A 54,808-nucleotide genomic window follows, 5' to 3' on the forward strand; every position below is an offset into this window, starting at 1 on the left:
CGGATCTGGAAGCACCGCAAGGTGTGGAGGTGACCGGTACTAATAGGCCGAGGGCTTGTCCTCAGTTGCTCGCGTCCACTGTGTTGGTTCTGAAACCACGAACGATCAGGCCGTCTTTTCGGCCGGCTGGTTGTTGTCTGTTTCATAGTGTTTCGGTGGTCATAGCGTAGGGGAAACGCCCGGTTACATTCCGAACCCGGAAGCTAAGCCTTACAGCGCCGATGGTACTGCAGGGGGGACCCTGTGGGAGAGTAGGACGCCGCCGAACTCCTTTTAGAGCTCCGGCTCTTGGGCATGCAGCCCGAGAGCCGGAGCTTTTTTGCGTTGCGGTAAGGTCAGGGGGCATCATCGGCACGTTTCTCACAGGAGGCTCCCGGGTGGAGGTCCAGGAGACGCGGGTCCAGACGGACCGTGTCCTCACCATCCCGAACATGCTCAGCATGGCGCGGCTCGTTGGCGTACCCCTCTTCCTGTGGCTGATCCTCAGGCCCGAGTTCGGTGGCCCGAAGAGTGACGGCTGGGCGCTCCTGGTGCTGGCTCTCAGCGGCGTCAGCGACTATCTGGACGGCAAGCTGGCGCGCCGGTGGAACCAGATCAGCAGCCTCGGCCGGCTTCTCGATCCCGCGGCCGACCGGCTCTACATTCTCTCGACTTTGGTCGGCCTCACCTGGCGCGAGATTCTGCCGCTCTGGCTGACCGCCGTACTGCTGGCACGTGAGCTCGTTCTGCTGGTGATGGTGGGCATCCTCCGGCGGCACGGCTATCCGCCGCCGCAGGTGAACTTCCTGGGGAAGGCCGCCACCTTCAACTTGATGTACGCCTTCCCGCTGCTCCTGCTCAGTGACGGAACCGGCTGGATCTCGTCACTCGCTGCTATTTTCGGATGGGCGTTCGCCGGATGGGGTACAACCCTGTATTGGTGGGCAGGAGTCCTCTACGTGGTCCAGGTCCGCCGTCTGGTTCGGGCGGACACCGTGGCCGATTGAACTCGCTGATTGACACGCGCAAGGGAGCGCGATGGCCCGCAGGGAAAGTGCGGGACAATCTCGGTGGGTGAAGTCGGCCAGACCGTCGTCTCTTCAAGGAGGACGCTTCCGACATGAAGGCCGTCGTGATGGCCGGAGGCGAAGGCACCCGCCTTCGTCCCATGACCTCAAGCATGCCCAAGCCGCTCCTGCCGGTGGCCAACCGGCCGATCATGGAGCATGTTCTGCGGCTGCTCAAAAGGCATGGGCTCAACGAAACCGTTGTGACTGTCCAGTTCCTGGCGTCGCTGGTCAAAAACTACTTCGGTGACGGCGAAGAGCTCGGAATGGAGCTCACCTATGCCAACGAGGAGAAGCCACTCGGTACAGCCGGAAGCGTCAAGAACGCCGAGGAGGCACTGAAGGACGACGCTTTTCTCGTCATCTCCGGCGACGCGCTGACCGACTTCGACCTCACCGAACTGATCAATTTCCACAAGGAAAAGGGAGCCCTGGTCACCGTCTGTCTGACCCGGGTGCCCAATCCGCTGGAGTTCGGCATCACCATCGTGGACGAGGAGGGCAGGGTCGAGCGCTTCCTCGAGAAGCCGACCTGGGGACAGGTCTTCTCCGACACGGTGAACACCGGCATCTACGTCATGGAGCCCGAGGTCTTCGACTACGTCGAGGCCGATGTGCCCGTCGACTGGTCCGGTGACGTCTTCCCGCAGCTGATGAAGGAAGGCAAGCCCATCTACGGCTACGTCGCCGAGGGCTACTGGGAGGACGTCGGCACGCACGAGAGCTATGTGAAGGCACAGGCCGACGTCCTCGAGGGCAAGGTCGACGTCGACATCGACGGCTTCGAGATCTCCCCGGGCGTGTGGGTGGCCGAGGGCGCCGAGGTGCACCCCGATGCCGTACTGCGGGGGCCGTTGTACATCGGTGACTACGCCAAGGTCGAGGCCGGCGCCGAAATCCGCGAGCACACCGTCGTGGGGTCGAACGTCGTCGTGAAGAGCGGTGCCTTCCTGCACAAGGCCGTCGTCCACGACAACGTGTACGTCGGACCGCACAGCAACCTGCGCGGTTGTGTCGTCGGCAAGAACACCGACATCATGCGCGCGGCGCGGATCGAGGACGGCGCCGTCATCGGTGACGAGTGCCTGATCGGTGAGGAATCGATCGTCCAGGGCAATGTGCGGGTCTACCCGTTCAAGACCATCGAGGCCGGTGCCTTCGTCAACACCTCGGTGATCTGGGAGTCGCGGGGGCAGGCGCATCTCTTCGGTGCCCGTGGTGTGTCCGGGATCCTGAACGTCGAGATCACGCCCGAACTCGCCGTGCGCCTGGCCGGCGCGTACGCGACGACGCTGAAGAAGGGCTCGACCGTCACCACGGCCCGCGACCACTCCCGCGGTGCCCGGGCGCTGAAGCGGGCGGTCATCTCCGCGCTGCAGGCCAGTGCCATCGACGTACGGGACCTGGAGAACGTGCCGCTGCCCGTGGCCCGGCAGCAGACCGCGCGGGGCAGTGCCGGCGGCATCATGATCCGGACCACGCCCGGCGTGCCGGACTCGGTCGACATCATGTTCTTCGACGGTCAGGGCGCCGACCTGTCGCAGGGCAGCCAGCGCAAGCTGGACCGGGTGTTCGCGCGGCAGGAGTACCGGCGTGCGTTCCCCGGTGAGATCGGTGATCTGCACTTCCCCGCGAGTGTCTTCGACTCGTACACCGGGTCGCTGCTGCGCAACGTCGACATCACCGGGATCGCGGAGTCCGGGCTGAAGGTGGTCGTGGACGCGTCCAACGGCAGCGCCGGCCTGGTGCTGCCGAGCCTGCTCGGCAAGCTGGGCGTGGACTCGCTGACCATCAACCCCGGTCTCGACGAGTCCAGGCCGACCGAGACGGCCGACATGCGACGCTCGGGACTGATGCGGCTCGGGGAGATCGTGGCGTCCTCCGGCGCCGCGTTCGGCGTGCGGTTCGACCCCGTCGGTGAGCGGCTGTCCCTGGTCGACGAGAAGGGGCGGATCATCGAGGACGACCGGGCGCTGCTCGTGATGCTCGACCTCATCGCGGCCGAACGGCGCAGCGGCCGGGTCGCGCTGCCGGTGACCACCACCCGGATCGCCGAGCAGGTGGCGGCGTACCACGGCACCCAGGTCGAGTGGACGACGACCTCGCCCGACGACCTCACGCGGGTGGGCGGCGAGGAAGGGACGATCTTCGGCGGTGACGGCAGGGGCGGCTTCATCGTTCCGGAGTTCAGCAGCGTCTACGACGGCACCGCCGCCTTCGTGCGGCTCATCGGGCTGGTGGCACGGACGCAGCTCACGCTCAGCCAGATCGACGCGCGCATCCCACGGGCGCACGTGCTCAAGCGGGACCTGGCGACCCCGTGGGCCGTCAAGGGACTGGTGATGCGGCGGGTGGTCGAGGCGGCCGGGGACCGGTACGTGGACACCACCGACGGCGTGCGCGTGGTGGAGACGGACGGCCGCTGGGTGATGGTGCTGCCCGATCCGGCCGAGGCGGTCACCCACCTGTGGGCCGAAGGACCCGACGACGCCTCCGCCCAGGCCCTGCTCGACGAGTGGTCGGCGGTCGTGGACAGCGCGGGACGGTAGAACGGACGGTACGCGTGCGTGCCGGACAAGTGTCCCCAACGGGGCCTGTCCGGCACGCCGGTAGGGCTTGTTCGAAAGCAGGGGCCGTGGCGTGCGACGATGTGCGGCATGCCGCAGCAACCCCCCGTTCGGAGCACACCCCGGCGGCCCCCGCGTCCGGACGCGTCCATGTCGCTGATCACCAACGTCATGGACCACAGCCTCGACGACGGATACGCCGAGGCCGCCGCGCGGAAGAAGGCCGACGGCGACGGCGGCATGCCGAAGACCCTCAGGGCACGGCTGGGTCTCGCCGCCGGCCTGGTGCTCGCCGCCCTGATCGTGACCGTCGGAGCCGCGCAGGCCCGGGTCGAGGCTCCCGTCGTCGCCAAGGAGCGCGAGGAGCTGATCGACCGCATCGACCAGGAGACCGAGGCGGCCGACGAGCTCGAGGACAGCATCGACGAGCTGCGCGAGGAGGTCGGCGCGCGGCAGCGCGAGGCGCTCCGCGACAGCGGCGGGAGCGACCGGTCCGAGCTGGTGGGCGTCCTGGCGGGGGCCGTCGCGGTGCACGGCCCCGGCGTGCGGCTCGTGGTGAACGACGCCGAGGACACGACCGCGGGCGGTGACGGCGACCCGCGGTCGGCCTCCGGATTCTCGGACACCGGACGGGTCCGTGACCGCGACCTGCAGCGCGTGGTCAACGGCTTGTGGGAATCCGGCGCCGAGGCCGTCTCCATCAACGGGCAGCGGTTGACCGCCCTGTCGGCGATCAGGGCCGCCGGAGACGCGATACTGGTCGACAACAGGCCGCTGGTACCGCCGTACACGGTGCTCGCGGTGGGGGACGGACCGCAGTTGAGGGACCGGTTCCGGAACAGCGCGGACGGGCTGTATCTGCACGTCCTGCAGGAGAACTACGGCATCCGGACGGCCCTCTCCGCGGAGGACGACCTCCGGCTGCCCGCCGCACCGAGTGTGATCGTACGTACCGCACAGCCGATAACCGAGAAAGGCACATCGTGATCGCCGTACTGGGCCTCGTCGTGGGAGTCGTGGCCGGACTGTTGGTCCGGCCCGAGGTTCCGGCGGTCGTCGAGCCTTACCTGCCGATCGCCGTCGTCGCGGCGCTCGACGCCGTGTTCGGAGGGTTGCGTGCCATGCTCGACGGCATCTTCGACGACAAGGTCTTCGTGGTGTCGTTCCTGTCGAACGTGGTCGTCGCCGCGCTGATCGTGTTCCTCGGCGACAAACTCGGCGTGGGGGCCCAGCTGTCCACGGGCGTCGTGGTCGTCCTGGGTATCCGTATCTTCTCCAACGCCGCGGCGATCCGTCGGCACGTGTTCCGGGCGTGAGGCCGATGAGTGAGCACGAGCACGACGAGCCGACGCCCGCGCAGGTGTCCCCGCCCAGGCCCGCGCCGGCCCCGCGGCCCAGGCCCGCTCCCGAGACCGCATCCGCGAGCAGCCTGCGCAAGGAACTGCCCGCCGAGGTGCCCGCGAGCGCGTCCGCGTCCGCGGAGGTGCCGGGCACCGGGCCAGGCCCCCAGCTCACCGGGCGGCAGCGGCTGGTGAAGGGGCTGTGGCCGCCGCGGGTGACCCGGGCCCAACTCATCGTGGCCCTGCTGCTGTTCGGCCTGGGCTTCGGGCTGGCGGTCCAGGTGGCCTCGAACAGCGACAGCGACAGCGCGCTGCGCGGGGCACGGCAGGAAGATCTTGTGCGCATCCTCGATGAACTCGACGACCGCACACAGCGTCTTGAGGACGAGAAGCAGGGACTCGAGAAGCAGCGCGACGAGCTGGAGAACAGCTCCGACCAGGCCGAGGAGGCCCGCAGGCAGACGATCGAGAAGGAACGGCAACTCGGCGTCCTGGCGGGGACGGTGGCCGCGCAGGGGCCCGGCATCACGATGACCATCGAGGACACGAAGGGAACGGTCGAGGCGGACATGCTGCTCGACGCCATCCAGGAGCTGCGCGCGGCCGGTGCCGAGGCGATCCAGGTGAACGGTGTGCGGGTCGTGGCGGGCACCTACCTGACGGATTCCGGCAACGGTGTCGGCGTGGACGGGAACAAGATCAACGCGCCCTATCGTTTCAAGGTCATCGGCAAGCCGCAGGACCTCGAGCCGGCGCTCAACATCCCGGGAGGTGTGGTGCAGACCCTCGAGAAGGAACGGGCCACCGTTACCGTGGAGCGGTCCACCAAGATCGTCGTGGATGCCTTGCGGGCCGCGAAGCGGCCTGACTACGCTCGGTCGTCCTCCCGGTGAACCGGGGGTGCATGGGGGACGTCCGGCGAGGGCATGAGGTTGCGGGGGGTCGGCGCACCGAATGGGTGGTGCGTGGTGGAAACTGTCTGGCGGAGGCGGACGTTGTGAGGATGTCCGGGTCGGCCAATGTGTTCAGTCAGGGTTCGTCCTGCCCCACGGGCGGGTCTGTTTCGGTCAAGGGGAATCGCCCGTGAAGTTGTTTGCGAAGTTGTTCGGCAAGAGCGCGCGAGAGGGCAGCGACAACGCGACCGCTCGCCATCGCGCACAGCCTGACGCGGAAGGCCAGCGTCCGCTGTTCCGGGACCAGGTCGCCGGTCCGGGCGCGGACGCCGCCGGAGGTCAGGGCGCGCCGTCGGTTGACCCTGCGCAGTCGGGCGGCATAGGTTTCGGGCAACCGTCAACCTCAGGTACGGGTGGAGGGTTTTCCGACCCGTACGCGTCCCATGCCCCCGGTGGGCAGCCGCGGCAGGAGGATCCGTCCATGTCGGCCCTGGTGTGTACGAGGTGCGGTAACCGCAACGCGGAGAACAGCCGCTTCTGCTCCAACTGCGGCGCGCCGCTCAGGCCGGGAGTCACCCCGGAGCGCCCCTCCGAGACGACGTCCACGATCTCGATCTCCGGTCTCGAGGCCTACGACGCCGAGGCCACCGGGCAGACGCCGATGCCGACGCTCTCCCCGGAGGCGCAGGCGGCCGTCGACGCCCTGCCGATGGGGTCCGCGCTCCTGGTCGTGCGCCGTGGTCCGAACTCGGGCAGTCGCTTCCTCCTGGACGGCGATCTGACCACGGCCGGACGCCATCCGCAGAGCGACATCTTCCTGGACGACGTGACGGTCTCCCGGCGGCACGTGGAGTTCCGCCGCAGCCCGGACGGCTCCTTCACGGTGGCCGACGTGGGCAGCCTGAACGGCACGTACGTCAACCGCGAGCGGATCGACCAGGTCGCCCTGTCGAACGGCGACGAGGTGCAGATCGGCAAGTACAGGCTGGTCTTCTACGCGAGCCAGCGGGGCTACTGACCTTCCCCCGGATTCCGTCCGGGGGATCACCAGGGAAGGTCCATGCTTCACACACCGAGCGGCGGTGCCGGAGACGGTGCCGCCGCCGCGGACACCGGGCTGATGAGCATCGGCACGGTGCTGAACGTGCTGCGCGAGGAGTTCCCCGAGGTCACCATCTCCAAGATCCGCTTCCTGGAGTCGGAGGGGCTCATCGAGCCGCAGCGGACCCCCTCGGGGTACCGCAAGTTCAGTGCCGGGGACGTCGAGCGCCTCGGCCATGTCCTGAGGATGCAGCGGGACCACTACCTGCCGCTCAAGGTGATCCGTGAGCACCTGGAGGCCATGGAGCGCGGCGAGGCCGTCCAGCTGCCGGTGCTGAGCCGGCCGCGTGACGGGGAGGCCGCTCACGAGCCCGCCTCCGAGGCGCCCACGGCGGCCCGCATCGGGCGTGCCCAGCTGCTGGCGGCCGCCGGCATCGACGAGCGGGAGCTCGCGGAGTGGGAGTCGTACGGGCTGCTCACCCCGGTGGAGGAGGGGGTGTACGACGCCGAGGCGGTCACCGTCGCCGAGCTGATCACCGAGTTGGGGCGGTTCGGGATCGAGCCCCGTCACCTGAGGGCCATGAAGGCCGCCGCCGACCGGGAGGCCGGCCTGGTGGACCAGCTCGTCGCCCCGTTGAGACGCCACCGGAACCCGCAGACCAGAGCCCACGCGGAGGCCCGTACGAAGGAGCTGGCGGGGCTCACGGTGAAGCTGCACGCGGCGCTGGTGCAGACGGCGCTCGGGGTGAGGCTGCCCTGAGCCGGACGGGTTCGGGGGGCCGGATCGGCCACCCGTTCCCTGCCCGACTACCCAAACGTCCCGAGCACGGCCTAGGGTTGCTGTGTGAACGAGCTCGATGTCGTAGGTGTCCGGGTCGAGATGCCCTCCAACCAACCGATCGTGCTGTTGCGTGAAGTGGGCGGCGACCGCTACCTCCCCATCTGGATCGGACCGGGGGAGGCGACGGCCATCGCCTTCGCTCAGCAGGGCATGGCCCCCGCACGGCCGCTGACCCACGACCTGTTCAAGGACGTGCTGGAGGCCGTCGGTCAGGAGCTCACGGAAGTGCGCATCACGGATCTGCGCGAGGGGGTCTTCTACGCGGAGCTGGTCTTCGCCAGCGGGGTCGAGGTGAGCGCCCGGCCGTCCGACGCCATAGCGCTGGCACTGCGCACGGGGACGCCGATCTACGGCAGCGACACGGTGCTCGACGACGCCGGGATCGCCATTCCGGACGAGCAGGAGGACGAGGTGGAGAAGTTCCGCGAGTTCCTCGACCAGATCTCGCCGGAGGACTTCGGAACCAGCAACCAGTGAGGGGCCGCGGTCGTCGGGGTCCCGGTGCCCGCCGGGCCGGTGGGGCCGAGAGGCGCCACCCGGCCGGTGCGGAAGGCATTCGGCTAGCCTTTCCCCGCGGAGGGGCACGGGAAACCACTCTTAGGGTGATTATCACTCGGCGTGCCGAGTGTGGCGATCGTTGACGCACCCTTGGTGACTGCCTACCGTCGAGGAGGCAGGTCAAGGACGGAGGTCGGCGTGAGAAGCAGCGGCGACGGTACGGCTGGGGGTGCCCCCGGACGCAGTCTCGGGGCGGGCGGGCCGTTCTCTCCCCCGGGCTCCCGGCTCCGCTCGAGCGGGGGATTCCCCCAGCACGGCAGCGCGACCGAACACGCTCCGCAGCGGCCGACGGCCGTGCCGAGCAGCGGAGGGGCGACGTCCATGGCGTCCGAGCAGATCGGCTACCGGGGCCCCACGGCCTGCGCGGCCGCCGGCATCACCTACCGGCAGCTCGACTACTGGGCCCGAACGGGGCTGGTCGAGCCCAGTGTGCGGCCCGCCCACGGATCCGGCACACAGCGGCTGTACAGCTTCCGCGACGTCGTCGTCCTGAAGATCGTCAAACGGTTCCTCGACACCGGTGTGTCCCTGCAGAACATTCGCACCGCCGTCCGGCACCTGCGCGAGCGCGGCTTCAGCGACCTGGAGCGCATGACGCTGATGAGCGACGGAGCCACGGTCTACGAGTGCACCTCGCCCGACGAGGTGCATGCCCTGCTCCAGGGCGGCCAGGGCATCTTCGGCATCGCCGTGGGCGTGGTGTGGCGGGACGTCGAGAGCGCGCTGTCACAGCTGCACGGGGAGCGCATCGACACCGGGGAGACGCTGGTCGGCCACAATCCGGCGGACGAGCTGGCACGGCGGCGGAACCGCGCCGTCTGAGGACGGCGTTGTCAGTGGTGTAGGGCAGCATCGGACATGTGAGATCTTCGCCCACGATCCTGCACCTCGACATGGACGCCTTCTTCGCCACGGTGGAACAGGCGTCCAAGCCGAGCCTGCGCGGGAAGGCCGTGATCGTGGGCGGGCTCGGGCCACGCGGTGTGGTCGCCACCGCCTCGTACGAAGCCCGCGTCTTCGGCGTCCATTCGGCGATGCCCATGGCGCAGGCCCGGCGGCTCGCGCCGAACGCCGCCTACCTGGTGCCCCGCTTCGCTCTCTACCGGTCGATCAGCGAACAGGTCATGGGGCTGCTGCGGGACCTGTCACCGCTGGTCGAGCCGCTCAGCCTGGACGAGGCGTTCGTGGACCTGGAGGCCGGCGGCACGGCCTGGGACGAACGGTCGGCGCGGCTGGCCGGTGCGAAGCTGCGTGCGGACATCCGGGCGGTCACGGGGCTCACCGGGTCGGTGGGGCTCGCGGCCTCCAAGATGCTCGCGAAGATCGCCTCCGAGCAGGCGAAGCCGGACGGGTTGGTGCTGATCGAGCCGGGCACCGAGCGGGCGCTGCTGGGACCGCTGCCGGTGCGGACGCTGCCGGGCGTGGGACCGGCCACCGGCGATCACCTCAGGCGGGCCGGGATCCACACGGTCGACGAGCTCGCCGAGGCGGGGGAGGACGAGCTCGTACGGCTGCTGGGCAGGGCCCACGGGCACGCGCTGTACGCCATGGCGCTGGCGCGGGACGAGCGGCCCGTGGTGGCCGAGCGGGAGACGAAGTCGGTGTCGGTCGAGGACACGTACGACGTGGACATCCACGACCGGGTGCGGGTGGGGGCGGAGGTGCAGCGGCTCGCCGACCGGTGCGTGCGAAGGCTGCGGGGGGCGGGGCTGTCGGGGCGGACCATCGTGCTGAAGGTGCGGCGGTACGACTTCTCCACCCTCACCCGCTCCGAGACGCTGCGGGGGCCGACGGACGATCCGGCGGTGGTACGGGAGGCGGCGGCGCGGCTGCTGGAGTCGGTCGACACGACGGGCGGGGTGCGGTTGCTGGGCGTGGGGGTCAGCGGACTGGCCGACTACACGCAGGAGGACCTGTTCGCCCAGGCGGCGGGCGCGCGCGAGGACGCCCTCGACGAGGAGCCCGAGGCCGCGCCCGCGGAGGAGCGGCAGACCGCCACCGAGCGGCGATGGCCGGCGGGGCACGACGTGCGGCACGCCGCGTACGGCCATGGGTGGGTACAGGGCAGTGGGCTGGGGCGGGTCACGGTGCGTTTCGAGACGCCCGGTTCGGAGCCGGGACGGGTGAGGACCTTCCGGATCGACGACCCGGATCTGGAGCCGGCGGAACCGCTGCCGCTGGTGGCGCGAAGACCCGGGGAGAGCGAGCGGGCGGAGGCCGGCGGAGCGGGTTCGGCGGGCCCGTGAGCGGGTGGCGGCAGGGCCCCCGGGTGCGGGACCGGGGTGCGTGGACTGTGGGCTTCCGCGGCGCCGCGGTGAGGACGGTCTGTGGTTCGGCGGTGTGCGGCCGTGCGTGTGGGGGACGGACGGAGTCCCCGGGCGGCCCGGCCGCGGCTGCGACCGCAGGGCCGGGTGCGGTTCGTGAGCGGGGCGCCGGCGGACCGGGTCGGGTGAGGGGCGGTCGGGACGTCCGGGCCGGAAGGCGGCTGCCGCCGCGGCGCGACGGCCCCCGAGCACCACGACGTGCTGCCGAGGAGCGCGGACGCTCAGGCCGATTCGTCCTTGCCCGCCAGTCTGCCGAAGTCGCGCTCCGGGAGCGGGGGAGGGGCGGCGACGTCCAGGCCGTAGTGGTGGTAGAGCTGGAGTTCCTGCTCCGGGGAGAGGTGGCGGCCGACGCCGAAGTCCGGGGCGTCCTTGATCAGGGCGCGTTCGAAGGGGACGTGGAGGGCGCCGTCGATCAGCTCGCTGGGCTCCAGGGGAACGAAGGCGTCCCTGCTGAACAGGCCGGTGCGTATGGCCGCCCACTCCGGTACGCCGGTGGCGTCGTCGAGATAGACCTCGTCGATCGTGCCGATCCGGGTCCCGTTGCGGTCGAACGCCTTGCGGCCGATCAGGTGGCGCGGATCGATGTCGGTCTGCACAGGCCCTCCACTGGTCGCAACCCATCCGTAAGCACTACCAAACGGCACAATCGGCGGAGCGGCCACTCGAAGACCTGTGCGCGGCCCTCGCTGGTACGCTGGCAAACGGCTGCTGACCCCGTGCGGGAGAGTCCTCCAGGCACCATCGGAGGCGCCGAAGGAGCAAATCCTCCCCGGAATCTCTCAGGCCCACGTACCGCACGGACGAGGTCACTCTGGAAAGCAGGGCGGGTGTCGACGGCTTCCGCTCTCACCGACGGTGAAAGCCGGACGCCTTCGGGCGATCCGGTGAAGCTCTCAGGTTGAGATGACAGAGGGGGAGGCCGTCCGGGCACCCGTGCCGTGGTGCCCCCCGAAGGTCGTCAGACCAGGAGGCCTCCGCAATGACCGCCCATCGCACCCCGCTCTCCGAGCTCGAACAGGGAACGCCCTTCGAGCAGCGCCACATCGGCCCCGACCACGAGGCCCGGGCCAAGATGCTCGCGCAGGTCGGCTACGGCTCGCTCGACGAGCTGACGGCCGCCGCGGTCCCGGATGTGATCAAGAACGCCGACGCGCTGGACCTGCCGGATGCGCGGAGCGAGGCCGAGGTGCTGGCCGAGCTGCGAGCGCTGGCCGACCGCAACGAGGTGCTCGGCTCCATGATCGGGCTCGGGTACTACGGGACGTTCACCCCGCCCGTCATCCTGCGCAACGTGATGGAGAACCCGGCCTGGTACACGGCGTACACGCCGTACCAGCCGGAGATCTCGCAGGGGCGGCTCGAGGCGCTGCTGAACTTCCAGACGATGGTCGCCGAGCTCACCGGCCTGCCGACCTCCGGTGCCTCCCTGCTGGACGAGGGCACCGCCGCCGCCGAGGCGATGGCGCTGTCGCGGCGCATGGGCAAGAACAAGAAGGGCCTGTTCCTGGTCGACGCGGACGCGCTGCCGCAGACCATCGCCGTGATCGAGACCCGCGCCGAGCCGACCGGCGTCGAGGTCGTCGTCGCCGACCTGAGCGAGGGCATCCCCGCCGAGGTCGCCGAGCGCGAGATCAACGGTGTGCTGATCCAGTACCCGGGCGCCTCCGGTGCCGTACGCGACATCAAGCCGGTGATCGACCAGGCGCACGAACTCGGCGCGCTCGTCACCGTCGCCGCCGACCTGCTCGCCCTCACGCTGCTGAAGTCGCCCGGTGAGCTCGGCGCGGACATCGCGGTCGGTACGACGCAGCGCTTCGGCGTGCCGATGGGCTTCGGCGGGCCGCACGCCGGATACATGGCCGTGCAGGAGAAGATGGCGCGCAGCCTGCCCGGGCGGCTCGTCGGCGTCTCCGTCGACGCGGACGGGAACAGGGCCTACCGGCTGGCGCTGCAGACCCGTGAGCAGCACATCCGCCGCGAGAAGGCCACCAGCAACATCTGCACCGCCCAGGTGCTGCTCGCCGTCATGGCCGGGATGTACGCCGTCTACCACGGCCCCGAGGGGCTGCGGACCATCGCGCGGCGCACCCACCGGTACGCGACGGTCCTCGCCGAGGGCCTCCGGGCCGGCGGCGCCGGGATCGTGCACGGTTCCTACTTCGACACGCTGACCGTGCGGGTCGCGGGGCGGGCCGCCGAGGTCGTCGCCGCCGCGCGCGGCAACGGCGTCAACCTGCGTCTCGTCGACGCCGACCACGTCTCGATCGCCTGTGACGAGACCACCACCCGGGACCGGCTCGCCGCCGTGTGGAGCGCCTTCGGCATCGAGGGCGACGTCGAGGCGCTGGACGAGGTCGCCGGGGACGCGCTGCCGGACGCGCTCCTGCGCACCGACGAGTACCTCACGCACCCCGTCTTCCACCAGCACCGCTCCGAGACCGCGATGCTGCGCTACCTGCGCCGTCTCGCCGACCGGGACTACGCGCTGGACCGCGGCATGATCCCGCTGGGCTCCTGCACCATGAAGCTCAACGCGACCACCGAGATGGAGCCGGTCACCTGGCCCGAGTTCGGGCAGCTGCACCCCTTCGCGCCCGCCGAGCAGGCGCAGGGTTACCTCACGCTCATCCACGAGCTGGAGGAGCGGCTCGCCGAGGTCACCGGCTACGACAAGGTGTCCCTCCAGCCCAACGCCGGCTCCCAGGGCGAACTGGCCGGTCTGCTCGCCGTACGCGGCTACCACCGGGCCAACGGTGACGAGCAGCGCACCGTCTGCCTGATCCCGTCCTCCGCGCACGGCACCAACGCGGCCAGCGCCGTGATGGCCGGCATGAAGGTCGTCGTCGTCAAGACCGCCGACGACGGCGAGATCGACGTCGAGGACCTCCGGGCGAAGATCGAGCAGCACCGCGACGAGCTGGCGGTGCTGATGATCACGTATCCCTCGACGCACGGCGTGTTCGAGGAGCACGTCGCCGACATCTGCGCGCAGGTGCACGAGGCCGGCGGCCAGGTGTACGTGGACGGCGCCAACCTCAACGCGCTGGTGGGCCTCGCCAAGCCGGGCCACTTCGGCGGTGACGTCTCGCACCTGAACCTGCACAAGACCTTCTGCATCCCGCACGGCGGCGGCGGTCCCGGCGTCGGCCCGGTCGGTGTGCGGGCGCACCTCGCCCCCTACCTGCCGAACCACCCGCTCCAGCCCGGGGCCGGCCCGGAGACCGGCGTCGGGCCCATCTCGGCGGCGCCGTGGGGCTCGGCGGGCATCCTGCCGATCTCCTGGGCGTACGTCCGGCTCATGGGCGGCGAGGGGCTCAAGCGGGCCACGCAGGTGGCGGTGCTCAGCGCCAACTACATCGCCAAGCGCCTCGAGCCGCACTACCCGGTGCTCTACACCGGCCCCGGCGGGCTCGTCGCGCACGAGTGCATCATCGATCTGCGCCCGCTGACCAAGGCGACCGGCGTCAGCGTCGACGACGTGGCCAAGCGGCTGATCGACTACGGCTTCCACGCGCCGACGATGTCGTTCCCGGTGGCCGGCACGCTGATGATCGAGCCGACCGAGTCCGAGGACCTGACCGAGCTCGACCGGTTCTGCGAGGCGATGATCGCGATCCGCGCGGAGATCGAGAAGGTCGGCTCCGGCGAGTGGCCCGCGGACGACAACCCGCTCCGCAACGCCCCGCACACCGCCGCCGTGCTCGGCGGGGAGTGGGAGCACGCGTACGGACGCGAGGAGGCCGTGTTCCCCGCCGGGGTGAACGCCGCCGACAAGTACTGGCCGCCGGTGCGCCGCATAGACCAGGCATTCGGCGACCGGAACCTGGTGTGCTCCTGCCCGCCGCTGGACGCGTACGAGGACTGACCCGCCGGAGGCGGGACGTGAGGGCTCCGCTTCGGCCGTGCGGCCGGGCGGGGCCCTCTTCCCGTGCGCGTGCCCGTCGTGCGCTACGCCGGGTACGCGTGGGTCTGCGCGGCCTTGACCGTCGCCCAGACCGGGGCGCCCGGATGCAGGTCCAGTTCGGCCGCGGCGACCGTGGTGAGGTCGGCGGCCAGGGGGAGTTCGCCGGTGAGCTCGGCGCGGACCTGGTCGCCGTGAGGCTCCAGGCCGGCGATCTCGCAGCGCCAGAGGTTGCGGGCGCTGGAGCCGGTGGGGCGGTCGCGGTAGAGGGTCACGGCGCCGGGCGGGAACGCCACGAAGGCGGGGCCGGAGAGGTCCTCCGTGGTGCTCACCGTGGGGCCGGCGTCGAGCCGGACCGTGTGGCCGTCGGCCTGTCCGCGGTACAGGTTGAGGCCGACCAACTGGGCGATGTACTCGGTGCGGGGGTGGCGGGCGATGTCGGAGGGCGTGCCCTCCTGCACGATCCGGCCCTGCTCCACGACGACCAGCCGGTCGGCCAGCACCATGGCGTCCAACGGGTCGTGCGTGACCAGAACGGCGACGGCCTCGAAGGCGGCCAGATGGCGGCGGAGCCGGGCACGCACCTCCAGCCGGGTGCGGGCGTCCAGGGCGGCGAGCGGTTCGTCCAGGAGCAGCAGCCGGGGGTGGGTGGCCAGGGCGCGGGCGAGGGCCACGCGCTGGGCCTGGCCGCCGGAGAGACGGCGGGGCTTGGCCCCGGCGTGTTCCGCCAGGCCCATGCGGTCCAGCCACTCGGCGGCCTGCGCACGGGCCTCCGCCTTGCCGGTGCCCCGGCAGCGCGGTCCGAAGGCCACGTTGTCGAGGGCGGTCAGGTGCGGGAAGAGCAGATAGTCCTGGAAGACGACGCCGATCGGGCGCGACTCGGGCGGCGTGCGGTGCAGTTCGGCGCCGTCCAGCCGCAGATGGCCCGCCGTGAGGGGCGTGAGGCCCGCGAGGGCGCGCAGGGCGGTGGTCTTGCCGGCGCCGTTCGGGCCCAGCAGGGCGACGACGTCGCCGGGCGCGGCGGTGAGCGCGATGTCCAGGCGGAAGGTGCCGCGGTCGACGACGAGCCGCGCGTCGAGGCCCTCGGCGGCCGGTCCGGGCGCGGTGCCGGTGGGGCCGGGCCTCTTCCCGGGATTCTTCGGCATGGTCTCGGGCACGGTGTCAGACCGTCCTCATCCAGCGGTCCCGCAGTCCGGCGAGTACGGCGATGGACACCGCCAGCAGCACCAGGCTGAGGGCGATCGCGGCGGCCGGGTCGTTCTGCAGGGCGAGGTACACCGCGAGCGGCATGGTCTGGGTGCGGCCGGGGAAGTTGCCGGCGAAGGTGATCGTCGCGCCGAACTCACCGAGGGCCCGCGCCCAGGCGAGGACGGAGCCGGCCGCGATGCCCGGGGCGATCAGCGGCAGGGTGACCCGGCGGAACGCGGTGAAGCGGGAGGCGCCCAGAGTGGTGGCCGCCTCCTCGTAGCGCGGGTCGGCGGCCCGCAGCGTGCCCTCGACGCTGATGACGAGGAACGGCATCGCCACGAACGTCTCGGCGAGGACGACGCCCGTGGTGGTGAAGGGCAGGGTGATGCCGAACCAGGCGTCCAGCCACTGGCCGACGACACCATTGCGGCCCAGGGCGAGCAGCAGGGCGACGCCGCCCACCACCGGGGGGAGGACCAGCGGAAGCGTCACCAGGGCGCGGACCAGGCCGCGGCCGGGGAAGTCCGTACGGGCCAGCAGCCAGGCCAGCGGGACGCCGATGACCAGGCTCAGCACGGTCGCCGCCGTGGCGCAGACCAGCGACAGGCGCAGCGCCTGCCACACCTCGGGGCTGGTCAACTGCTCGGGGAGGCTGCGCCAGGGAGCCCGGAGGAGGAGAGCGAGGAGGGGGACCAGGAGGAAGGCGAGGCCCAGGAGGGCGGGCGCGAGGAGGGGGAGGGGGACGCCGCGTCCGGGGGTGCGGGGGCGTGCCGTGCGGGGGGCCCTCACGGTCCGTGTCCCGCTCCGGCCGCCGTCGGGCGGAGCGGGCGCGCCCGGGTCCGGCGGGGTGCCGTGCCGGCCGGTCACGGCGCGAGGAATCCGGCCCCGGTCAGGACCTTCCGGCCCTCCGGGGACTTCACCAGGGCGACGAACGCCTTCGCCGCCGTCGGATTCGGGGCGCTCTCGAGGCGGGCGATCGGATAGTCGTTGACGGCCTCGGCCGACTCCGGGAACTCCACGCCCTCCACCTTGTCACCCGCGGCCCTCACGTCCGTCCGGTACACGACGGCGGCGTCGGCCTCCTTCAGCTCGACCTTCGTCAGGGCGCTCCTGACGTCCTGCTCGTAGGAAACCGGCGTCAGTTCGACGCCGGCGGCCGTGAGGGCCGTCCGCGCGGCCGAACCGCAGGGCACCGTGCTGTCGCACAGCACGACCTTCAGGCCGGGCGCGGTCAGATCCTTCAGGGAGCCGATTCCGTGCGGGTTGCCGGGCAGGGTGGCGATCTCCAGACGGTTGCGGACGAACGTGCTCGGGCTGCCCGCCGTGTGTCCCTCGTCCGTGACGAGCTTCATCGTCCCGGTGCTGGCCGCCGCGAAGACGTCGGCCGGGGCACCGCCGGAAATGCCGGCGGCCAGGGTGTCGCTGCCGCCGAAGTTGAAGGTGACCTCTGTCCCCGGGTGCTCCTTCTCGAACCGTTCGCCGAGCGTCGTGAAGCTCTCCGTGAGCGAGGCGGCCGCGAAGACGGTGACCGTTCCGGAGGGACCGTCCTCGCCGGTCCCCGAGGCACTCGAGCCGGACGCGGAGCAGCCGCTCAGCGCCAGGAGGACGGCGGCTCCGGCACCTGCGGTCCGCAGGGCACTTTGGAGACGGTGCGCGGAACGGGGCATCTCGGCGGCACTCCCTCTACGGGCCGGGGAGGAGGCGGACACAGCACCTCCGATACGCCGATGATACTGACGCATCTGCCAGGAAGAAGTCACCTGTCACATCGCATGAGCCAGGGAAAAGAGCGGAGAGGCGGGCACGTGCGTTCGCACGAGAGGTCCTCGTCCCCGTCAGGCGCGGTCGATGTGGACGTTGGTTGACTTCACGCGCGCGGTGGCCTCCACGCCCACCTCCAGTCCCAGCTCCTCGACGGCCTCCCGGGTGAGCAGGGAGACGAGGCGGTGCGGGCCGGCCTGGATCTCGACCTGGGCGGCGACGTCACCGAGCTTGATCGCGGTGACGATGCCGGGAAAGGCGTTGCGGGCCGAGGTGTACGGGGCGCCCTCCTCGGCGGTGCCCGCCCTGGCGAGTTCGACCGAGAACGCGGCCAGGTCCCGTCCGTCGATGAGCCGCCGTCCGCTGTCGTCGCGGTGGGTGGTGATCCGGCCCGCGTCCGCCCAGCGGCGGGCGGTGTCCGGGCTCACGCCGAGCAGTCGTGCTGCCTGGCCGATCGTGTAGGACTGCATGCCGGTCACGATAGGGCGGCGCGGACGGCACCGCGGCCCGGGCCGCCCCGTCCGTCAGTCCCGCTTCGCCGGAACCGCCGTGCTCGCCCGTACGACCAGGTCCGTGCCCAGCTCCACGCGGGGCGAGTCCGGCTGTTCGTCGCGGGTGAGGCGGAGCACCGTGCGGACGGCGAGTTTGCCCATGTCCGCCAGGGGCTGGCGGACCGTGGTCAGCGGCGGAGCCGACCAGCGGACCTCCGGGAGGTCGTCGAAGCCGACCACGCTCATGTCCTCCGGCACCCTCAGGCCGCGCCGCCGCAGTGCCTCGATCGCGCCCAGTGCCATCTGGTCGCTGGCCGCGAACACCGCGGTCGGTGGCTCGGGCAGGTCCAGCAGGGCGTTGCAGCCGGCGAGCCCGGACTCCGGGCGGAAGTCACCGGGGACGATCAGCGATGCGTCGACCGCGATGCCGCGGCCCTCCAGCGCCGCCCGGTAGCCGTCGAGCCGGGCCCGGGAGCAGAGCAGGCGCGGTGGTCCGGCGATCAGACCGATCCTGCGGTGCCCCAGGGCCAGCAGATGCTCGGTCGCGGCCAGACCGCCCGACCAGTTGGCGGCGCCGATGGCGGGCACGTCCAGAGCGGGGGAGCCCGCCGGGTCCACGACCACGAGCGGTACCCCGAGGATTTGCAGCTCCTCGTGCAGCGCCGGTTCCAGGGCCGAGGTCACGAGGATGACGCCGTCGGACGCGCGCGCCCGCAGATTGCGCATCCACTCCCGGGCGTCACCGGAGCGTCCGTGGATCGCCGACACCACCGTGCCCACCCCGGCCCCGTGGGCGACCTCCTCGGCCCCGCGGAGGATCTCCACCGCCCAGGGGCTGTCGAGGTCGTCGAAGACCAGGTCGAGCAGAGCCGCCCGGGAGGACGGGGCCGTGGGGCGCTTGCGGTAGCCGTGGCGGCGCAGCAGGTCCTCGACCCGGGCCCGGGTCCGCGGGGAGACGTCGGAGCGGCCGTTGACCACGCGGGAGACGGTCGGCACCGAGACGCCGGCCCGCCGGGCGATCTCCGTGATCGTGACTCTGCCCTCGGCGCCGGCCCCATGTGCTGCCACTTGCCCACCTCCGTGACGGGAACCCGCGAAACTTCCAGGAGTCTTCCGGAAGGCGGACGCCCGTGGGAAGGTGCCACGAGACGGACTCCCCGCTCGGAAGGGGCCGTGGGGCCGGCCGTCACCCCGGCCGTGCGCCGGACCACGGTGGGTGATACGCCCCGGGCACGCGTCGGGGCCGGTTCGCAGGAGGTCCTGCGGTCCGGCCCCTCGTGCCCTCGGCACGGGCCCCGCTGTGCCCGGCCGTGCTCAGGCGGTGGTCAGGCTGGTGCCCCGGGAGCGCTGCGGGGCGATGATCCTGCCGTCGGGCAGGAGCTCACCGGTGTCCTCGAAGAGCACGACACCGTTGCACAGCAGGCTCCATCCCTGCTCCGGGTGGTGCGCCACGAGACGGGCGGATTCCCGGTCGGCGGAGTCGGCTGAGGGGCACGGTGGCTGGTGCTGGCACATGGGTGGGATCTTTCGCTCTGTGGTGACCTGTGGGATGGCTGTCGTGTCAGTTCCGCGGCGTGAGGTCTCGTTCATGGCCGCCCCCCGTTGTGATAAGTCGGTCGGAAACCAGTGTTGCCCCACGGACGACGATCCGCAGGGATTTCGCGGCACCGCTCCTCACAGGTTGATGACGCATCACCCGCGCGGACGGTTCACCTCAACTGCACTGTCACTTCGGGTGGTTCGGCGTGACCGAATGGGGCTAGTCCGGCGGCGCGAGGGGTTTTCCGGCTCGTACGAGCCATTTGCCGCTCGTACGAGCGTGGGTGGTGCGGGAGGAGCCGGGAAACGGGAAGGGACGGGGAAACAGCGTGTCCCCCGCCGCCCGGAATTCCGGGCGGCGGGGGACACGGAGCCGGACGGCGCGGGGCGTCAGGCCGGGGAGCCGAGCAGTCGGGTGGGTGTCACCCGGAGGGTCAGCACCGGGAGCAGTTCGGCGACCCGGTGCGGGCGGTGGGCCGCGATCCCGGGCGGTGCCGGGGCGAGCGGGACGAGCAGGTCGGTGGCGGCCGGGTGCCCGGTGGCCGCGTCCGCGGTGGGGTCGCCGTGCAGCCAGAGCGTCAGCATGTAGAGGCCGGGCACCGACAGCAGCCGGGGCTGGTACGGCTGCGGCACGGCCTCGGCCTGGCGCAGTGCGAGCTCGGTGGAGGCGACGTAGGGGCCCTCGAAGAAGCGGGAGAAGGCCCAGCCGTCGGGGGTGAGCACGGTGTCCGCGGCGGCCACGGCGCGATCGCCGCAGCGGATCAGGAAGCGCCACCCGGCCAGTCGCGTCGCGGACACGCCCTCGGCGGTGATCCGGTCCAGGACGTGCACGGGCAGGGGCAGCTCGGGCGAGGCGGGTCCCTGCGTGCCGAGCAGGGAGGGGGTTCGGGCTTCGCGGACCGCGGTGGGGGAGGAGAGCGCGGTCAGGACGGAACGCAGTGCGGGCGCGGGAGCGGGAGGGGCGTGCAGCGGCATGGTGGGTCGCCTCTCATTCGAAGGCACAGGGGCGCGAGGGCGGGGCGGGCGGGGCGGACGGCGTTGTCAGCTCGCGAAGGTCAGAGAGGCAGGGGCCGGGGCCGGAGCACGAGAGGTGGGGGTGAGGCCTGCCGCCACATCACCTCGTCGACTGGATCGCTCGACCGTGGGCGCCAACCTTCTGCCTTGTGCACGAAGTTTATACGACACGTGTTCAGACTGTGTTTCACCTAGCTGTTTTCGGCCCGCGAAACAAGGGTACTTTTGGTCGGTGAAACGCGAAAATCATCCCGATTTCAGATGGGGCGCGCGGCGATGACCTCGGAAAACGACCGCGGGGCGGTCGGCTCATTGCCGTCGACGTTTTTCACGAGTTCGCAGCGCCCCCGTAACGTGCGTTACGTGCCATGCCCCGTGAATGTGCCACTGGTCACCGTCCACCAGCGTAGCGGCCGACGAGTCCGTCCGGGGCGTTATCGATCGCATTGACGGGGCATCCTCCCTTGTGCACCACGACCCCGGCGGCCGATCTTCGGTCCGCCCATCCGAGGAGGGACGCTTCGATGGGGGAGAAGGTCGCGGCAGGTCAGTTCGACCTGTCCGATCGCCAGCGCTACCGCGACAAGCTCCGCAGGTGTCTGACGGGCTTGGAGCGACTCCTGGCGGAGAAGCGGTTCGACCGCCCCAGGAACCTCATGGGGCTGGAGATCGAATTGAATCTCGCGGGCGCCGACGGCATGCCGAAAATGTTGAATGCGCAAGTCCTGGAACGCATCGCGAGCCGGGATTTCCAAACAGAACTCGCCATGTTCAACCTGGAGGTCAACATCGCCCCCCACCGTCTGGGCGGGCGGGTATTCGACCGGCTCGACGAGGAACTGCGCACCTCGCTCGGCTATGCCGACCGAAAAGCCGGCGAGGTCGACGCGGGCATCGTGATGATCGGCATCCTGCCGACGCTGGACCGGGACGACCTGGTCTCCTCGAACCTCTCCGCCGTCGACCGCTACACCCTGCTCAACGATCAGATCGTGGCCGCGCGCGGTGAGGACTTCAAGCTCGACATCGACGGCGTGGAGCACCTCAGCTGCACCTCGAAGTCCATCGCGCCCGAGGCCGCCTGCACCTCCGTCCAACTGCACCTCCAGGTCACCCCGGACCGCTTCGCCGACGTGTGGAACGCGGCGCAGGCCGTCGCCGCCGCCCAGATCGCGGTGGGCGCCAACTCCCCCTTCCTCTTCGGCCGCGAGCTGTGGCGCGAGTCGAGGCCCCCGCTGTTCCAGCAGTCCACCGACACCCGCCCGCCCGAGCTCCAGGCCCAGGGGGTGCGGCCGCGCACCTGGTTCGGGGAGCGGTGGATCACCTCGGCCTTCGACCTCTTCGAGGAGAACCTGCGCTACTTCCCGGCCCTGCTGCCGATCTGCGACGACGAGGACCCCCTCGAGGTGCTGGACCGGGGCGGCGTCCCCAGCCTCGCCGAGCTCGTCCTGCACAACGGCACCGTCTACCGGTGGAACCGCCCGGTCTACGGCATCGCCGACGGCGTCCCGCACCTGCGGGTGGAGAACCGCGTGCTGCCCGCCGGGCCCACCGTCACCGACGTCATCGCCAACGCGGCCTTCTACTACGGCGTGGTCCGCGCCCTCGCCGAGGACAGCCGGCCGGTGTGGAGCCGGCTGCCCTTCGAGGCGGCCGCCGCCAACTTCGACGCCGCCTGCAAGGACGGCATCGACGCCCGCCTCACCTGGCCCCGGCGCGGCCGCTACGGCGGTACGGCCGAGGTGGACGCGGTCACCCTCGTGCGCGACGAACTGCTGCCGCTCGCCGAGGCCGGGCTGGACGCGTGGGGGATCGAACCCGCCGACCGCGACCTGTACCTCGGGGTGATCGAGGAGCGGTGCCGGCGCCGGGTGAACGGTGCGACCTGGCAGGCCTCGACCTTCCACCGGGCCCTGGACCTGGGACTCGGCCGCGAGGCCGCGCTGGCCGCCACCACCCGCCGCTACCGCGAGCTGATGGTGCGGGGCGATCCGGTGCACACCTGGCCGGTGGGCCTGCCGGAACCGGTACCGACGGCCTGACCGCTTCGCGCGGACCGCCGCGCCGGGCGCACGGCCACTGCCCTCATACTGATCGGACCGATCGGTGATGTGGAGGCAGGTGTGCAGGCGGAGGCGGGCCCGGCGGCCGATTCGTACCCTGAGCGCAGGCTCTCGCGGACGACGCTCCGCAACGAGACGCTGCTCGTGCTCGCGCTCTCACTCGGCGCGAGCGGCGTGTCCGCGCTGATCAGTTTCCTCGGCTCGGTCACCGAACCGGGCGGTCTGAAGGACCAGGCGGCCACGCTCAACGCCTCGGCCGCCCCGGGCCGCCCCTGGCTGGACCTGGCCTGGCAGCTCTTCGGGATCACCACGGCGCTGGTACCGGTGGCGCTCGTCGCGCACTTCCTGCTGCGCGAGGGCGCGGGACTGCGCACCCTCGGTTTCGACCGCACCCGCCCCTGGCCCGACCTCGGCCGCGGAGCGGTGATCGCGGCGGTCATCGGCAGCAGCGGCATCGCGTTCTACCTGGCCGCGCGCGGGCTCGGCTTCAACCTCACGGTGGTGCCGGAGGCGCTGCCCGAGGTGTGGTGGAAGTACCCCGTGCTGATCCTGTCGGCGATGCAGAATTCGATCCTCGAAGAGGTCATCGTCGTCGGCTACCTGCTGCGCCGGCTGGACCGGCTGGGCTGGTCCCCGGGCGCCGCGCTGGCGGCCAGTTCGGTGCTGCGCGGCTCGTACCACCTCTACCAGGGCATCGGCGGCTTCATCGGGAACATGGTCATGGGCGTGGTGTTCGTGTACCTGTACCGGCGCTGGGGCCGTGTGGGGCCGCTGGTGGTCGCCCACACGCTGCTCGACATCGGGGCGTTCGTCGGTTACGCGCTGCTGGCGGGCAGGGTGGACTGGCTGCCGACGGCCTGAGCACCCGGACGGGGACCGGGACGAGGGGGCCGGGGGCGAGGGGCCGGGAGTGCGGGGCGTACGGCTGTGCCGCACGCCCCTTGTCCTTCCCCGACTCCGTCGCTTCCGGGCTCAGACGAGCAGTTCGCCCTCGATGACCGTCACCGCCCGCCCGCTCAGCAGGGTGCGCTCGCCGCGCACCTCCGTGCGGACGAGGCCGGAGCGGGACGAGGCCTGGAGGCCGGTGAGGCGGGTGGCGCCGAGGCGCTCGGCCCAGTAGGGGGCCAGCGCGGTGTGGGCGCTGCCGGTGACGGGATCCTCGTCGATGCCGACGTTCGGGAAGAAGCAGCGGGAGACGAAGTCGTAGCCCCGCGCGGGGTCCTCGGCGCGGGCGGTGGCGATGATGCCGCGCGCGGAGTGGGCGCCGAGCGCCTTGAGGTCGGGGCGCAGGGCGTGGACCGTCTTCTCGTCGGCGACCTCGACGAGCAGGTCCCCGACGTGCGGACCGGTGTCGCACGCCGCGCGCGGCGCGGCGCCCAGCGCGTCGGCGACACCCTCGGGGATGTCCACCGGGGTGAGCGGTGCGGTGGGGAAGTCCAGCGTGACGGAACCGTCCTCGCCGGGGGCGGCGACGAGGACGCCGCTGCGGGTGGCGAACCGCACCGGGCCCTCGTGCGCGCCGGTGGTGTGCAGGACGTGTGCGGTGGCCAGGGTCGCGTGGCCGCACATCGCGACCTCGGTGGCGGGGGTGAACCAGCGCAGGGCCCAGTCGGCCTCGCCGCCCTCGGGGAGCGGGTGGGCGAAGGCCGTCTCGGCGTGGTTGACCTCCAGGGCGACGTTCTGGAGCCAGGTGTCGTCCGGGAAGGCGTCCAGGAGCAGCACCCCTGCCGGGTTGCCGGCGAAGGGCCGGTCGGTGAAGGCGTCGACGATTCGAATCCGCATGTCCCGACCGTAAGGCCTGCGCGAAGCCGCGGACCAAGGCCAATGTGCGGGCACTGGACCGGTTTTGGGAGGGGCTTTTGACCGGGCAGTCCGGCGGGGCGGGGTTGTCGGTCGAAGTGTTCCGATATATCGTTGAAGCATCGTGACAGATCGACGATGGAATGGAGTGGTGGCGATGCACACCCATGGTTTCGAGCATGGACACCGTCACGGCGGCCCGCGCGGCGGCCGGGGCGACTTCGACCGGCTGCGCGCGGCGTTCGGGCCCTTCGGTCCGGGCGGCCCCGGTGGCCCCTTCGGTCCGGGCTTCGGGCACGGCCCGTGGGGCGGACGAGGGCGCGGCGGGCCGAGGGGGAGGGCGCGGCGCGGTGACGTACGGGCCTCGATCCTGGCCCTGCTGAAGGACCGGCCCATGCACGGCTACGAGATGATCCAGGAGATCGCCGAACGCAGCGGCGGGGCGTGGAAGCCCAGCCCCGGCTCGGTGTACCCCACCCTCCAGCTGCTGGAGGACGAGGGGCTGATCGCGAGCGCGAGCGAGGGCGGCAAGAAGCTGTTCTCCCTCACCGACGCCGGTCGCACGGCGGCCGACGAAGGCCCCGACGCCCCCTGGGAGGAAGCCTCCCGCGGGGTCGACTGGGAGGCGCTGGGCGAGATCCGGCAGGCCGGCTTCGGACTGATGGAGGCCTTCGGGCAGGTCTGGAAGACCGGCAGCAAGGAGCAGCGGGACAAGGCGCTCGCCGTCATCAACGAGGCCCGCAAGAAGCTGTACCTGATCCTCGCCGACGAGGACTGACCCCGGCGGGCCCCGGGCCCGGCGCGAGCGTGTGCTCGTGCCGGGCTCCGCTGTCCGGCACCGCCGCGGGCCTGAGGACGCCCGAGCGGCCGAGGAGGCGGGACGGGGCCGGATGTCAGGTGGGGCGTGTGGCAAGGCGGCGCGCGCCCCTCGGTGCGAAACGCCCTGATCTCCTCCGCAAGGAGGAGATCGCGGTCCTTGAAGTCCACTTCCCGTGGGACGCGGAAATGCTTCCCGCCGGGGATGCCCCGGCCCCGCGGGGCTGATGGGGTGGGGATGTGCAACCCCGTATCCCCCGGCAGTCGGCCCATGAGCCCCGAGAACGGGGAATCCACCACGCGGACAACGATGCCAGGCTCAGCGCCGAGCTGGCAGCGGTGGTCGCCGGTGCCCGCCGCAGGGCGGTCCGGGACGGGGACCGCCAGATCGACACCGCCCATCTGCTGCACTCGCTCCTGGAGTCCGACGCCGAGGTGAGAGCCGTCTTCGGCGAGGGCCCGCACATCGCCCGGCTGCTCGGCTACCTGGTCCAGCGCAGCATCGGCTACGGCCTGCGCTGGCAGAGCGGCGTCGAGGACTCCGGCGGCGTCCCCGTGGTCGCGGAGGCAGCGGGCTTCTCGCCGCTGGCCGCGGCCTGCATGGAGCGCGCCCGTGAGCGCGCCGCCCGCCGCGGCGGCGGCCCGGCGGGCGGGGTGGACCTGCTCGCGGCGATCGTCGCGGACCCGCAGGCGCGGGCCGTGGAGGTGCTCGAGCGTGCCGGTGTCGATCCCCCGCGGCTGTTCGACCGGATCCAGGCGCGGACCGGCGGACAGTGCGGCGCGCGGCCCGAGCGGTACGCCGTCGAGGGCGGCGACACGGCTCACTGAGCGACGGCTCACTGAGCAGCCGGAGGGGACTGTCGCGCCGTCCGCCCGGTGAGACAGGTGCCATGGGGGGTGACGCTCCTGTCGGTGCCTGTCATCATGTGCCGGTGCATACCTCTGTCAGCACTCGGAGCACTCGTGGCAAAGGCGTCGGGCTCGGCCTCGCGCTGCTGTCCGCGGTGGCCTTCGGGGGATCCGGTGTCGCGGCCAAGCCGCTGATCGAGGCGGGTCTGGACCCGCTCCACGTCGTGTGGCTGCGGGTGGCGGGCGCGGCCCTCGTCATGCTGCCGCTGGCGGTGCGCCACCGGGGACTGCTGCGCCGCCGTCCGGGGCTGCTCGCCGGGTTCGGCCTGCTCGCCGTGGCCGGTGTCCAGGCCTGCTACTTCGCCGCCCTGTCCCGCATCCCCGTGGGGGTCGCGCTGCTGGTCGAGTACCTGGCACCCGCGCTCGTGCTCGGCTGGGTACGGTTCGTGCAGCGGCGGCCGGTGACCCGGGCCGCCGCGGTCGGCGTGGTCCTGGCCGTGGGCGGGCTCGCCTGTGTCGTGGAGGTGTGGTCGGGCCTCGGCTTCGACGCCCTCGGACTGCTGCTCGCGCTCGGCGCCGCCTGCTGCCAGGTCGGCTACTTCGTCCTGTCCGACCAGGGCAGCGACGCCGGCGACGAGGCCCCCGACCCGCTCGGCGTGATCGCCTACGGCCTGCTCGTCGGCGCCGCCGTCCTGACCGTCGTCGCCCGTCCCTGGTCCATGGACTGGTCCGTGCTCACGGGCAGCGCCGAGATGAACGGCACTCCGGTCGCCGCGCTCGTGCTGCTGGCGTGGATCGTCCTGGTCGCCACGGTCGTCGCGTACGTCACCGGCGTGCTCTCGGTGCGCCGGCTCTCGCCGCAGGTCGCGGGTGTCGTGGCCTGTCTCGAGGCGGTCATCGCCACCGTTCTGGCCTGGGTCCTGCTCGGTGAGCATCTGTCGGCGCCGCAGATCGTGGGCGGTGCGGTGGTCCTGACGGGCGCCTTCATCGCCCAGTCCTCGGCACCGGCGAAGACCTCCGACCGGCCGGTGGCGAGCGGTGGGCCCGAAAGGGAGTTGTCCACGCCGGGAACGGCCGCATAAGGTGCTGATCATGCACGCGCACGCACTCGTTCTTCCGCCCCCGGCCGCCTGAGGCGGGCCCTCCGGTACATCCGCCCGGCGTGTCGCCGGGCGTGACGGTGCTGCCCGCAGACGGAGTCCGCGGACCCCGCCGCCCCGGCCCCGCGAGGGCCTGGACCCCGGGGTCCCTTCCTTCCGCGCCACGGTGCTGTCCGTGGCGCGCATCTGCGGAGAGAACACGTGTCGAACGCCGTCTCCGGCCTGCCCGTCGGGCGAGGCCTGCTCTATCTGATCGTCGCCGGTGCCGCCTGGGGCACCGCGGGCGCGGCCGCGTCGCTGGTCTACCGGATCAGCGACATGGGGCCCGTCGCCCTGTCCTTCTGGCGCTGTGCGGGCGGACTCCTGCTGCTGTTCGCCGCCCGGCTCGTGCTCCCGCGCGACCGGACCGCCCTGCCCGTGCCGCTCGGCCGCCGGGTCCTGCGGGCGGTGGCCACCGGGGTGGGGCTCGCCGTCTTCCAGACGGCCTACTTCGCGGCCGTCTCCGCCACGGGACTCGCCGTGGCCACCGTCGTCACCCTCGGCGCCGGGCCCGTGCTCATCGCGCTCGGCGCGCGAGCGGCCCTGGGGGAGCGGCTGGGCGGCGGCGGCCTGGTCGCCGTCGTGGGCGCGCTCACCGGACTCCTCGTGCTCGTCCTGGGCGGCGGTGAGACGACCGTGGACCCGTGGGGTGTCCTGCTCGCGCTGCTGTCCGCGGCCGGATACTCGGCGATGACGCTGCTCACCCGCTGGTGGGGGCGCGACGGCGGGACGGGCGCCTCCGGCACGACCGTCGGGGCGTTCGCCGTCACGAGCGTGCTGCTGCTGCCGTTCGCCGCCGTGGAGGGCCTGGTGCCGGCCACCGACGCGCCCGGCCGGCTCCTCCTCCTGCTGGCGTACGTCGTCACCGTTCCCACGGCGCTCGCCTACGGCCTCTACTTCGCGGGCGCGGCCGTCGTGCGGTCGGCCACCGTATCCGTGATCATGCTGCTGGAGCCGGTGAGCGCGGCGGCGCTCGCGGTCGTCCTGCTCGGTGAGCGGCTCACGGCGGCCACCCTGGTCGGCACCCTGCTGATGCTCGGCTCGGTCGCCGGGCTCGCGGTGGGCGAGGCGCGCGACGCGCGGACCCGCGGTGCGGAGAGGAAGGCGGTGCCGGCGTGACGGCGAGGGGCCCTTCCGCCGGGAGGGCCCCCTGGTCACTCCTGCTGCCGACGCGGGAGGTACCCGCGGGCCACCGTGTCCCGCGCCGCGTCACGCGCGCCGCCCCTCACCGCCGGCCGGGCCGCGGTCCGGCCCCTCACCGCCGCCGACCACTCGTCCGCCTGCTCGGACTCCGCCCGTACGTCCGCCGCGTCGAGTCGTGGCCCGCGAATGCCGGACAGCGGCCTCCCGTACGGGGCCTCACCCACCGCCGCCCGCGCGAAGCCGTCCTCCGGCCGGAAGCGGCCGACCCGGCGCTCGGGGTGCGCGGCCTTCCGGACCGGGTCGTCCACGGCACGGGCACGGCACCGCAGCCGGACGGAAGGCGGTTCGCCCGGCGGCCCGTCGGCCGACGGCTGCCCGGGGGCCGCGCACGGCCGGCCACTCCTGCCGTCCGGCGCCGTCGCGGGGCGCGTCTCAAGGGCGGACCGGCATCACAGGGCCGCCAGGTAGGCGGGCAGCGCGGTGCCGGGGGCCAGGCCGGGGTCGGCGAGCGGGGCGTCGTAGCCCTTGCGCAGCGGGACGACGCCGGCCCAGTGGGGCAGGGCGAGGTCCTCGGGCTCGTCGTTGACGCCGCCGGTGCGGAGCTTGGCGGAGACCTCGTCGAGGTCGAGGCGGATCACCGCGGTGGCGGCCAGCTCCTTCTTGTTGGCCGGGCGGGAGTCGGCGGCGCGACCCGGTACGACGTGGTCGACCAGGGCGTCGAGGGCCTGGCGCTTCTCCTCGGGGTCGGTCACGTCGTGCGCGAGGCCGTGCACCACCACGGAGCGGTAGTTGATCGAGTGGTGGAAGGCCGAACGGGCCAGCACCAGCCCGTCGACGTGGGTGACGGTCAGGCAGACCGGGAGGCCGGCGTCGGCCCGGCCCGCCGCGCGCAGGGGGCGCGAGCCGGTCGAACCGTGCACGTAGAGCCGCTCACCGACCCGGCCGTACAGCGTGGGCAGCACCACCGGGGCGCCGTCGCGGACGAAGCCGAGGTGGCAGACGTAGCCCTCGTCGAGTATCGCGTGCACCAGTTCCTTGTCGTACGCGGCCCGCTCGGGCGAGCGGGTGGGGACGGTGCGCTCGGTGGGCGGGTAGGTGGCGGCGGGCTGCTGCGGCGGCTGGGTCCCCTGCATGACGCTCTCCATTGCACTAGTGCATAATTGATTTTGTGCTAGGAGAGTATCGGATCAGTGGGCGGCGCGCAGCGGAGATTTCCGCGAGCATCGAGCGCGCGGTCGGGGAGGGCGCGCTGCCTCCCGGTGAACCGCTGCCTCCCCTGCGGGAGCTGGCGGCGCGGCTGGGGGTGAACCCGAACACCGTCGCGGCCGCGTACCGGACCCTGCGGGAGCGCGGGGTCATCGAGACCGCGGGCCGGCGGGGGAGCAGGGTGCGGCCCAAGCCGGCCACCACGGCGCGCGATGCCGTCCGGGTGGAGGTGCCGGAGGGTGTGCGGGACGTGTCCGACGGCAATCCGGACCCCGCGCTGCTGCCCCCGCTGGCCGAGGCGTTCGCCGCGGCGGCCGGGCTCGGCGACCGGGAGCCGGTGCTCTACGGGCACTCCCCGGTGGAGCCCGGACTCGCGCGCCTCGCACGGGCCGGGCTGGACGCCGACGGGGTGCCGGACGGGCCCGTCGCCGTCACCTCCGGCGCGCTGGACGCCCTGGAGCGGGTGCTCGCGGCGCACCTCAGGCCCGGGGACGCCGTCGCGGTGGAGGACCCCGGGTGGGGGAGCGTGCTGGACCTGGTCCCGGCGCTCGGGCTGCGCACCGTCCCCGTCGGCGTCGACGACGACGGACCGCTCCCCGACGACGTACGGCACGCCCTGGCGGGCGGGGCCCGGGCGCTGATCGTCACGGACCGCGCGCAGAACCCGACCGGCGCCGCGCTGAGCGCCGCACGCGCGCGTGCCCTGCGGTCGGTGCTGGCCGACCACCCGGAGACGCTGCTGGTCGAGGACGACCACGGCCATCACATCGTCGACCTCCCCCTGCACCCCCTCGCCGGCACCACCCGCAACTGGGCCTTCGTACGCTCGGCGGCCAAGGCCTACGGCCCCGACCTGCGGCTCGCGGTGCTCACCGGGGACGCCGTCACGCTCGACCGGGTGCGCGGACGGCAGCGCCTCGGGCCCGGCTGGGTCAGCAGGGTCGTCCAGCGCGCGGTGGTGCGGCTGTGGACCGACGGCGCGGTGGACCCGGCGGCCGTGGCGGCGGCCTACGGGCGGCGCCGGGACGCGCTGATCGGGGCGCTCGCCCGGCGCGGGGTCACGGCGCACGGGCGCAGCGGCATGAACGTGTGGGTGCCCGTCCCGGACGAGACCGGCGTCGTCGCCCGGCTGCTGCACGCCGGCTGGGCGGTGGCCCCCGGAGCCCGCTTCCGGACGAGCGCACCGCCGGGCGTCCGCGTCACCGTCTCGACGCTCACGGAGGACGAGACCGAGCTCCTGGGCGAGGCGATCGCCACGGCGCTCGGGCCGGCGGGGGAGCCGTCGAGGACGTACGTCTAGGGACGGGCCGACGGCCGGAGCGGGGCGCCGGGGATCCGGGCCGGCGGCCGGAGCGGGGTGTGGTTACGCCGTCCTCCTCGGCCTGACCTGGGTGAGCGCCGCGCCCGCCAGCACGATCACCGCGCCTATGGGGGTCGACCAGGTCAGCGTCTCGCCGAGGATCACGACGCCCGCCGCGGCGGCGATCACCGGGACGAAGTACGTGACCATCTGGCCGGTCGTCGGGCCGACCTCGGCGACCAGGCCGTACTGGATGAGCACCGCCAGCCCCGTGCCCAGCGTCCCCAGTGCCGCGACCGCCAGCAGCGGCCCGACGGCGAATTCGGTCGGCAGAGTGGTGAACAGCGGTGTCACCACGGCCAGTTGGAGCGTGGCGAGCAGCAGCTGACCACTGGTCAGGGACAGGTTCGAGTGGCTGCTGCCCGCCAGGGTGCGGCGGACGTATATCCAGCCGACGGGGTAGCTCAGCGAGGCCAGCAGGGCCAGCGCCGTGCCGCGGGCGTCCAGGCCCTCGAAGCCCTGCCAGGCGCCCAGCACGGTCAGCACCCCGAGGAAGCCCAGGCCCAGCCCCGCCACCCGCACCCGGGTGGGACGGTCCTCGGAGAGGGCGACCAGGGACAGGGCCATGCCCCACAGCGGCGAGGTCGCGTTGCAGATGCCCGCCAGCGTCGACGGGATGGTGAGCTCCGCGAACGCGAACAGCGAGAAGGGCAGCGCGTTCAGCAGGAATCCGGCGACCGCGAGATGACCCCAGGTGCGCGCACCGCGCGGCAGCCGTTCCCTCCGCACCGCCATCGCGACCGCGAGCACGGCGGTCCCGAAGGCCAGTCGGCCGAGCGTGACCTGGAAGGGGGCGTAGCCCTGGGTGCCGACCTTGATGAGGAGGAAGCTGAAGCCCCAGATCAGGGACAGCGCGCCGAAGCGGAGCCGCCAGTCCAGGCGGGGGCGGGCGCCGTCCGGGGCGGGGCCGGCCCGGCCCGGCGCGGTGGGGCTCGGCGTGGTGGTGGTCGCGGTGACGCTGCTCATGCACGCAACGATGCTGGATAGGATCTCGTAGCACAATCGAGATTTCGCACCCGGTATCTCGTAGCATCGCTTACATGTTGAACCTGGAGCGCCTGCGCACCCTCGACGCCCTCGCCCGGCACGGCTCGGTCAGCGGTGCGGCCGAGGGTCTGCACATCACGACCTCGGCCGTCTCGCAGCAGATGTCCAAGCTGGAGCGCGAGGTCGGCCAGCGGCTGCTCGCCAAGAACGGGCGAGGCGTCCGGCTCACGGACGCGGGCCGGCTGCTCGCCGAGCACGCCGCGCGCATCCTGTCCCAGGTGGAACTCGCCCAGTCCGATCTGGAGGCGCAACGCGGTCAGGTCGCCGGCGAGTTGCGCGTCGCGGCGTTCCCGACCGCCGCACGGGGGCTGTTCCCCGTGGCGCTCGCGGACCTGCGCCGGCGGCATCCCGCGCTGCGCGTGCGCTCCCGCGAGCTGGAACCGGAGCGGGGCATCGCGGGTGTGGTGCGCGGGGACCTCGACCTCGCGGTGGTGCTCGACTGGTACAACAAACCGATGCCGCTGCCCGACGGCCTGGTCAAGGCGCTCGTCCTGGACGACCCGGCCGATGTGGCGCTCCCGGTCGGCCACCGGCTCGCGGACCGCGACGAGGTGGACCTCGCCGAGTTCGCCGATGACGAGTGGATCACCTGGGGCGAGGGCGAGTTCTGCCACGAATGGCTGATGTTCACGCTGCGTTCGAAGGGCATCGAGCCGATCGTCGGCCACCGCGCCGCCGAGAGCCACACCCAGCTCGCCCTGGTCGCCGCGGGACTCGGCGTCTGCATCGCCCCGCTGCTCGGCCGCGATCCGCTGCCCGACGGGGTGGTGACCCTGCCGCTCAGGCAGCGCATGCGGCGGCACGTGTTCGTCGTCTGGCGCGCGGACGCCGACCGCCGCCCCTCGGTTCGCGCGGCGGTGCAGGCGTTGCGGGAGGCCGGGGAGAGCGTGGGCGCGGCCGGGGAGAACACAGGACGCGCGGTGAGCGGCGGGGTGGCCGGCGCCCCGCCCACCGCCGAGCCGCCCGCTACCGGAGCGTCCGCAGCTTCCTGAAGTCCCAGGACACGATCTTCTCCGGCGTCAGCCGCATCCAGGCGTGCCGGCCGTCGTGGGGCAGCTCGTCCAGGCCGAAGTTCTTGCGGGCGAACAGGGTCTCGGGGACGTCGAGTTCCGCACACAGCTCGCCGGTGCGCGGGATCTCGCCCACGAACTCCACCCGCCCGGACAGCTCCGCGCCGCGCAGTTCGTCGTACTCCTCGCCCGTGTCCACCACGATCGCCACCCGGGGGTCCCGGCGCAGGTCCGCCCAGCGTTTGCTGCGGACGACCGAGTACAGCCACAGCGAGGTGCCGTCCCAGGCGAACCAGAGCGTGCTGACGTGCGGTGCGCCGTCGGCGGACACCGTGGCGACCCGGCAGGTGCGCTGGCCGGTGAGGAAATCGTCCAGCTCACCCGGCGTCATCATGATCCTCCGGCCCCGGCGCTGCGTGGCGGTCATGCGGTCCCTCTTCTCTCGCGTCGTGCCGGAGGGAGATCCTCTGACGCCACGTCACGTGGCGTCATGTCACGTCAGGAAAGGATGAGTCGTCCTCCCTCCCCGCGCAATGGCGGGGCGCCTGTCGCAGCGCCCGCTCAGGCGAGGGTGATCGAGTCACCGCTGACGGTGATCTGCACGGAGGGCAGCGGCTCGGTCGCCGGACCGCTCTGCACGCTGCCGTCGGCGATGGAGAAATTGCTGTTGTGGCAGGGGCAGTTGATGACCCCGTCGGCGACGCTCTTCACCGCGCACCCCTGATGGGTGCAGGTCGCCGAGAACGCCTTGAACTCGCCCGCCGTCGGTTGCGTGACCACCACCTTGCGGTCGGCGAAGACCTTCCCGCCGCCCTCGGGGATGTCGGCGGTCGCGGCGAGCGCGGCACCGGCGGCGGCGTTGTCGCCGTCCGGGCCGCCGCTGCTCGTGCCGCCGTCGCCCTGCGAACCGCCGGCGGAGCCGGAGTCCACGGAGGACGACGCGCCGTCGTCGGAACCCCCGCACGCGGTCAGCGCGACGGCGAGGCCCGCCGCTCCGGCCGCCGCCACGACGGTCCGACGGGCCGGTCCCGTGGGGGCACCGCCCCGCTCGAGCGAAGCCGGGAGCCTGGGGGAGGGCTGAAACGATGCGTTGTTCATGCCGGTGTCCCTTCCGGGAGGACGCGTGATCTGTGGAGGGGTACGGTCGGCGGGCCCACGCCGTTCAGGCGCTGCCGAGAGCTTGTCCTGCCCGAGACCGGGCCGGCGTACACCACGGCTGCCGTCTCACCGCCGGGACTGGTGGCCACGGAGGGACTGACAGGCGGGTCCGAGGATCTCGGTGCCGCCCAGCCGGAGGGGACCGCGCGGGTGCCCGGTGCCGCCCCCGCGGACGGGGTCAGCTCGTGGCGCCGTCCTTCGCGGCGAGCACGATCTGGGTTTGGGTGGTCTGTCCCACGAGCCGGTCCTCGTCGTCCCGCAGGTCGGTCTGTACGACGACGAGGGTGCCGCCGACGTGCAGGGGCCGGGCCGTGGCGCGGACTCGCCCGGAGGCCACTCCCCGCAGGAAGTTGGTCTTGGACTCCACCGTGGACGTCCCGGCGCCCGGCGGGAGGTTGAGGTAGGCGCAGACGGCGCCGACGGAGTCGGCCAGCGCCATCAGGGCCCCGCCGTGCAGGACACCACCCGCGGTGCAGGCATCCGGGGACCAGGACAGACTGCCCACGGTCCGGTCGGGGGCGGCCTCGTGGAGTTCGATGCCCAGTCGCGTCGCGAAGGGCATCGCCGCCAGAAGGCCGGCGGGGCTGGGGGCTGCCGTCTCGGAAGGGGACATGGCGTGCTGCCTTTCGGGTACGGGTACGCGTTCTCGGGCACGTGGCGGCGATCACACGGCGTGCCGGCCGCCAGTGTTCCAGTCCCCGTCGAGGGGGTTGAATCAAGCGGGTGGGAATGCGCCACGGCCGCGTCGCGGGTGCCGCGCCCGTCGCGTACGGCCGCGGTGTCGCCCCATCCGCTCACGGTCGGGTGGTGGCCGGATCGATCCGGGCGTCTCCGGCGACGGCGCAGCGGCCCACGCCGTACGGATGGTGCGCGGCATCGGAATCCGGGGCGCGTTCCAGGGAGCGCCTGAGGCCGGTGCCGACGAAGACGCCCGCCGGGAAGGAGCGGCCGCCGACGACGCCCCAGGGCTGACCGTGGCCGACTCCCCGGAACGCGGGGTCCGGGGAGGTCGTGGATTGCAAGGTCAAGAGATCACGTAACCTGGGGAAATGCTGACCGAGGTCACCGCCACCCGCTACATCACCCCCCTGCGCGAGGGCGGTTCGCTGCCGGGGCTGATCGAGGCCGACGACCTCGGGACCTACGTCCTGAAGTTCACCGGCGCGGGACAGGGCCGCAAGACGCTGGTCGCCGAAGTGGTCTGCGGGGAGCTCGCCCGCCGGCTGGGGCTGAGGGTGCCGCGCCTGGTCACCGTCGAACTCGACCCCGTGCTGGGGCTCGGCGAGCCCGACCAGGAGGTGCAGGAGCTGCTGAAGTCCAGCGGCGGCACCAACCTCGGCATGGACTTCCTCTCCGGCGCCCTCGGCTTCGACCCGCTCGCCTTCGAGGTGAGCCCCGAGGAGGCCGGGCGGATCGTCTGGTTCGACGCGCTGGTGAACAACGTCGACCGCTCCTGGCGCAACCCCAACCTGCTCCGCCTGCGTGGTGAGCTCTGGCTCGTCGACCACGGGGCGACCATGATCTGGCACCACAACTGGCCCGGCGCCCCGAGCTCCGCCGCGCGCCCCTACGACGCCTCCGACCACGCCCTGAGGTCCTTCGCGCCGGACGTGGCCGCCGCCGCCGCGGAACTGGCGCCGCGGGTCACCGAGGACCTGCTCGCCGAGGTCACCGCGGAGATCCCCGACGTGTGGCTGACCGACGAGCCCGGCTTCGACACGCCGGACGAACTCCGGCGGGCCTACGCGCGGCCGCTGCTCGCCCGCGCGGCCACCGTCCACCAGCGCATCCACGGCCTCGAGGGGGACCAGTGAGCGACCGGCACGTCTTCGAGTACGCGCTGCTGCGGGTGGTACCGCGCGTCGAACGCGGTGAGTGCGTCAACGCGGGGGTGCTCGTGTACTGCCGCCCCAAGTCGTTCGTCGCGGCCCGCACCCACCTCGACGAGTCACGGCTGCTGGCCCTCGACCCGGAGATCGACCTGCCCGGCGTCCGGGCCGCGCTGCGCGCCGTCGAGGGCGTCTGCGCGGGCGGTGACGCGGCGGGACAGGCCGCGCACGACGATGCCGGGCGCCGCTTCCGCTGGCTGATCGCGCCCCGCTCCACCATCGTCCAGCCGGGGCCCGTGCACACCGGGCTCACCGCCGATCCGGCGGCGGAGGTGGAACGGCTGCTCGACCTGCTCGTGCGCTGACCCGGCCGGCCCCGCGGCGGGGACGCTGCCCGGCCGTCACGGCCGGCGGCGCTTCACCAGGTACGCGGTCGCGAGGAGGGCGCCCGTCACGAACGTCGCGCCGATTCCCACGTCCCAGCCGCTCGGTCCGGTGTCCGACGAGCCGCCCGTGCCGCCCTGCACGCCGCGCGTCGGCGCGGCGGTGGCGGGAGTCGCCGGCGCGGTGGGGGGAGGAGTGGGGGTCGCCGTTCCGGGCGCAGGGGCGGGGCTCGTGAGCCTGGCCGGAAGGGTCGTGGGCGCCGTCGGGCCGGCGGGGGTGGGTGTCCGGGGCCGGGCGGTGGACGAGGTGAGGCCGCGCCGGGGAAGTTCCTCGCAGGCCACTCCGTCGTCCGGCCCCTGGTCCCCGTCGAGCCGGTGGGGGTCGCTCGGGTCCGTGCTGAGCAGGTTCTGCGCGTCCTCCTGGAAGGCGAAGTCGCGGCAGTCCAGGTCCCGGGCGTGAGCGGTGTCGGCCAACGGCACGAGCGCGGCGAGCGCGATCAGCGTGCCCAGGGCACCGGTGCGACGGCGCATGGAGCGCCTCCTTTCCGGCCACGGGTGGCTCACGCTTCGACGCTAGGGGCCGCCCGGTGCGGGGGCGCGCAGCGCTGGGCCGATCGGGTGCTGCGCGCGAGGGCCGGCACGGGACGGCGACGGGCGGGGCACGGTCCGCAGCGGAGCCGGCCGTACGGGGAATGGATCACACCCGCGCGGCGTGCCGTTGACACCGGGTGCCAGGGCTTCTAGCGTCACGTCTGCTGAAGGTACTAAGCGGTCGCTCATCCATGGAGCCCGGCCGCAGGAGCCGCATCCCAAGGGCGAGGAGAAGCAGCAATGTCCACCACTGAGCAGCGGGTCGCGGTCGTCACCGGCGCCGCGCGCGGCATCGGCGCCGCCACCGCCGTACGACTGGCCGCCGAGGGCCGCGCGGTCGCCGTGCTCGACCTCGACGAGGCCGCCTGCAAGGACACCGTCGAGAAGATCACCGCCGCCGGCGGCAAGGCCGTCGCGGTCGGCTGCGACGTCTCCGACGAGGCGCAGGTCGAGGCCGCCGTCGCGCGGATCGCGGACGAACTCGGCGCGCCGACGATCCTGGTCAACAACGCGGGCGTGCTGCGCGACAACCTGCTGTTCAAGATGAGCGTCTCCGACTGGGACACCGTCATGAACGTGCACCTGCGCGGCGCCTTCCTGATGTCCCGGGCCTGTCAGAAGCACATGGTGGACGCGGGCTTCGGCCGGATCGTCAACCTGTCCTCCTCCTCCGCGCTCGGCAACCGCGGCCAGGTCAACTACTCCGCCGCCAAGGCGGGTCTGCAGGGCTTCACCAAGACCCTCGCCAAGGAACTCGGCAAGTTCGGCGTCACCGCCAACGCCGTCGCCCCCGGCTTCATCGCCACCGAGATGACCAAGGCAACCGCCGACCGCGTCGGCATGGGCTTCGAGGACTTCAAGGCCGCCGCCGCCACCCAGATCCCGGTGAACCGCGTCGGCGAGCCCGAGGACATCGCCAACGCCATCGCCTTCTTCACCGGCGAGGCGGCCGGCTTCGTCTCCGGCCAGGTCCTGTACGTGGCCGGCGGACCGCTCGACTAAGGAATACGGAACATGACTTCAGTGGAGCTTTCGGGCAAGGTCGCCCTGATCACCGGTGCCAGCCGCGGCATCGGCTACGGCGTCGCCGAGGCGCTGGTCGCGCGCGGCGACCGCGTCTGCATCACCGGCCGCAACGAGGACGCCCTCAAGGAGGCCGTCGAGAAGCTCGGCGCCGACCGTGCCGTGTACGCCGTCGGCAAGGCGCACGACGAGGCCCACCAGGCCGCCGCCGTGGAGCGCGCGATGGAGGCCTTCGGCCGCGTCGACCATCTGGTCAACAACGCCGGAACCAACCCGGTGTTCGGGCCGATCGCCGACCTCGACCTGAATGTCGCGCGCAAGGTGTTCGAGACCAACGTGGTCTCGGCGCTCGGCTTCGCCCAGCGCACCTGGCACGCCTGGCAGAAGGACAACGGCGGCGCGATCGTCAACATCGCCTCCGTCGCGGGCCTCGCGCCCTCGCCCTTCATCGGCGCCTACGGCGTCAGCAAGGCCGCGCTGATCAACCTGACCGTGCAGCTCGCGCACGAGTTCGCGCCCAAGGTGCGGGTCAACGCCATCGCCCCGGCCGTGGTGAAGACCAAGTTCGCCCAGGCACTGTACGAGGGCCGGGAGGCGGAGGCCGCCGCGGCCTACCCGCTGGGCCGGCTCGGCGTGCCGTCCGACATCGGCGGCGCGGCCGCGTTCCTCACCTCGGAGCAGTCGGACTGGGTCACCGGTCAGACCCTGGTCGTCGACGGCGGCATCTTCCTGAACGCCGGCGTGGCCTGACCTCCTCGCCCCTCGCACACCCGCGCGGCCCGACGTGCGGCGGTACCGGCACGGGCGTCCGTTGACGGAAACGGCGCCCGTGCCGGCGTTCCGGGGCGTCGGGACACGCTGACAACGTAGTCAGCGACAGGTTGATCTCAAGGGCTGTACAGGGGAGGTCCACCGGGCGGGACACTGCGGTAAGGTCTGCCGACCCTTGGTATGGCAGATCGAGGAGCGTGCGCGTGTTCAAGCGGAACCGATGCCTGCGGCGGGTGGCGGCCATCGCGTCCATATCGTCCTTGGTGACCGGTTGCGGCGTCCTGTCGTCCGGCACCCCGGAGGACGAGGGCCCCATCGTCATAGGAACCACCAGCTCCCCCAGCACGCTGGATCCTGCCGCCTCCTGGGACAGTTCCTGGGAGCTGTTCCGCAACATCTACCAGACGCTGTTGAGCTACCCCGTCGGCGCGAGCACGCCCCAGCCGGACGCCGCCAAGAGCTGCGAGTTCTCCGACAGTTCCAACCAGGTGTTCCGCTGCCAGCTGCGCGAGGGCCTGAAGTTCTCCGACGGCGGCACGCTCGACGCCAAGGCCGTCAAGCACTCCATCGACCGGGTCCGCGAGATCAAGGTCAACGGTGGCCCCGCCGGTCTGCTGGGCAGCCTCGAACGGGTACAGGCACCGAGCGAGCGCGAGGTGGTCTTCTACCTCAACAAGCCCGACGCCACCTTCCCGTTCGTGCTCGCCACACCCGCCATGTCGATCGTCGACCCCGACACCTACCCGGCCGACGCCCTGCGCGAGGACGGCGGCGTCGTCGGTTCCGGGCCGTACACCCTCCGGTCGTACGAGGAGGGCAAGGAGGCCGAACTCGTCCGCAACGACCGCTACAAGGGCTACGCCGAGCGCCGGAACAACGCGGTGACCATCCGCTACTTCCAGGACTCCGGCACCATGGTCAAGGCGCTGCGGGACGAGCAGGTCGACCTGACCTACCGCGGTCTGGCCGCCGGTGACGTCGTCGACCTCCAGGGCAGGACCTCCAAGGAGGAGGAGATCCAGCTGGTCGAGGGCACCGGGACCGACATCAACTACCTGGTGTTCAACCCGAAGGACCCGTGGGCCGGCAAGAAGGCGGTGCGCCGGGCCGTCGCCCAGATCGTCGACCGCGCGGCGATCGCGCACAAGGTCTACAAGGACACGGTCGACCCGCTGTACTCCATGGTCCCCAAGGGCCTGACCGGTCACACCACCGGCTTCTTCGACGACTACGGCGACCCCAGCGTCGACAAGGCCCGGCAGATCCTCACCTCGGAGGGCATCACCGAGCCGGTCCCGCTCACCCTCTGGTACACCACGGACCGCTACGGCTCCGAGACCGCGCTGGAGTTCAAGGAGCTCGAGCGCCAGCTGGAGGCCTCCGGGCTGTTCGACGTCACCCTCAAGAGCCGCCCCTGGAAGACGTACGTCGAGGGCTACCAGAAGGGCGAGTACCCGGTGTTCGGGCGTGGCTGGTTCCCCGACTTCCCGGACGCGGACAACTTCATCGCCCCGTTCGTCGGCAAGCAGAACGCGCTCGGCACACCCTACGAGGCCACCAAGATCACGAACGATCTGCTGCCCAGTTCCCGTCGCGAGAGCGACCGCGGCAACGTGGTGAAGCAGTTCGAGGAGGCCCAGCAGATCCTCGTCGACGACGTACGGCTGCTGCCGCTGTGGCAGGGTCGGCAGTACGTGGCCGCGAGCCGGGACATCTCGGGGGCGGAGCGGGCGCTGGACCCGTCCACGATCATGATGATGTGGGAACTCTCCCGGAAGACCAGCTGGTAGGACCGGTACGGCCGTCCGCGGGGCCGGCTGTCAGTGGTCGCCTGTAGGTTCTGAGGCCTGGAAGTGACCGCACACGTGAGGACAATGACGTGACCGACATCGCCATGCTGCCCGAGTCCTGGCGCGGGGTTCTGGGCGACGAACTGCAGCAGCCCTACTTCAAGGAGCTGACCGAGTTCGTCGAGGAGGAGCGGGCGAAGGGTCCCGTCTACCCGCCCCGCGAGGAGGTCTTCGCGGCGCTGGACGCCACGCCGTACGACAAGGTGAAGGTCCTCGTCCTCGGCCAGGACCCCTACCACGGCGAGGGGCAGGGGCACGGCCTGTGCTTCTCGGTCCGGCCCGGGGTGCGGATCCCGCCGTCACTGCGGAACATCTACAAGGAGATGCACGCGGAGCTGGGCACGCCCGTTCCGGACAACGGCTATCTGATGCCGTGGGCCGAGCAGGGCGTGCTGCTGCTCAACGCGGTGCTCACGGTCCGCGGCGGCGAGGCCAACTCGCACAAGGGCCGCGGCTGGGAGAAGTTCACCGACGCCGTCATCCGCGCGGTGGCCGACCGTCCCGACCCGGCGGTCTTCGTGCTGTGGGGGAACTACGCGCAGAAGAAGCTGCCGCTGATCGACGAGACCCGGCACGCGGTGGTCAAGGGCGCACACCCCTCACCGCTGTCGGCGAAGAAGTTCTTCGGCTCCCGTCCGTTCACCCAGATCAACGAGGCGGTGGCCGCGCAGGGCCACGAGCCGATCGACTGGACCATCCCGAACCTGGGTTGACGCCTCCTGGGGGTGCGGGCCGGTCCACCGGATCCCGCACCCGGCCGCCCGGGGTGCCACGGAGCGGCTTGCCCGGTATCGGCCCCGCCTGCCGTTAGCGTCGGGTGCGACAGCCGGCGAGCGGTGCGGAGGGCGTGGTGGCGGAGCGACAGGGGCAGGCGGCGCCGGATGCCGTGCTGACACGGATCGGGCAGGTCGTGATGCTGCACCACGCGGGCGACCGCGAGGAGGCCCGGCACCGCCTCCTCGTCCTGTGGGCGGAGATCGGCGCGCACGGCGACCCGCTGCACCGCTGCACCCTGGCCCACTACCTCGCCGACACCCAGGACGACCCCGAGAACGAACTGGCCTGGGACCTGCGGGCGCTGACGGCGGCGGAGGAGGCCGTCGGGGACCGGTCCGCCGGGTACGAAGGATCCCCCGCCGTGCGGGCCCTCTACCCGTCGCTGCACCTGAACCTGGCCGCCGACTACGCCCGCCTCGGCCGCCCCGACGCCGCCCGCACCCATCTCCACCGGGCCCGGGGCGCGGCCCGCACCCTCGCCGATGACAGCTACGGCGAGGGCGTGCGGGCCGCCATCCGGCGGCTGGAGCTCCGGCTGGGCGAGGACGGGCCGCCCGGCGGGTGGGGGCCGCCGAGGCAGCGTCCCTAGGTCTTGTCGTCGGCCTCCCGCCTGTCCGGTGGCGTCCGGTGTCCGGCGTGCGGGGGTCCGGCGACGGGCCTGGTGCGTCGGCGAGGGCGGCCGCCCGCCTTCGCCGGCGGCCGGATCAGCCTCCGTACGCCTCCTGGCAGATGGTCGCCTCCGGACTGTCCGGGTGCCAGCCGCCGTATGTCCTGCCCAGCTCGCACAGACCCGCACCGCCGCCGTTGCCGCGGCGCGTCGACTCCGGAACCTCGGGGAGAACCCTGGGCCGTTGCGGGGGGTTGGACGCCTTCGGCTGCGGGCGGGCCGGCCGGGCCTGCCCGTTCCGGTCGCCGGGCGGTGCCTTCCGCTCCGGTGCGGTGGCGGTGGGGACGGCGCGGCGCGACGGGGCCTCGGGCGCCTTCGTGGGCCGGGACGGGTCGACCATCTCCAGGGCCTCGCGCGCCGGTGCCTGCACGACCGGACGCCCCTCGGACGGCTGGGACGGTGCCGCCGGGCGGCCGGACACGGGAGGACGCTCGACCGTCACGCAGCCCGAGAGGGCCGAGACAGCCACGGTCAGCAGAAGCGTTGCTGTGGTCGTCTTTCGATGCACCCGCGCCACTTTGCTGGTTCGGGCCGCCCGGGGGACGGCGGACAGGCGGAGCATGCCCCGCACGGGTGATCTCCGGCCCCGTACGGGGGGCCGTGAGCGTGCCGTGGGTGACGTCAGTCGCCGGTGGCGCCGTCGAGCCGCTCGCGGATCAGGTCGGCGTGGCCGTTGTGACGCGCGTACTCCTCGATCATGTGGGTGTAGATCCAGCGCAGGCTGAAGGGCTCACCGCCGGACCCGCTCCGGCCCCTGGACAGGTCGCCCAGGGCGAAGCCGGCCGCGTTGCGCCGGGCGATGTCTATCTCGGCCTGCCAGGTGGCCTGTGCCTCCTGCCAGGTGTCCGCGTCGGTGAGACGGAACTCGCCGTCCGGATCGGCCTCGCTGCAGTAGATCCAGTCGGCGTCGTCGTCCACGAGCACCCTGCGGAACCAGGCCCGTTCCACCTCCGCCATGTGCCGCACCAGCCCCATCAGCGACAGCACGGACGGCTCGACGGAGGCCGTGCGCACCTGCTCGTCGGTCAGGCCCTCGCACTTCCGGGCGAGGGTGCACCGGTGGTAGTCGAGCCAGCCCTCCAGCATGGTGCGTTCGTCGGCGTTCCGGTCGGGTTCGCGGCGCTCGGTCGTCATGAGGGCATCCTCTCCCACTCCCGCCCCTGCTCACCAGGTGTTTCGAGGCAGGCCGAGCATCCCGGCGAGCAACTCGCCCAGGTCCGAGCGCACCTCCGCGAGGCTCGGCACGCGCGTGCTGAAGGAGCCGGCCACGCAGGAGAACATCAGCCCGTCCGCCCAGGCGATCAGCGAGAGCGCGTGCCGGTCCGGTTCCGTGGAGCCGAGCCCGGTGACCAGGGCGGTGAGCTGGTCGCGGAAGCGGGCACCGGTCGCGTCGAAGTACGCCCGCAGTTCGGGGCGGCGGGTGGCCTCCAGGGCCAGCTCGTAACGGGCGAGGATGAGGTCGCGATGGCGGGTCAGCGCACGGTGGGTGGCCAGTGCCAGGGCGTCCACCAGGGAGCCGGCGCCGGCCCGCGGGTCCGGCATCTCGTGCAGTGCGAGGACACGTGCCTCCCGCTCGGCGAGCCGCCGCACCGCCAGTTCCAGCAGCGCCTGGCGGGTGCGCGCCAGGTTCGAGGTGGATCCCTGGGGGAGCCCGGCCGCCTGGTCGACCGCCCGGTGGGTGAGCCCGCGCATCCCGCGTTCGGCGAGCAGGGCGAGGGCGGCGTCGGCGACGAGGTCGGCGCGGGACGCGCCCGCGGTGCGTTCGGACATGGAGCTCAAACTACCTCCCGAACTACGGCTGTAGTACAGTCGGACCCGTACGTACACTACAGATGTAGTTACGGTGCGAGGAGGAGCCATGGGGCGAGTCGAGCGGGCGATCGTGATCGGCGGGGGGATCGGCGGCCTGACCGCGGCGGTCGCTCTGCACCGGCGCGGTGTGCGGGTGACGGTGCTGGAGCGGGCCGGCTCCCTGGAGCCGGTCGGCGCGGCCATCTCGCTGGCGCCCAACGCGCTGCGCGGGCTGGACGTCATCGGGCTCGGCGACGACATCCGTTCCCTGTCCGCCTGGCAGGGCGACGGAGGGCTGCGCACGCCGAGCGGCCGGTGGCTGTCCCGGTCCGGCGCCGCCGCGGCGGCGGAGCGTTTCGGCGGCCCCCTGGTCCTGCTCCACCGGGCCACCCTCGTCGACCACCTGGCCGCGCGGCTCCCGTCGGCCGCCGTCCGCACGGCCGCCGCCGCGCACGTCGTCGACCCCGGTGACCCCCAGGACCCCGGCCGTCCGGCCCGCGTCGGCACCCCCGACGGCGAGCTGGAGGCCGACCTGGTGGTGGCCGCCGACGGCATCCACTCCGCGGTGCGCCGCGGGCTCTTCCCGGACCACCCCGGACCCGTGTACTCCGGATTCACCACCTGGCGGATCGTGATCCCGCTGCCCGGCGTGGAGTTCGCCTCGCACGAGACCTGGGGCCGGGGCCGCATCTGGGGCACGCACCCGCTCAAGGACGGCCGGGTCTACGCCTACGCCGCCGCCGTGGTTCCCGCGGGGCGCCGCGCCCCCGACGACGAGAGGGCCGAACTGCTGCGGCTCTACGGCGACTGGCACGACCCGATCCCCGCCGTGCTGGCCGCCGCCCGCCCCGACGACGTGCTCCGCCACGACGTCCACCACATCACCGAGCCGCTGCCCGCCTACCACCGCGGCCGGGTGGCCCTGGTCGGCGACGCCGCGCACGCCATGCCGCCGACCCTCGGCCAGGGCGGCAACCAGGCCATCGAGGACGCGATCACCCTCGCCCACCACTTCGAAGACCTGCCCGCCTACACCGCGGCCCGGCTGCCCCGCACCACCGCGATCGCCCGCCGGGCCGTCAAGGTGGCCCGCCTGAACATGATGACCAACCGGGCCGGCATCGCCGTACGCGACAACGCGGTCGCCGCGCTGTCGAAGGCCGGACCCGCGCTGTTCCTGCGCGGCTTCGACGGGATCGCCGACTGGCGGCCGCCCGGGGGCACCGCCCGCTCGAGCGAAGCCGGGAGCGGGGGAAGCCGTATGCTCGCAGCGGACCACGGCAGGCAATGGCCAGAGGAGGACACCCCGTGAAGGTCGGCTGCATCGGACTCGGCGACATCGCGCAGAAGGCCTACCTTCCGGTGCTCGCCGTCCAGCCCGGTGTCGAACTGCACCTGCAGACCCGCACCCCCGCCACCCTCGACCGGGTCGCCGACAGCCTCCACCTCCCGCCCGGGCAGCGCCACGCGGACCTCGCCGCGCTGCTCGCCCAGGACCTCGACGCCGCCTTCGTGCACGCACCGACGCAGGTCCACCCGGAGATCGTGACGCGTCTCCTGGAGGCGGGCGTCCCGACGTACGTCGACAAGCCGCTCGCCTACGAACTCGACGACTCCGCGCGGCTCGTGGCACTCGCCGAGGAACGCGGCACGAGCCTCGCGGTCGGCTTCAACCGGCGCTTCGCCCCGGGCTACGCCCAGTGCGCCGACCATCCGCGCGAACTGATCCTGATGCAGAAGAACCGGATCGGACTGCCGGAGGAGCCGCGCACGATGATCCTCGACGACTTCATCCACGTCGTCGACACCCTGCGCTTCCTGGTGCCCGGCCCGGTCGACGACGTGACCGTGCGCGCCCGCACCGAGGAGGGGCTGCTGCACCACGTGGTGCTCCAGCTCGCCGGGGACGGCTTCACCGCGCTCGGCGTGATGAACCGGCTCAGCGGATCGGCCGAGGAGATCCTCGAGGTCTCCGGGCAGGACACCAAGCGTCAGGTGGTCAACCTCGCCGAGGTGATCGACCACAAGGGCCAGCCGACCGTGCGCCGGCGCGGCGACTGGGTGCCGGTGTCCCGGCAGCGCGGCATCGAGCAGGCGGCGCTCGCCTTCCTGGACGCGGTGCGCGCGGGCAGGGTGCTCAGCGCCCGGGACGCGCTGGCGACCCATGAGCTGTGCGAGCGGGTGGTACGCGCCGTTCACGAGCGCTCCGCCCGAGGCGCGACGCCTCGGTGACGCCCCAGGCGGCCAGGACCAGCAGCGCGGCGTGCAGCGGCCAGTCGCCGAAGCGGACGTAGGGCGTGGTGCCGTGCGCCAGCGGGATCTCGTACACCTGCGCGGCGCCGGTGTCCGTGCCGAGCCGCGGGCCGACGCGCTCCCCGCTCGGACCGTACACGGCGGAGACGCCCGTCAGGGTCGCGTGCACCATCGGACGGCCGGTCTCGGCTGCGCGCAGCGCGGCGAGCGAGGCATGCTGCCCGGGAGCCCAGCTCTGCTGGAACGTCGACGTGGAGGACTGGGCGAGCAGGACGTCGGCGCCGTCCCCCGCGAGACGCCGGCTCATGTCGGGGAACGCGGTCTCGAAGCACACCATCGGGCCGATCCGCACTCCGTCGGCGGTGTTCATCACCACCTGCCGCGAGCCGCGCCTGCGGTCCTCGGCGGCCGCCTCGCCGACGGAGGTCGCCCAGCCCAGCAGGGAGCGGGCCGGGATGTACTCGCCGAACGGGACCAGCCGCATCTTGTCGTACCGATCGCCGGTCGGGCCGTCCGGGCCGACCAGCACCGAGCTCTTGTAGATACCGGGTTTGTCGGAGCGCCGGGCGTCCACGTTGACCAGGATCTCGGCGCCCGTCTCGCGGGACAGGGCCGCGAGCCGCCGCGCGAGGTCGGGCCGGTCCCCGAGGTCGAAGCCGACGCTGCTCTCGCCCCAGACGACCAGCCCGACGTCCTGGCCGACGAGTTCACGGGTGAGCCGCTCCTCGCGGTCGAACCGGCGGTCGGCGCTGTCGGGCCCGGAGACCACGCCCGGCTGCACGACCGCGATCCTGACCCGGCCGTCGGTGTCCGGCCGGGGCGACCACACCCACGCGGCGCAGGCCGCCGTGGCCGTGGCGGCCAGCCCCGCCACGGCGGGCACGCGGGCCTGCCGGAGCGCGACGAGCACGGCCACGGCGACGTTCAGCGCCACCACCAGGAAGCTGGTCAGCCAGATCCCGCCGACCGACGCCAGCCGCAGGGCGGCCTCCACCTGCCACTGGCTCGCACCGAGCACCCCCCAGGGGCCGCCGAGCCCCTGCCAGGAGCGGACGAGCTCGACGGCCAGCCAGCCCGACGGCAGCACGACGAGCGCCGCCAGGACCCGGCCCCGGGACGGAACCCCGCCGAGCATGCGCCGCACCAGCCAGCCCCAGGGCGCCCACAGCGCGCCGAGCAGGGCGGCGATGACGAACGTGAACACGTGCAGGTTCGGCAGCAGCCAGTGGTGCATGACCAGCATGAAGCCGAACCCGCCCCACCAGCCGTCGCAGGCCGCCCGCCTCCCCGTCGGCGCGGTGCGGGCCAGCAGGATCCAGGGGACCAGGGCGACGTAGGCGAACCACCACAGGGACGGGGCGGGGAAGGCCAGGACGGGCAGGGCACCCACGACCGCGGCGACGGCCGAGCGCCGCCACGGGGAGGTGAGCCGGTGGCCGAGCGTATCCATGGCGCCTCTCTACCCTGTGGTGCCACCAGTGTGCGTCCCGGAGACGATCCGGGACAGCGCGTGCCGGCTCAGTTGACCACAGGAGCCGTCCACGGGCCGGGAAGGCTGCGCCACTTCTCCCGCACGACCACCTCGCTCAGCCGCCAGCCGTCGTCCGTGCGCAGCACGGCGAACGCGTACCGGCCGCCGCACACGAAGTCCGGCGCGGCGGGTCCGCCGTCCTGCCCGGTGCGGCCCATCGGGCTCACGTAGTCGGCCTGCACCTGTGCCGTGTCGCCGGTGTCCTGCTCCCGGACGCCGAACCGCAGCCGCCGGTTGACGATCAGGTGCTGCCGCACGGGAAACCCCTCCAGGTGCTCCGCGAGCCACCCGGCCACCTCTCCGGCGCTCCCCTCGATCCCGCCGGCCGAGCGGTAGTCCGCCCGCCCCTTCGCCGTGAACAGCCCTCGGTACGCCTCCCAGTCACCGTCGTCCACGGCCACCGCGTACTCGGTGACGAGCCCGTCGACGGCCAGCCGGTCCCTCACGGTCGCGAGCTCCACACGCTGCGTCATCGGCTCAGTCTTGGTCATCCGGCGGGCGGAGCCAAGGGGGCGTGCGCGGATATTCACCGGTCTTCGACGTGCGGTGGGGCCGAGGCCGGACGCCGTGAACGATCAGCCGACCGGCACGCGCCCCGGGTCCGGGGCGCGTGCCCGCCGCACCGGGGCCACCGTCACCGTCCACCAGGCCCACCGGCCGGAGACCGGCCGCGCCGCGGCACGCACCGGCCGTTTCCCGTCGTCCTGGAGCCGGGAGCGCATGGCCTGGGCCGTCAGGCTGCGTTCACCGTCCGCACGGGCAGGTGCTTGAACGCTGGGCCGCATCAATTCCGTTGGGCGAGCGTGCCGAAGCGTGGATCATGGAGCCGTGGTGAAGTGGACGAAGAAGGCGGCTCCGGCCGAGCGCTCGGAGCGTGAACCGGAGCTCTCGGCGTACCAGCGGGCGATGCGGAACCGGCTCCTCGCGGCCCCCGTGGTGCCGGCGCCCGAACCCTGGCGGTCCGTCGCCTTCGTCCCGGTCGGTGGGCTCCTCGGGATCGGCTTCGCCTCGCATCCCGACAGCGGCCACGATCTGGTGATGGTCGTCTCCCACGACGGTCATGGTCTCTTCGACGCCGTGACCGGGGAGAAGCTCGCCAGGGACCGCGACCCCGACCCCGAGGACAGCACCCCCGACGCGGCTGCCGACCTCTCCTGCCCCGGGCTCGGGCCGATCACCGGAAGCCGCGTGCGCATCGCGGGGCTCTTCGGCGGAGGGCTGCACACCACCACCGCGGACGGCTGGGCCCTGGAGGTCGTCACCCCGGCCTGGCCGAATGATCGTGTCCTGTTGTCCAGCGACGGCGGGCTGCCCCACGCCGGTCCGCACGGAGAGCGGTGGTGGCACATCTTTCACTCGTACTACTCCGAACTCCGCGCATTCGGTTTCTCGCCCTCCGGCCGGACCGTCGCCGTGGCGACGAGCAGTGACATCTCCCTGTGGACACGCGGGACGGACAGCGGCCGCTCCAGCGGCGCCGAGGCCTGACCGAACCGGACTGCGGGCCCGGTCCGACGGACGCCGGCACGGCGTGGTCCGGAACGACCCGTGTCCGCTCACAGCGGGAAAGCGTGGCGATGCGTGAAGCCGGCCTCCCGACAGCCGCGGACCGGCGGACGACCTCGGACGGGCCCCAGCCGGGGCGCACCGTCAAGGGGCCCGTGAACGCGGCTCGACCCGGGCGCCGGGCCGCGTGCACAGGCCCCGTCCGCGGCGGATCACCGGGCGTGGGGAAGATACGCCTGTCCCCGTGAGCCGGCGCGCCCGTTGTCCGAGGGCACGTGGGGGACGGCGGAGCCGGGATCGAAGCCCGCGAAGGCCAGGCCGATGACGAAACCCGCCACCTCCTCCAACTGGCGGACGCGACTCAGCGTTCCCAGAGCCGCCGGGACTCCGCCGACGTCACGGACCAGTTCGCCGACGACGTTCAACGCCGTCGCGTCGTCGCCGCACATCGCCACCGTCACCCGGGGCCGGCCGCCACCGGGCGGGCGCGTCCATTGGTCGGCGGGAAAGAGATGGAAAGCCTTCACGACCAGGGCCCCCGGAGCAAGCCCGGCGATCCGCCCCGCCATCGACTCGCCGTGTTCGGTGAGCAGAGCGCCGACACCATGCGTGACGGCGTTCGTGGGGTCGATCAACGGCATCCCCTCGAGCGCGCCGTCGGACGCGTCGACCGATTCCAGCATGTCCTCGACGCCGTCCCAGGACACGGCGAGGAGCACCGCATCGCGCCCAGTGACCGCCTCACGCGGCGCGACGGCGACCACTCCGTGGCCCAGCCGCTCGGCGAGCTTCTCCGCCTTGGCCCGCGACCGTCCGCCGATCGCCACCTCATGTCCTGCACGTGCCCAGCCCTCGCCGAGGGCCGCCGCCAGTGTCCCTGTTCCCAGGATCCCGATGTGCATCTGCCTGTGCCTCTCCCGTAGCGGTCGGTCGGGTGGCTACGGTAAGGAAGGCGTTACGCACCGATCGGTGCGTGACCGACGCGCGATGATGGGCGGCGAGATGACTGATCACGACGCCCACTGCTACGAGTCGGTCGCCGATTGCCGTCTGCGCGCGGCCACCGACCTCTTCGCCCATACCTGGGATCCCGTTGTGCTGGCGGCGCTTCGCGTGGGACCTCGCCGACGCCGCGAGCTGCGCGCCGCGATCGGCGGCCTCAGTGACAAGGTGCTGACCGACTCGTTGCACCGTCTGCTCGCGGGCGGACTGATCGAGCGCCACGCGCATGCCGAGGCGCCACCACGCGTCGACTACGCCCTGACCGGCTTGGGACAGAGCCTGGTCGAGGGCCCGATGACGGCGCTCGGACGCTGGGTGGTCGAGCACGGCGACGAACTCCTCGAAGCCCAGGAGGGCGGTGCCGCGGGAAGTCCGTGAACACGGCTCGGCGTGGATCGAGCCGTCGCTCCTGTGGATGACGTACCGCTGCGGCAGGCGCCCGCGCGGGTGCAGTGGGATCCGGAGCGGGATCCGCACCTCGATCCGCTGCCGTACCGCTCGCTCCGGCCGGGGCCCACGGGGGAGAGGAACCGGGCGGCCGGGCTCCTGGACGAAGAGCGGCCGTACCCCCTGGACGAGAATCTCCTCGCCCATCTGCGAGCCTAGGGATCTTCGGATCGGACCTTCTCCCGGGAGGAACTCATGAAACGTCTCATCACCGTGGTCACCGGCGGCAGCCGGGGGATCGGCGCCGCGACCTGTCTGCGGCTCGCGGCGGAGGGACACGACGTGGTGGTGGGGTACGTCCGGGACTCCGCCGCCGCCGAGGCGGTGGCGGAGGGGGTGCGGGCAGCGGGGGCGCGTGCCGTGACCGTGCAGGGGGACACCTCGGTCGAGGCGGACGTCGACCGGCTCTTCGAGGTGGCGGAGCGGGAGCTGGGGCCGGTGACGGGGCTGGTGAACAACGCGGCGGTGACCGGGCCGCTGGGGCGGTTCGCCGAGGTCGGCACCGCGACCCTGCGCCGGGTCGTGGACGTCAACCTCATGGGGCCGCTGCTGTGCGCGCGGCGGGCCGCGCAGCTCATGACACCCCGGGGCGAGGGGGTGATCGTGAACATCTCGTCCGGGGCCGCGACGCTGGGCAGCCCGAACGAGTACGTGCACTACGCGGCGACCAAGGCCGCGGTGGACACGCTGACGCTGGGGCTGGCCAAGGAGCTCGGTCCGGACGGCATCCGCGTCAACGCGGTCGCCCCGGGCGTGATCGACACGGAGATGCACGCCGCCATGGGCGCCCCGGACCGGGCCCGGCAGGTGGCGGGGACGATCCCGCTGCGGCGCGCCGGGCAGGCGGAGGAGATCGCGGCGGCCGTGGCGTGGCTGATGTCGCCGGACGCCTCGTACACCACGGGGGCGGTGCTGAGGGTGGCGGGCGGCCGCTGAGGCGTACCGCCGGAGGGCGGGAGGGTCAGGCCGCTTCGACGACCTCGCCGCGGACCGCCGCCGCCCACTCGACCACCAGCAGCTCGTACTCCTCGCGCTCCTGGGCCGACAGGGAGCCGCCCGCACGCAGCCACAGGGCGCGGATCTGCTCGTTGACCTCGGCGGCGGACCGCACGGAACCAGGGGTCGTTAAATCGAGGGACATGCGGACAAGCCTAGGGCCAGACACTGACAGTGCGCTACCGGACGGCTACGTGCCCCGCAAGGGACCGGTCAGTGCGCCGGCTCGCCGGCGTCAGGACTCAGCACACCCGCGCCGACCAGCACGATGATGACGATTCCCAGGATGATGCGGTACCAGACGAACGGCATGAAGCTCTTGGTCGAGATGAACTTCATGAACCAGGCGATCACGGCGTACCCGACCGCGAAGGCGATGATCGTCGCGAAGACCGTCGGTCCCCAGGAGACGTGCCCGCCCTCCGCGGCGTCCTTGAGCTCGAACAGGCCGGAGGCCAGCACCGCGGGGATGGCGAGCAGGAAGGAGTAGCGGGCCGCGGCCTCACGCCGGTACCCCATGAACAGGCCGCCGCTGATGGTGGCGCCGGAGCGGGAGACGCCCGGGATGAGGGCCATGGCCTGGCAGATGCCGTAGATCAGGCCGTCCTTGACGGTCAGGTCCTGGAGTTCCTTGCGCTGCTTGGCCGCGCGGTGCCGGCCGCCGCTCTCGTCCCGCGCCGCGAGGCGGTCGGCGACGCCGAGGACGATGCCCATGCCGATCAGCATCGCCGCGGTGAGCCGCAGATCGCGGAACGGACCCTCGATCTGTTCCTTGAGCGTCACCCCGAGCACACCGATCGGGATCGAGCCGACGATGACGAGCCAGCCCATGCGCGCGTCGTGGTCCCGGCGCATCTCCTTGTCCGTCAGCGAGCGGGTCCAGGCCGACAGGATCCGCCCGATGTCCTTGCGGAAGTAGATCAGCACCGCGGTCTCCGTGCCGATCTGGGTGATCGCGGTGAAGGCCGCGCCCGGGTCCTCCCAGCCGGAGAAGGCCGCGGTCAGCCGCAGGTGCGCGCTGGAGGAGACGGGGAGGAACTCGGTCAGCCCCTGGACGAGTCCGAGGATGAGGGATTCAAACCAAGACATGAGGTAGCGGAGTCCAAGTGCCGATCGTTCAACGGGCGATGGGCACACCGCACCGCGGCGTGCGGTGATCGATGATCGGGTGCGCCGAGGGGGAAGCGTAGCGCCCCAAGATGACGGGCTCCGCACAGGGGCTTCACGGCCCGCCGGAGTCCGGTGCCGGCCCGGACGGCGGCGGCTCAGACCGCCGCCGGGCCGCCCACCGTCCACCCCGGGGCCCGTGGACGGGGCGTCAGGTCCTCGTGGCGCACCCGGTCGCCGCAGGCCCGGCGGGTGACGGCCGGGACGAGTTCGTCGCCGCAGACGTGCGCGAACACCATGGGCCGCTCGTCGTCCCGGCGCAGACGGCGGTCGCCCCACTCCCTCGGGGTCAGGTTGCCGAGGCACACCTCGCGCCGTGCGAGCAGGGAGTACTTCTCGCCGACGAGGACCGGGGTGCCGGCGATCGAGCAGGGGCGCGGATCCCTGGAGGCGGCCGTACGGGCGGGCCTAGGCGAGGGTACGTTCTTCCGACTCGCGGTGCTCGCCGTCTCGGTGCCCGCGCAGCCGGTGCCGCTTGCGCCACGCCACCGCCGCGCCCGCCAGGCCCGGTACGGCGATGCAGGCCAGCGCGATGAGGAAGGCCGGTGACGTCGGCGTCGAGGCGCGGGCGCCGGCCACGACGTAGGCGGCGGTGTTCGGGATCGAGCCGAGCGCCGTCGCCAGCAGGAACGGCAGCAGGCCCATGCGGGAGACGGCGGCGCAGTAGTTCGAGGCGGCGAACGGAATGCCGGGGAACAGCCGGGCCGCCAGCATGGAGCGGAAGCCGTGCCGGCTCAGCTGGTGGTCCGCGGCCTTCAGCCAGCGTCCGCGCAGCAGCGGACGCAGCGCGTCCTGGCCGAGCGCCCGCCCCAGGCAGAAGGCCAGCCCGGCGCCGAGCACCGTGCCGCCCAGCGCGGCCCCCAGGCCCAGCTGGGAGCCGAACAGCGCGCCCGCGGCGAGGTTCAGCAGCGGGCGCGGCACGAACGCCACCGTGCACACCCCGTAGACCACCGCGTACGCCACCACCGCCGCGGCTCCGCCGAACTGCGCCGGCCAGCCGTCGGTCAGCAGCCGCTGCGGCTCGAGGAGCAGCACCGCCGACGCCGCGCAGGCGAGCAGCACGACGAGCAGGGACAGCCGTGACCACGGCGACAGCAGGACTCTGGCGCAGCGGGCGGTGAAACCCGTCGCGGCGACGGGCGGGAGCGCGGACGGGGCCGCGGCCGCGGGGACGGCGATCGCGAGGTCCGTGGCGGTGGCCCGGGGAGAGGCCGTGGCGGTGCCCCCAGAGCGGTTGGTGGCATCGAGCATCCGGTGACACTAACCGACAAATGTGTGTGATCGCCGTAGGGTTCGTCTCATGCGCGTCACAGAGGCCCCGGCACCCCACGCACCGGACAGCCCGCTCGCCGACGCCGTGCTGGAGCGGCTCACCGCCGCCTACGGGGCCGCCGCCGATCCGGAGCGGGCCGTGGCCATGCGGGCGTACATGAAGGACGTGGCGCCCTTCCTGGGCCTGACCACACCGGTCCGCAGGGCCCTGTCCCGCACCGTCCTCGACGGTCTGCCCCGCCCCGGCGAGGCCGACTGCGCCGCGGTCGCCCTGCGCTGCTGGGCGCTGCCCGAGCGCGAGTACCAGTACTTCGCCGTGGACTACCTGCGCCGCCATGTGCGCCACTGTTCCTCCGGATTCCTGCCCGTCGCCCGGCACCTCGTCACCACCGCCCCGTGGTGGGACACCGTCGACTTGCTCGCCGCGCACGTCGTCGGCGCGCTGGTCGCCGCCGATCCGCGGCTCACGGCGGACATGGACGACTGGAGCGGCGAGGACGACCGGTGGCTCGTGCGCGCCGCCCTGCTCCACCAGCTGCGTTTCAAGGAGCGCACCGACACCGGGCGTCTGTTCGACTACTGCCGGCGCCAGTCCGGGCACCAGGACTTCTTCGTCCGCAAGGCCATCGGCTGGTGCCTGCGCGAGTACGCCAAGACCGACCCCGACGCCGTACGGGCCTTCCTGGCGCGGGAACGGGGACGGTTCGCGCCGCTGTCGGTGCGGGAGGCGCTGAAGAACATCGGCGGGTGAGCACCGGCGTGCGGCGGGCCGCCTCCGCACCGCTTCGTGACGCTCCGTACCGCTTCATGTCGCCTCGTGCCGCTTCATGCCGCGAAAAACCATTCGACGGGGAACG

Annotated in this window: 60 protein-coding genes, 1 rRNA gene, 1 pseudogene and 1 riboswitch; of the genes and pseudogenes, 35 read left to right on the forward strand and 27 right to left on the reverse strand. The window is 72.5% G+C overall.

Annotation, left to right across the window (positions count from 1 at the left end):
- Positions 1-151: 151 nt before the first annotated feature.
- The 11 genes from rrf to RIM90_RS05815 all read left to right on the forward strand — a co-directional run bounded on the left by rrf (position 152) and on the right by RIM90_RS05815 (position 10,532).
- A 5S ribosomal RNA gene (gene rrf, locus RIM90_RS05765) occupies positions 152-268 on the forward strand.
- Between the two features lie 109 nt (positions 269-377).
- Positions 378-986, forward strand: coding sequence for a CDP-alcohol phosphatidyltransferase family protein (locus RIM90_RS05770; RefSeq protein WP_309059463.1), 609 nt, complete (start codon positions 378-380; stop codon positions 984-986).
- A 113-nt stretch (positions 987-1,099) separates the two neighbouring features.
- On the forward strand, positions 1,100-3,595 hold the full coding sequence (locus RIM90_RS05775) for a mannose-1-phosphate guanyltransferase (protein ID WP_309059464.1): 2,496 nt from the start codon (positions 1,100-1,102) through the stop codon (positions 3,593-3,595).
- Between the two features lie 168 nt (positions 3,596-3,763).
- Positions 3,764-4,600, forward strand: coding sequence for a DUF881 domain-containing protein (locus RIM90_RS05780; RefSeq protein ID WP_309059465.1), 837 nt, complete (start codon positions 3,764-3,766; stop codon positions 4,598-4,600).
- Positions 4,597-4,929, forward strand: a complete 333-nt coding sequence (locus RIM90_RS05785; protein ID WP_003988855.1) for a small basic family protein — start codon at positions 4,597-4,599, stop codon at positions 4,927-4,929. Before RIM90_RS05780 ends, RIM90_RS05785 begins: the two co-directional genes overlap by 4 nt.
- A gap of 5 nt (positions 4,930-4,934) precedes the next feature.
- A complete protein-coding gene (locus tag RIM90_RS05790) occupies positions 4,935-5,846 on the forward strand; it encodes a DUF881 domain-containing protein (RefSeq protein WP_309059466.1) in 912 nt (303 codons plus the stop codon).
- Positions 5,847-5,907: 61 nt separating this feature from the next.
- Complete coding sequence (locus tag RIM90_RS05795; protein WP_309059467.1) at positions 5,908-6,864, forward strand: FHA domain-containing protein; 957 nt, start codon at positions 5,908-5,910, stop codon at positions 6,862-6,864.
- A gap of 42 nt (positions 6,865-6,906) precedes the next feature.
- Positions 6,907-7,647: a MerR family transcriptional regulator gene (locus RIM90_RS05800; protein ID WP_309059468.1), complete on the forward strand. Its 741-nt coding sequence runs from the start codon at positions 6,907-6,909 to the stop codon at positions 7,645-7,647.
- An 84-nt stretch (positions 7,648-7,731) separates the two neighbouring features.
- Positions 7,732-8,205: a bifunctional nuclease family protein gene (locus RIM90_RS05805; RefSeq protein ID WP_004934251.1), complete on the forward strand. Its 474-nt coding sequence runs from the start codon at positions 7,732-7,734 to the stop codon at positions 8,203-8,205.
- 219 nt (positions 8,206-8,424) lie between these two features.
- Positions 8,425-9,108, forward strand: a complete 684-nt coding sequence (locus RIM90_RS05810; protein WP_309059469.1) for a MerR family transcriptional regulator — start codon at positions 8,425-8,427, stop codon at positions 9,106-9,108.
- A gap of 38 nt (positions 9,109-9,146) precedes the next feature.
- Positions 9,147-10,532, forward strand: a complete 1,386-nt coding sequence (locus tag RIM90_RS05815) for a DNA polymerase IV (protein ID WP_309059470.1) — start codon at positions 9,147-9,149, stop codon at positions 10,530-10,532.
- Between the two features lie 299 nt (positions 10,533-10,831).
- Here RIM90_RS05815 and RIM90_RS05820 read toward each other — a convergent pair whose 3' ends face one another.
- Positions 10,832-11,206 carry a PRC-barrel domain-containing protein gene (locus RIM90_RS05820; RefSeq protein WP_309059471.1) on the reverse strand — a complete coding sequence of 125 codons (375 nt, stop codon included), beginning with the start codon at positions 11,204-11,206 and terminating at the stop codon, positions 10,832-10,834.
- A gap of 113 nt (positions 11,207-11,319) precedes the next feature.
- Positions 11,320-11,415, forward strand: a riboswitch (glycine riboswitch).
- A gap of 174 nt (positions 11,416-11,589) precedes the next feature.
- Here RIM90_RS05820 and gcvP point away from each other — a divergent pair.
- Positions 11,590-14,475 carry an aminomethyl-transferring glycine dehydrogenase gene (gene gcvP, locus RIM90_RS05825; RefSeq protein ID WP_309059472.1) on the forward strand — a complete coding sequence of 962 codons (2,886 nt, stop codon included), beginning with the start codon at positions 11,590-11,592 and terminating at the stop codon, positions 14,473-14,475.
- 83 nt (positions 14,476-14,558) lie between these two features.
- Here gcvP and RIM90_RS05830 read toward each other — a convergent pair whose 3' ends face one another.
- From RIM90_RS05830 to RIM90_RS05860, 7 genes are all read right to left on the reverse strand, one after another.
- Positions 14,559-15,656, reverse strand: a complete 1,098-nt coding sequence (locus tag RIM90_RS05830; RefSeq protein ID WP_309059473.1) for an ABC transporter ATP-binding protein — start codon at positions 15,654-15,656, stop codon at positions 14,559-14,561.
- Positions 15,657-15,672: 16 nt separating this feature from the next.
- Positions 15,673-16,488, reverse strand: a complete 816-nt coding sequence (locus RIM90_RS05835) for an ABC transporter permease (RefSeq protein WP_309059474.1) — start codon at positions 16,486-16,488, stop codon at positions 15,673-15,675.
- A 74-nt stretch (positions 16,489-16,562) separates the two neighbouring features.
- Positions 16,563-17,366 carry a molybdate ABC transporter substrate-binding protein gene (gene modA, locus RIM90_RS05840; protein WP_309059475.1) on the reverse strand — a complete coding sequence of 268 codons (804 nt, stop codon included), beginning with the start codon at positions 17,364-17,366 and terminating at the stop codon, positions 16,563-16,565.
- A gap of 168 nt (positions 17,367-17,534) precedes the next feature.
- Entirely contained in the window at positions 17,535-17,930 is a 396-nt protein-coding gene (locus RIM90_RS05845) for a helix-turn-helix transcriptional regulator (RefSeq protein ID WP_309059476.1), read from the reverse strand.
- Positions 17,931-17,984: 54 nt separating this feature from the next.
- Positions 17,985-19,019, reverse strand: coding sequence for a LacI family DNA-binding transcriptional regulator (locus RIM90_RS05850; RefSeq protein ID WP_309059477.1), 1,035 nt, complete (start codon positions 19,017-19,019; stop codon positions 17,985-17,987).
- A 246-nt stretch (positions 19,020-19,265) separates the two neighbouring features.
- Positions 19,266-19,466, reverse strand: coding sequence for a DUF5999 family protein (locus RIM90_RS05855; protein WP_309059478.1), 201 nt, complete (start codon positions 19,464-19,466; stop codon positions 19,266-19,268).
- Positions 19,467-19,880: 414 nt separating this feature from the next.
- Complete coding sequence (locus tag RIM90_RS05860; protein WP_309059479.1) at positions 19,881-20,465, reverse strand: hypothetical protein; 585 nt, start codon at positions 20,463-20,465, stop codon at positions 19,881-19,883.
- 563 nt (positions 20,466-21,028) lie between these two features.
- Between RIM90_RS05860 and RIM90_RS05865 the strand changes: the two genes are divergently transcribed.
- Together RIM90_RS05865 and RIM90_RS05870 are read left to right on the forward strand one after the other, a co-directional pair.
- Complete coding sequence (locus RIM90_RS05865) at positions 21,029-22,546, forward strand: glutamate-cysteine ligase family protein (protein WP_309059480.1); 1,518 nt, start codon at positions 21,029-21,031, stop codon at positions 22,544-22,546.
- 81 nt (positions 22,547-22,627) lie between these two features.
- On the forward strand, positions 22,628-23,428 hold the full coding sequence (locus RIM90_RS05870; RefSeq protein WP_309059481.1) for a type II CAAX endopeptidase family protein: 801 nt from the start codon (positions 22,628-22,630) through the stop codon (positions 23,426-23,428).
- Between the two features lie 111 nt (positions 23,429-23,539).
- On the opposite strand, the gene RIM90_RS05875 is transcribed toward RIM90_RS05870, so the two are convergent.
- Complete coding sequence (locus RIM90_RS05875) at positions 23,540-24,349, reverse strand: PhzF family phenazine biosynthesis protein (protein ID WP_309059482.1); 810 nt, start codon at positions 24,347-24,349, stop codon at positions 23,540-23,542.
- Between the two features lie 175 nt (positions 24,350-24,524).
- Here RIM90_RS05875 and RIM90_RS05880 point away from each other — a divergent pair, with 175 nt between their 5' ends.
- The 4 genes from RIM90_RS05880 (at position 24,525) to RIM90_RS05895 (ending at position 28,290) form a co-directional block, all read left to right on the forward strand.
- Positions 24,525-25,145 (forward strand): PadR family transcriptional regulator, encoded by a 621-nt coding sequence (locus tag RIM90_RS05880; RefSeq protein WP_309059483.1) that lies wholly within the window; start codon positions 24,525-24,527, stop codon positions 25,143-25,145.
- 278 nt (positions 25,146-25,423) lie between these two features.
- Positions 25,424-26,011 (forward strand): Clp protease N-terminal domain-containing protein, encoded by a 588-nt coding sequence (locus RIM90_RS05885; RefSeq protein WP_309059484.1) that lies wholly within the window; start codon positions 25,424-25,426, stop codon positions 26,009-26,011.
- Positions 26,012-26,109: 98 nt separating this feature from the next.
- Positions 26,110-27,114, forward strand: coding sequence for an EamA family transporter (locus tag RIM90_RS05890; protein WP_309059485.1), 1,005 nt, complete (start codon positions 26,110-26,112; stop codon positions 27,112-27,114).
- A gap of 219 nt (positions 27,115-27,333) precedes the next feature.
- Entirely contained in the window at positions 27,334-28,290 is a 957-nt protein-coding gene (locus RIM90_RS05895) for an EamA family transporter (RefSeq protein ID WP_309059486.1), read from the forward strand.
- Between the two features lie 35 nt (positions 28,291-28,325).
- Here the strand turns inward: RIM90_RS05895 and RIM90_RS05900 are convergent, their stop codons facing one another.
- Together RIM90_RS05900 and RIM90_RS05905 are read right to left on the reverse strand one after the other, a co-directional pair.
- Positions 28,326-28,622, reverse strand: a complete 297-nt coding sequence (locus RIM90_RS05900) for a hypothetical protein (RefSeq protein ID WP_309059487.1) — start codon at positions 28,620-28,622, stop codon at positions 28,326-28,328.
- A gap of 141 nt (positions 28,623-28,763) precedes the next feature.
- Positions 28,764-29,447 carry a pyridoxamine 5'-phosphate oxidase family protein gene (locus RIM90_RS05905; protein ID WP_309059488.1) on the reverse strand — a complete coding sequence of 228 codons (684 nt, stop codon included), beginning with the start codon at positions 29,445-29,447 and terminating at the stop codon, positions 28,764-28,766.
- A 35-nt stretch (positions 29,448-29,482) separates the two neighbouring features.
- On the opposite strand from RIM90_RS05905, the gene RIM90_RS05910 reads away from it, so the two are divergent.
- Positions 29,483-30,820 (forward strand): aminotransferase class I/II-fold pyridoxal phosphate-dependent enzyme, encoded by a 1,338-nt coding sequence (locus RIM90_RS05910; protein ID WP_309059489.1) that lies wholly within the window; start codon positions 29,483-29,485, stop codon positions 30,818-30,820.
- Positions 30,821-30,883: 63 nt separating this feature from the next.
- Here the strand turns inward: RIM90_RS05910 and RIM90_RS05915 are convergent, their stop codons facing one another.
- Positions 30,884-31,846 (reverse strand): DMT family transporter, encoded by a 963-nt coding sequence (locus tag RIM90_RS05915; RefSeq protein WP_309059490.1) that lies wholly within the window; start codon positions 31,844-31,846, stop codon positions 30,884-30,886.
- A gap of 74 nt (positions 31,847-31,920) precedes the next feature.
- Between RIM90_RS05915 and RIM90_RS05920 the strand changes: the two genes are divergently transcribed.
- Positions 31,921-32,919: a LysR family transcriptional regulator gene (locus RIM90_RS05920; RefSeq protein WP_309059491.1), complete on the forward strand. Its 999-nt coding sequence runs from the start codon at positions 31,921-31,923 to the stop codon at positions 32,917-32,919.
- On the opposite strand, the gene RIM90_RS05925 is transcribed toward RIM90_RS05920, so the two are convergent.
- From RIM90_RS05925 to RIM90_RS05940, 4 genes are all read right to left on the reverse strand, one after another.
- Complete coding sequence (locus tag RIM90_RS05925) at positions 32,894-33,364, reverse strand: pyridoxamine 5'-phosphate oxidase family protein (protein ID WP_309059492.1); 471 nt, start codon at positions 33,362-33,364, stop codon at positions 32,894-32,896. The genes RIM90_RS05920 and RIM90_RS05925 overlap by 26 nt on opposite strands.
- A gap of 134 nt (positions 33,365-33,498) precedes the next feature.
- Entirely contained in the window at positions 33,499-34,035 is a 537-nt protein-coding gene (locus RIM90_RS05930) for a Rieske (2Fe-2S) protein (protein ID WP_309059493.1), read from the reverse strand.
- A 238-nt stretch (positions 34,036-34,273) separates the two neighbouring features.
- A complete protein-coding gene (locus RIM90_RS05935; RefSeq protein ID WP_309059494.1) occupies positions 34,274-34,708 on the reverse strand; it encodes a PaaI family thioesterase in 435 nt (144 codons plus the stop codon).
- Between the two features lie 181 nt (positions 34,709-34,889).
- The gene (locus RIM90_RS05940) at positions 34,890-35,123 is read right to left on the reverse strand and encodes a hypothetical protein (RefSeq protein WP_309059495.1); all 234 of its coding nucleotides are present in this window, start codon (positions 35,121-35,123) and stop codon (positions 34,890-34,892) included.
- A 21-nt stretch (positions 35,124-35,144) separates the two neighbouring features.
- Between RIM90_RS05940 and RIM90_RS05945 the strand changes: the two genes are divergently transcribed.
- Both RIM90_RS05945 and RIM90_RS05950 read left to right on the forward strand, forming a co-directional pair.
- Positions 35,145-35,909, forward strand: coding sequence for a HipA family kinase (locus RIM90_RS05945; RefSeq protein ID WP_309059496.1), 765 nt, complete (start codon positions 35,145-35,147; stop codon positions 35,907-35,909).
- Entirely contained in the window at positions 35,906-36,289 is a 384-nt protein-coding gene (locus RIM90_RS05950; RefSeq protein WP_309059497.1) for a DUF3037 domain-containing protein, read from the forward strand. Before RIM90_RS05945 ends, RIM90_RS05950 begins: the two co-directional genes overlap by 4 nt.
- A gap of 36 nt (positions 36,290-36,325) precedes the next feature.
- Here the strand turns inward: RIM90_RS05950 and RIM90_RS05955 are convergent, their stop codons facing one another.
- Positions 36,326-36,838: an excalibur calcium-binding protein gene (locus RIM90_RS05955; RefSeq protein WP_309059498.1), complete on the reverse strand. Its 513-nt coding sequence runs from the start codon at positions 36,836-36,838 to the stop codon at positions 36,326-36,328.
- Between the two features lie 300 nt (positions 36,839-37,138).
- Between RIM90_RS05955 and fabG the strand changes: the two genes are divergently transcribed.
- The 5 genes from fabG (at position 37,139) to RIM90_RS05980 (ending at position 41,908) form a co-directional block, all read left to right on the forward strand.
- Positions 37,139-37,900 (forward strand): 3-oxoacyl-ACP reductase FabG, encoded by a 762-nt coding sequence (gene fabG / locus RIM90_RS05960; protein ID WP_309059499.1) that lies wholly within the window; start codon positions 37,139-37,141, stop codon positions 37,898-37,900.
- Positions 37,901-37,912: 12 nt separating this feature from the next.
- Positions 37,913-38,671 (forward strand): SDR family oxidoreductase, encoded by a 759-nt coding sequence (locus RIM90_RS05965; protein ID WP_309059500.1) that lies wholly within the window; start codon positions 37,913-37,915, stop codon positions 38,669-38,671.
- A gap of 224 nt (positions 38,672-38,895) precedes the next feature.
- Entirely contained in the window at positions 38,896-40,482 is a 1,587-nt protein-coding gene (locus RIM90_RS05970) for an ABC transporter substrate-binding protein (protein ID WP_309059501.1), read from the forward strand.
- 89 nt (positions 40,483-40,571) lie between these two features.
- On the forward strand, positions 40,572-41,255 hold the full coding sequence (gene ung, locus RIM90_RS05975; RefSeq protein WP_309059502.1) for a uracil-DNA glycosylase: 684 nt from the start codon (positions 40,572-40,574) through the stop codon (positions 41,253-41,255).
- A gap of 137 nt (positions 41,256-41,392) precedes the next feature.
- A complete protein-coding gene (locus RIM90_RS05980; RefSeq protein ID WP_309059503.1) occupies positions 41,393-41,908 on the forward strand; it encodes a hypothetical protein in 516 nt (171 codons plus the stop codon).
- A 115-nt stretch (positions 41,909-42,023) separates the two neighbouring features.
- Here the strand turns inward: RIM90_RS05980 and RIM90_RS05985 are convergent, their stop codons facing one another.
- The 3 genes from RIM90_RS05985 to RIM90_RS05995 form a co-directional block, all read right to left on the reverse strand.
- On the reverse strand, positions 42,024-42,407 hold the full coding sequence (locus RIM90_RS05985; protein ID WP_309059504.1) for a hypothetical protein: 384 nt from the start codon (positions 42,405-42,407) through the stop codon (positions 42,024-42,026).
- Positions 42,408-42,607: 200 nt separating this feature from the next.
- Complete coding sequence (locus RIM90_RS05990; protein WP_309059505.1) at positions 42,608-43,120, reverse strand: DinB family protein; 513 nt, start codon at positions 43,118-43,120, stop codon at positions 42,608-42,610.
- Positions 43,121-43,150: 30 nt separating this feature from the next.
- Positions 43,151-43,756 (reverse strand): TetR/AcrR family transcriptional regulator, encoded by a 606-nt coding sequence (locus RIM90_RS05995; RefSeq protein ID WP_309059506.1) that lies wholly within the window; start codon positions 43,754-43,756, stop codon positions 43,151-43,153.
- Positions 43,757-43,844: 88 nt separating this feature from the next.
- Between RIM90_RS05995 and RIM90_RS06000 the strand changes: the two genes are divergently transcribed.
- Both RIM90_RS06000 and RIM90_RS06005 read left to right on the forward strand, forming a co-directional pair.
- The gene (locus RIM90_RS06000; protein ID WP_309059507.1) at positions 43,845-45,089 is read left to right on the forward strand and encodes an FAD-dependent monooxygenase; all 1,245 of its coding nucleotides are present in this window, start codon (positions 43,845-43,847) and stop codon (positions 45,087-45,089) included.
- On the forward strand, positions 45,086-46,009 hold the full coding sequence (locus tag RIM90_RS06005; RefSeq protein ID WP_309059508.1) for a Gfo/Idh/MocA family oxidoreductase: 924 nt from the start codon (positions 45,086-45,088) through the stop codon (positions 46,007-46,009). The genes RIM90_RS06000 and RIM90_RS06005 overlap by 4 nt, the downstream gene beginning before the upstream one ends.
- On the opposite strand, the gene lnt is transcribed toward RIM90_RS06005, so the two are convergent.
- Together lnt and RIM90_RS06015 are read right to left on the reverse strand one after the other, a co-directional pair.
- Entirely contained in the window at positions 45,915-47,480 is a 1,566-nt protein-coding gene (lnt, locus tag RIM90_RS06010) for an apolipoprotein N-acyltransferase (RefSeq protein ID WP_309059509.1), read from the reverse strand. The genes RIM90_RS06005 and lnt overlap by 95 nt on opposite strands.
- A gap of 68 nt (positions 47,481-47,548) precedes the next feature.
- A complete protein-coding gene (locus tag RIM90_RS06015; RefSeq protein ID WP_309059510.1) occupies positions 47,549-48,034 on the reverse strand; it encodes a nuclear transport factor 2 family protein in 486 nt (161 codons plus the stop codon).
- 94 nt (positions 48,035-48,128) lie between these two features.
- Here RIM90_RS06015 and RIM90_RS06020 point away from each other — a divergent pair, with 94 nt between their 5' ends.
- Both RIM90_RS06020 and RIM90_RS06025 read left to right on the forward strand, forming a co-directional pair.
- On the forward strand, positions 48,129-48,332 hold the full coding sequence (locus tag RIM90_RS06020) for a DUF4291 family protein (protein WP_375165402.1): 204 nt from the start codon (positions 48,129-48,131) through the stop codon (positions 48,330-48,332).
- Positions 48,333-48,389: 57 nt separating this feature from the next.
- On the forward strand, positions 48,390-49,049 hold the full coding sequence (locus RIM90_RS06025; RefSeq protein WP_309059511.1) for a hypothetical protein: 660 nt from the start codon (positions 48,390-48,392) through the stop codon (positions 49,047-49,049).
- Positions 49,050-49,279: 230 nt separating this feature from the next.
- On the opposite strand, the gene RIM90_RS06030 is transcribed toward RIM90_RS06025, so the two are convergent.
- A complete protein-coding gene (locus RIM90_RS06030) occupies positions 49,280-49,969 on the reverse strand; it encodes an NADPH-dependent F420 reductase (RefSeq protein ID WP_375165403.1) in 690 nt (229 codons plus the stop codon).
- A gap of 67 nt (positions 49,970-50,036) precedes the next feature.
- On the opposite strand from RIM90_RS06030, the gene RIM90_RS06035 reads away from it, so the two are divergent.
- The 3 genes and pseudogenes from RIM90_RS06035 to RIM90_RS06045 all read left to right on the forward strand — a co-directional run bounded on the left by RIM90_RS06035 (position 50,037) and on the right by RIM90_RS06045 (position 51,452).
- A complete protein-coding gene (locus RIM90_RS06035; protein WP_309059512.1) occupies positions 50,037-50,447 on the forward strand; it encodes a helix-turn-helix domain-containing protein in 411 nt (136 codons plus the stop codon).
- Between the two features lie 48 nt (positions 50,448-50,495).
- Positions 50,496-50,675, forward strand: a pseudogene (locus tag RIM90_RS06040) (DUF4291 family protein); the annotation flags it as partial.
- Positions 50,676-50,711: 36 nt separating this feature from the next.
- Positions 50,712-51,452, forward strand: a complete 741-nt coding sequence (locus tag RIM90_RS06045) for a glucose 1-dehydrogenase (RefSeq protein ID WP_309059514.1) — start codon at positions 50,712-50,714, stop codon at positions 51,450-51,452.
- 25 nt (positions 51,453-51,477) lie between these two features.
- Here the strand turns inward: RIM90_RS06045 and RIM90_RS06050 are convergent, their stop codons facing one another.
- The 4 genes from RIM90_RS06050 to RIM90_RS06065 form a co-directional block, all read right to left on the reverse strand.
- Positions 51,478-51,657 carry a hypothetical protein gene (locus RIM90_RS06050; protein ID WP_309059515.1) on the reverse strand — a complete coding sequence of 60 codons (180 nt, stop codon included), beginning with the start codon at positions 51,655-51,657 and terminating at the stop codon, positions 51,478-51,480.
- A gap of 68 nt (positions 51,658-51,725) precedes the next feature.
- Positions 51,726-52,601 (reverse strand): undecaprenyl-diphosphate phosphatase, encoded by an 876-nt coding sequence (locus RIM90_RS06055; RefSeq protein ID WP_309059516.1) that lies wholly within the window; start codon positions 52,599-52,601, stop codon positions 51,726-51,728.
- Between the two features lie 176 nt (positions 52,602-52,777).
- Positions 52,778-53,044 (reverse strand): hypothetical protein, encoded by a 267-nt coding sequence (locus tag RIM90_RS06060; RefSeq protein WP_309059523.1) that lies wholly within the window; start codon positions 53,042-53,044, stop codon positions 52,778-52,780.
- 43 nt (positions 53,045-53,087) lie between these two features.
- Positions 53,088-53,930 (reverse strand): TVP38/TMEM64 family protein, encoded by an 843-nt coding sequence (locus RIM90_RS06065; protein ID WP_309059517.1) that lies wholly within the window; start codon positions 53,928-53,930, stop codon positions 53,088-53,090.
- Between the two features lie 49 nt (positions 53,931-53,979).
- On the opposite strand from RIM90_RS06065, the gene RIM90_RS06070 reads away from it, so the two are divergent.
- Positions 53,980-54,702, forward strand: coding sequence for a DNA alkylation repair protein (locus tag RIM90_RS06070; RefSeq protein WP_309059518.1), 723 nt, complete (start codon positions 53,980-53,982; stop codon positions 54,700-54,702).
- Positions 54,703-54,808: the final 106 nt, after the last annotated feature.

The sequence above is a fragment of the Streptomyces sp. genome (assembly GCF_031181555.1).
GTDB classification, from domain to species: domain Bacteria; phylum Actinomycetota; class Actinomycetes; order Streptomycetales; family Streptomycetaceae; genus Streptomyces; species Streptomyces fimbriatus.

Coding starts and splice junctions, on each gene's coding strand:
- modA (WP_309059475.1), bottom strand. CDS start 17,366: ATGCCCCGTTCCGCGCACCGTCTCCAAAGTGCCCTGCGGACCGCAGGT.
- RIM90_RS06045 (WP_309059514.1), top strand. CDS start 50,712: ATGAAACGTCTCATCACCGTGGTCACCGGCGGCAGCCGGGGGATCGGC.
- RIM90_RS05795 (WP_309059467.1), top strand. CDS start 5,908: ATGGGTGGTGCGTGGTGGAAACTGTCTGGCGGAGGCGGACGTTGTGAG.
- RIM90_RS05780 (WP_309059465.1), top strand. CDS start 3,764: ATGTCGCTGATCACCAACGTCATGGACCACAGCCTCGACGACGGATAC.
- gcvP (WP_309059472.1), top strand. CDS start 11,590: ATGACCGCCCATCGCACCCCGCTCTCCGAGCTCGAACAGGGAACGCCC.
- RIM90_RS05860 (WP_309059479.1), bottom strand. CDS start 20,465: ATGCCGCTGCACGCCCCTCCCGCTCCCGCGCCCGCACTGCGTTCCGTC.
- RIM90_RS05925 (WP_309059492.1), bottom strand. CDS start 33,364: ATGACCGCCACGCAGCGCCGGGGCCGGAGGATCATGATGACGCCGGGT.
- RIM90_RS05920 (WP_309059491.1), top strand. CDS start 31,921: ATGTTGAACCTGGAGCGCCTGCGCACCCTCGACGCCCTCGCCCGGCAC.
- RIM90_RS05945 (WP_309059496.1), top strand. CDS start 35,145: ATGCTGACCGAGGTCACCGCCACCCGCTACATCACCCCCCTGCGCGAG.
- RIM90_RS06030 (WP_375165403.1), bottom strand. CDS start 49,969: ATGCACATCGGGATCCTGGGAACAGGGACACTGGCGGCGGCCCTCGGC.
- RIM90_RS05990 (WP_309059505.1), bottom strand. CDS start 43,120: ATGACGACCGAGCGCCGCGAACCCGACCGGAACGCCGACGAACGCACC.
- RIM90_RS05830 (WP_309059473.1), bottom strand. CDS start 15,656: ATGCCGAAGAATCCCGGGAAGAGGCCCGGCCCCACCGGCACCGCGCCC.
- RIM90_RS05790 (WP_309059466.1), top strand. CDS start 4,935: ATGAGTGAGCACGAGCACGACGAGCCGACGCCCGCGCAGGTGTCCCCG.
- RIM90_RS05845 (WP_309059476.1), bottom strand. CDS start 17,930: ATGCAGTCCTACACGATCGGCCAGGCAGCACGACTGCTCGGCGTGAGC.
- RIM90_RS05855 (WP_309059478.1), bottom strand. CDS start 19,466: ATGTGCCAGCACCAGCCACCGTGCCCCTCAGCCGACTCCGCCGACCGG.
- RIM90_RS06055 (WP_309059516.1), bottom strand. CDS start 52,601: ATGTCTTGGTTTGAATCCCTCATCCTCGGACTCGTCCAGGGGCTGACC.
- RIM90_RS05915 (WP_309059490.1), bottom strand. CDS start 31,846: ATGAGCAGCGTCACCGCGACCACCACCACGCCGAGCCCCACCGCGCCG.
- RIM90_RS05935 (WP_309059494.1), bottom strand. CDS start 34,708: ATGTCCCCTTCCGAGACGGCAGCCCCCAGCCCCGCCGGCCTTCTGGCG.
- RIM90_RS05880 (WP_309059483.1), top strand. CDS start 24,525: ATGCACACCCATGGTTTCGAGCATGGACACCGTCACGGCGGCCCGCGC.
- RIM90_RS05930 (WP_309059493.1), bottom strand. CDS start 34,035: ATGAACAACGCATCGTTTCAGCCCTCCCCCAGGCTCCCGGCTTCGCTC.
- RIM90_RS05865 (WP_309059480.1), top strand. CDS start 21,029: ATGGGGGAGAAGGTCGCGGCAGGTCAGTTCGACCTGTCCGATCGCCAG.
- lnt (WP_309059509.1), bottom strand. CDS start 47,480: ATGGATACGCTCGGCCACCGGCTCACCTCCCCGTGGCGGCGCTCGGCC.
- RIM90_RS05875 (WP_309059482.1), bottom strand. CDS start 24,349: ATGCGGATTCGAATCGTCGACGCCTTCACCGACCGGCCCTTCGCCGGC.
- fabG (WP_309059499.1), top strand. CDS start 37,139: ATGTCCACCACTGAGCAGCGGGTCGCGGTCGTCACCGGCGCCGCGCGC.
- RIM90_RS05775 (WP_309059464.1), top strand. CDS start 1,100: ATGAAGGCCGTCGTGATGGCCGGAGGCGAAGGCACCCGCCTTCGTCCC.
- RIM90_RS05965 (WP_309059500.1), top strand. CDS start 37,913: ATGACTTCAGTGGAGCTTTCGGGCAAGGTCGCCCTGATCACCGGTGCC.
- RIM90_RS06070 (WP_309059518.1), top strand. CDS start 53,980: ATGCGCGTCACAGAGGCCCCGGCACCCCACGCACCGGACAGCCCGCTC.
- RIM90_RS06015 (WP_309059510.1), bottom strand. CDS start 48,034: ATGACGCAGCGTGTGGAGCTCGCGACCGTGAGGGACCGGCTGGCCGTC.
- RIM90_RS05995 (WP_309059506.1), bottom strand. CDS start 43,756: ATGTCCGAACGCACCGCGGGCGCGTCCCGCGCCGACCTCGTCGCCGAC.
- RIM90_RS06000 (WP_309059507.1), top strand. CDS start 43,845: ATGGGGCGAGTCGAGCGGGCGATCGTGATCGGCGGGGGGATCGGCGGC.
- RIM90_RS06065 (WP_309059517.1), bottom strand. CDS start 53,930: ATGCTCGATGCCACCAACCGCTCTGGGGGCACCGCCACGGCCTCTCCC.
- RIM90_RS05800 (WP_309059468.1), top strand. CDS start 6,907: ATGCTTCACACACCGAGCGGCGGTGCCGGAGACGGTGCCGCCGCCGCG.
- RIM90_RS06050 (WP_309059515.1), bottom strand. CDS start 51,657: ATGTCCCTCGATTTAACGACCCCTGGTTCCGTGCGGTCCGCCGCCGAG.
- RIM90_RS05905 (WP_309059488.1), bottom strand. CDS start 29,447: ATGCAGGGGACCCAGCCGCCGCAGCAGCCCGCCGCCACCTACCCGCCC.
- RIM90_RS05955 (WP_309059498.1), bottom strand. CDS start 36,838: ATGCGCCGTCGCACCGGTGCCCTGGGCACGCTGATCGCGCTCGCCGCG.